Raw genomic sequence first — 46,798 nt, forward strand, 5'->3', positions numbered from 1 at the left:
GTCATCGCGTGCTCGTCGAAGCTTCCCTCTTCCGCGTGCTCGAGGACGAAGGAATCCGGGACGGCAAGCCACCGGAGGCGGAAGGCGGTGCGGGTTTCAGGGGAGAACCGACGCCACTGGGCAAGGTCGCCCGAGCGCCACTTCGGCGAGGGGTGACGGGGGTGCCCTTCGATCAGGGCCTGCTCGGAGTCGAGGAATTCGGCTGCGCTGGGGCCGGCATCGCGGGCGGGTTCCAGCGGCCGCCACTGGAGGATGTCGGCAAGTGAGTCCCGGCTTGCCCGGACCTGCCCGCTGAACTCGGGATTGGGGACCCCGGTGCGTGCCGTCAGCTCGTCGGTGGTGAGCGCGGCCAGTTCCTCGAGGCCGATCACGGCCCAGGTTCCGTCGGAGAAGAGTTCCACCGGGCCTTCGAAGCGGTGCATGGCCACGGTGGAGACGCGGGCCGTACGGGCACGCAAGTGGACGCTGATGTGGGCGAGATGGATCTCGAGGTAACCGTCGTTGAGGATCATTTGGCCGTCCGGGCCTGCCACTTCGCGGACGAGGCAGCCGAGGAGGGTATGGGCGGAGGCCAGTTCGGCATCCGTGTGGACGCGGAATGGGCTGAAGACTGCAGTGCTCACGTGAGGCTCCGATCAGGAACTGGGACAGGGATGGAGAAAGAAGGGAGTTGCTGGGGTGTGGTCATGCGGCGCGCGGTGCAGGCCAGGACGGCGCCCGCGGCGAGGGGTATCACCAGCGGGGCTGCGGGGCCAAGAGCCGCCGGTGCAAGGGTGGCCAAGGCCGAGGCCGTACCGCCGGCCAGAACGGCCCCCGATTTGGAGCTCGCCTCGACCCGGCCGAACAAGGCCCCGGGGGTATGGAAGGGTGCAGCTTCCGCCGCAAGCAGGGACAGCGCCGGAAGGCCCAGCGCAAGGGCCACGCCGAGAAGCAGCCGCCCGGCCAGGAGCCAGGCAAGGGATCCCGGCCCCGGGACGAAGACTGGAACCAGATGTACGACGGCGGACGCCGCCGCTGCCGCGTAGGCAATCGTGAGACCGACGCGCGGCTGGCCCCGCAGTGCGCGCAGGACCACAGCGGCGAAAGCGAGGTATATGACGTGCGGGGCCGCGAACAGGAGTCCGGGCGCCCACGTCGGAAGCCACGGTGCCACGAGGTGCATTAAGGGCACGAAGTAGGGGTACGTCGATACCGTCACGAGCACGAACCCTGCCTCCGCCGTGCACAGGCCGGCGAGGGTGACGGCGGCACGCCGGGGAGCGCCGTCGTCGTCCGTTGCCTCCGGCTCCGTGCGGCGGGTGGGCCGGACGCGGTCGACCCGCCCAAGGGCCGGCATGCGGAGCATGCACAGCGCCGCGACGAGCGGCAGGAGGGCCGCGAGTCCGTACATCTGCCGGATGTCGAGGACGCCTGCGAGCAGGCCCGCGAGGACCGGGGCCGCGACGAGGGCCGTCCGCGCCGAGCCTTGCATGAGGGCGAGCCCGCGGGAAAGTGGCTCTCCGGAGAGGCCCGAGGCGAGATAGGCGGTGCTCGCCGAGTACGTCCCGCCGAGCACACCTTGGGTGACGAGGGCGACGACGAGCGTCGGCAGGTCCTGCGCCACAGCGGCGAGAGCAAACGCAAGCGCGAGGCCGATCTGGGCCCGTATCAGGAGCGGCTTGGGACCGAAGCGGTCGGCAAGCCTGCCCCACACACCCGCCGACAGTGCGGTGAAGAGCGTCGGGAGGACGTAGAGGACGCCGGCCCAGCGGGCCGAAGGGTCGCCCAGTTGCGGGAGCAGCACGCCGAGGTACGGGGGCAGGCCGAGGGCTGCGAACGCCGACGCGCAGTGGGCGCCGGCGATCCCGAGCACGTGGCGGCGGTAAAGGGTGCTCACGTGCGGACCGCCCCGTTGTCAGGTACGGCCACGTGGTCCGGAACGGCTTCCCGGCCTGGAACGGCCAGGTAGTTGGGTCCCGTGCGGAGGTAGAACTTGTTGATGTCCGCGCACCCGATCCGTTCCTTGGGCAGCAGCGTCCCCGCCGTGAGCATGCCCTTGACCGGCAGGCGCTCCGCGTCGAGGATGCGCGTCCGGAGGAGGTCCGCGGCGGCCAGGGACCCGGCATCGTGCGGGTCGGTCCAGCGTGCGCAGGCCTCCTCGAGGCGGGTCCGGGCGCGCCTGAACATTGCTGCCCGCGCGGCGTCGTCGTCGCCCGCTGCCTCGACGACGAGCGCCGCGGTGCACAAGTGCAGGGTGATCGTGGTGAACATGTCCGCGAGCTCGGCCGGGTCCTGGGCAGCGATGCGGGCATCGCTGAAGTCCCCGGCCCGCACAGGACGGCCCAGTGCCTTGGACGCCCGCGAACAATCGATGCGCGCGCTGTCGTTGTCCTTATAAACCAAGCGCAGACCGTCCGGCCCCTGTGCCACCGTGATGTTCTGCTGATGCGCTTCAAGCGCGATCCCGTAGCGCAGCCACAGCGCCACATGCCAGTCCAGGAGCAACTCCGTGTAGGCGTCGAGCCATTCCCCGGCGCTCTGGCCGGCCTCGGCGGCCAGTTCGTGCAGGACCCGCCGGCCCGGTTCGCCGGAGGCCGGTGCCAGGATGGCGGCTACGGGGGCGAGGATGTCCCCGGCCACGGCAGGCGGGTAGTCCCGGACGAGCACCGCGTGCACTTCGCTGCCGCTGTCGGCCCACCGCGACTCGTCCGCGAGGAGGATGCGGCGCGCCAGCCGGGGCTCGCGGTCCAGAATCTCGGTGAGAATGCCCTGCATGATTTCCCCGCCGGCGAGGGTCCCGGGCTTGATGGTCCGACGGTTGCGGCGCCCGAGCGATGCCGTTGGCAGCGGCAGTTTGAGATGGGTTGCCGGGTCATCGACGAGGGCGACCGTGCGGGTCGAAAGTGTTGGCACCACGAGCGGACCGGGATGCCCGACGGCGGTGACCTCGCCACGGGCGACGGTCAGCGGGTGCACGGGCAGCGCCACGAGGTCTTTTGCTGCCTGCTCGGAGGCCCCGAGCTCGGCCGGCGAGGGCCACCAGGCAGGAAGGCTGTCGCCGAGTGCCGCCGAGAAGTTCACCTCGCTTCGAGGCACGAGCGTCCAGGCGAGGCGGAATTCCGGCCGGAACTCGGGCGCGTAGGAACGGACCTCGTCATCGCTGAGACCCCAGCGGCAACGGCCGGTCGGGTGCACCGGGTGGTCGCGAAGGGCGGCCGCGGCCTCGTGCCGGAGGAGCCCCGCGAAGCCGCGCAGCCCGCCGTCGTCCGCGGAACCCCCGTTCGCCCGGGCGGCGGAATTGTCCTTGGCCAAGGGCGCGCATTCGGTCTCGTGGAGCACCACGACGTCGGCGCTCTGGCGGCATTCCTCGGCGAAGTCCGCCCATCCGGCCTCGGCCTCGGCGTCGTCGCGCGGCGCGAGCGCTGCGAGGACGGCGTCGAGCGTTTCGGCGGCTGTTACGGTACCGGCGGCGTCCTCAACGGCGTCTTCAACAAGGATGTAAGGCTCCGCGAGGCGGTGCTCGGCGAGGAAGCCGTCGGGCCGGACGGGAAGGTGCAGGATGCGGCCGCCGGGCAGCGGCGCGCTCCACCACTGCCCGTCGTGACGGGCGTCTTTCGCTTCGTGTCCGGACCGGCCGGCCGACTGGATGCCGAGGTGGTCTTCACGCAGGAGGGCATCGACCACCCGGCAGAGCAAGGCTGCAACAGCCCCCATGGCGGCGGGGGCCGAGTGGGGACGGGCAGGGGCGGAAAGGGCAGGGGCGACGGCGCTCATGCCCGGACTTCCCAGCTGTTGCCTGCGATGAAGCGCTCAACGGCGTCGTCCACCGCTGCGGTCCGGGGGCCGATCGCGTGAACCACCGAAAGGTAATCCCGGTTGGTGCCGTGGAGCGGGGCCGTGACGCCGGGGCTGCGCAGACGCCGATGCTGGAGCCGGACCCCGTGCGGGAGCTCGTCGTGCCCTTCGTCGGGTGCAGCGAGCAGCGTTCCGGCACGGTCCGCAGTCACGTAGCGGAGGTGTGCGCTGCGGTCGATGGCGGCCGCATCGGGAAGGCCTTGCGGGAGTGCCTCGCCCATGTGGATGCGGATGACTTGTTCGAACAGGTCCACACCAAGCAGTTCCGAATAGATGAGGTCCATGGTGTCGCCGATGAGACGGTAGTTGACTTCGATGATGCGCGCCCGGTCCCCCTGCAGGACGAACTCCGTGTGGCACGCACCGAAGCCAACGCCGAGGGCCGCGAGCTGGTCGAGGAGGTGCCGCACGACCGTGTCCGGAAGCCCGGGCTCCCAGTCGCGGCGCGACTCCGTGAAGAACGGGGGCACGCCGAGCGAGGTGTGCCACGAACCGAGGACATGCAGGGACTGGCCGTCACCGAGCGTCTCGAAGGTGTGGAGCCCGCCCGCGAGGTACTCCTCGACGACGAGGGTGGTGTCCGGGCGGCGCGACCGGATGTCGGCGGCCGTGGCCACGAGGCCGGCGAGGTCCTCGACAAGGAGCACGTCTTCACTTGCGACGCCTTCCCGGGGCTTGACGACGGCGGGGAACGGCATGTGTGCGGCTACCGCCCCGATGTCGTCCCCGGGGGCCACCTGGACTGAAGCGACCGTGTCGAGACCCGCGTCCGCGAGGGTCCGGCGCATGAGGAACTTGTTCTTGCAGCGCAGCGCCGCACGCCATTCCTTGGCCGGGAGGCCAAGCAGCTCGGCCGCGAGCGATGTGGCCGACTGGAGATGGTCGCTGTTGCTCAGGAGCCCCGTGGGCAGCCCGAAACGGGGCTGCAGCCCAAGGACCGTTGCCGCGACGGCGCCCGGGTCGCGCACATCGGCATGTTCGACGGCGGCCGGCGGGAAGGGCACGTCCGCGTAGGCAGCACGGTGCGCCTCAGGTTCGTCGGTGAGGACCACGACGTCGAGGCCGAGTTGGGCCGCCGCGGGCAGGAAGCCGCGGGTGACGGCGTCGGTCGGGTTGAGGGCAGTCAGGTAGAGGCACACAGAGGGCTCCGTCGGGGCAGGATTGGGTGTTAGGCAAGGCTTAGCTAAGTTGCATCAGGACCGCGCCGTCAAGCCGGAGGGAGTGTGTCGTTCGCCACGTCAGTTCAATTTGCACATAAAAACGTGCTGTATTACAAATTGACTTCGTATCGTCCGTTCGAGCGGCCCCTGGAGGCACCATGTCCCGTCCCCACACGCTCGCTCGACGGTTCGCCAAGCCCGGCGCGGTCGGGCTCTACTGCTCGGTACCGGCACCCACCCTCGTCGACATGATCGGCCACGCCGGCTTCGATTTCGTCATCCTCGACACCGAGCACTCACTCGTAGGGGACGCCGAGCTCGCCGCACTGCTGCGGGCCGCCCAAGCGTCGGGCCTCGACGCCCTCGTCCGGGTACCCGAAAGCGATCCAGGGTCGATCCTCCGTGCGCTCGACGCCGGCGCGACTGGTGTTGTGGTGCCGCACGTCCGGTGCCGAGCCGACGTCGACGCAGCACTCCGCGCGGCCCGCTACTTCCCGGACGGCATGCGGTCCCTCGGCGGCGGAAGGGCATCGAACTACGGCGTGGGCGACCCGCGCGAGGTCATTCGTCGCGCCAACGCCGAGGTGGTGGTGGCGGTGCTCATCGAGGACCGCGAAGGCGTCGACGCGATCGACGAAATCCTCGCAGGCGGCGGAATTAACCTCGTCCTGCCTGGCCCCGGCGACTTGTCGCAGTCCTACGGTGTTCCGTGGGAGACGCGGCACCCGCTGGTCCGCGGAGCCGTCGAAGCGATCCACGAGGCCTGTCTGCGCCACTCCACCCCGTTTGCCCCCATGACCACCAACCCCGAGGCCCACGCACGCTGGCGTGCCGCCGGGGCGACGTCATTCGTTCTCGGCGACGCCCAGGATCTGGCGGCTCGCGTGATCCGGGAGCAGTACGCCTTGGCCGGGTCCGGTAGCGACAAGGAATAGCTGACAGATTCCTTGTGGATTCTTGGGGCCGACTTCTTGGTTAGCCAGCTTGCGCCAGGGCCAGCGAGCCAAGAAGCTGCGGCTTGCCCGTCCCGCTCACCCTCGGAGGAAGTAGTCCGGAGCTCACCGACGCCGGACATCCGCTCCGGCGGATCGCCCCCGGCTGACCTCGGCACCGGCATGCCGCTGGAGGGTGAGGCTGTCCACGGTGCTGACCAGCATCATGGCCGCCATGGCCAGGAACGCGCCTTTGTAGGGTTCCACCGGGCCGCTGCCGAACACCGGTGCCATGTCGAAAATGCGCAGGAACAGGGCGCCCACGGCGATGCCCGCACCGGCAGCAAGCTGGACCAGCGTTGCCGACACGGCATTTGCGGAGGGCAGTTGCTCCGGGACGATGTCCGCGTACTGCACCGAGGCGTACGCGGAGAAGCCGATGGAACGAAAAACACCGCTCAGCACCAGGAGGCCGAAAATGAGCGGTTCCGGCGTTTGGGCGTCCAGAAACGCGCAGGCAGCAAAGGTGGCCGCCGAGGCCAGCGAGGCGAACACCAGCACGGGTTTGAAGCCGAAGCGCCTGATGATGGGCGTGGTGGCGGGCTTGATGCCGATGTTGCCGATGAAAACGGCGGCCACCATGGCCCCGGCTTTCAAGGGGTCCCAGCCGAAGCCGTCCTGGAACATCAGCGGCAGCAGGAAGGGCACCGAGCTGATGGTCAGCCGGTAGATGAATCCGCCGGTGGACGTGGCCCGGAACGTCCTCGCGGCAAAGACGTCCAGCCGGAACAGCGGTGCCCTGGCTTTGAGCATCCACCAGGCGGCTCCTGCCAGCGAGAGCACGCCGGCACCGACAATGGCGGCGGCCAAAAGCCCCGCGCCGTGCCCGCCCACCGTCTCCAGCCCCACGACGAGCGCACCAACACCCAGGGTCGTGAGGACAAGGCCAACCCAGTCAAGGCTGCGATGGCGGTCCCCTGCCGTCCGCGGGACGATCCGCAACGCCGCGATGAAGGCTGCGATGCCCAGCGGGAGGTTGATCAGGAAGATCCAGTGCCACGACAAGTAGGCGGTGATGGCGCCGCCCACCAGCGGAGCCAGGACCGGGGCCATCAGTCCCGGCCACACGAGGTACGCGGTGGCACGCAGCAGGTCCGCCTTGGGAGTTCCACGCAGAACCAGGAGCGTCCCGACGGGAACCATCATGGCCCCGCCCGCACCTTGGGCCACGCGGCTGAGGGTGAGCATCGTCAGGTCCTGGCTCACGGCGCACAGCAGCGAGGCCGCCGTGAACAAGGCGATGGCCAGGCAGAAAACGCGGCGTGCTCCCAGCCTTTCGGCGAGCCAGCTGCTGAACGGGATGCCAACGGCCACGGTCACCAGGTACGCGGTCATGGTGATGTTGACGTCCGCAGGAGCCACCTGGAAGTCCGCAGCAATGCTCGGGATGGCCGTGGTCAGGACGGTTCCGTCCAGGAACTCCATGAAGAACGTCGCCGCCACAAGCAGCGCCAGCCGTGGTTGCCACGGCGCAGCGTCCGCCTTGACGTCGGTATTGCCCGGCATGCCCCTCCTATCCCGCCTGCGCGAGGGCCAACGGCAGCACAGCGGCGGCACCGGACTGCCGCAGCGCGCGGCCGGCGATGGTCAGGGTCCAGCGGCTGTCCACGAGGTCATCGACCAGCAGGATGCTCTGCCCCTGGAAATCCGCAAGCGCGTCGTTCAGTTCCGGTCCAACAACCAGCCTGTCCCATACTCCGGCCAGCCGGTAGGCGCTGTTGCCGCCGCGGCCGCCGGTGGGGCCGCCGTGCTGAAGCTGCAATTGCCCAACGTACGGCATCCGGCCGATGCCGGCGATTCCCTGGGCCAGCGATTCCACCAGGCGGGGCTTGCCACGCGAGGGAAGACTCACGACGGCGGCGGGCCGCCCGCCGCCGCTCCACGGTGTGGTGCGACCATCGGCCCCGGACCATTCCCGCAGCACCTGAACGCAGGCCTGGAGCATGCCGGGATCCACCTCGCGGTCCGGCGCCCCGGCGGCAAACAGCTCGCGAAGGGCACCGCCCCAGCCAAGGTCCGTCAGCCGGGCCAGGACACGGCCCTCGAAGATGCTTTCGTCCGCTTTGATCTTGCCCTTGACCCCAACACCCAGGCGGTCCATGCCGCTGGGCCACTGGAGCCGCGGTTCCAGTGCAATGCCGGCGCGGCGGAGCGTCTGCCCGGCAGACTCGGCAGCGGCCGCCGCAACATCAGTGGGGAACCAGCGGCCGGCGCAGTTGTCGCAGCGTCCGCAAGCGGCTGCGGTCTCGTCATCCAGGACGGAGGTGATGTACTCCATCCGGCAGCCTGCCGTGTCCTGGTAGATGACCATGGAATCTTGCTCGTCGACGCGGGCCTCCGCAATCCGGGCGTAGCGTTCGGCATCGTAAATCCAAGGGCGGCCTGTGGAACGCCAGCCGCCTCCGACCCTTTCCACAGCACCGTCCACGGCAAGGACCTTCAGGAGTAGTTCAAGCGGTGTCCTTCGCAGATCCACCCGGGCCTCCAACGCCACGGTGGATATGGCGCTGCCGGCGTCCGCCAACGTGGAAAGGACTGCCGCAGCCTTCTCCTCGGACGGCATTGACGCGGTGGCGAAGTACTGCCAGATCTCGCGGTCTTCGGAACCTGGCAACAGCAGGACATCGGCGTTGGCAGCGCCGCGGCCCGCACGTCCGACTTGCTGGTAGTAGGCCACGGGCGAGGACGGGGCGCCGAGGTGGATGACAAAGCCCAGGTCCGGCTTATCGAAACCCATCCCCAGGGCCGAGGTGGCCACCAGGGCCTTGACCTGGTTGTCCTTGAGCAGCTGTTCGGCGCGTTCACGGTCCGCGGGGTCCGTCCGTCCCGTGTAGGAGAGGACATGGTGGCCTGCTTCGGACAACAAGCGGGCCGTGTCTTCCGCGGCGGAGACAGTCAGAGTGTAGATGATGCCGCTGCCTGGCATGTCCGAGAGATGCGTCAGAAGCCAGCCGAGCCGGTCCCGGGAATCGGCGAGCGTCAGTACGCCCAGCCGCAACGATTCGCGGCCGAGGGCACCACGGAGGGTCAGCACTCCGGCGCCCAACTGTTCCTCGATGTCGTGGACCACTCGTGAGTTGGCCGTTGCGGTGGTGGCCAGGGTGGGGACGCTTTCCGGGAGCTGTTCAATGAGGTCTGCGATGCGGCGGTAGTCGGGCCGGAAGTCGTGCCCCCAGTCCGAGATGCAGTGGGCCTCGTCGATCACCAGCAGCCCGGTCCGCCGGATGAGTTCGGGGAGTTGGTTTTCCCGGAACGAGGGATTGGTGAGGCGCTCGGGCGATACCAGCAGGACATCGACCTCATCCGCAGCCAACTGCTCCAGGATGCTGTCCCATTCAAGGGCATTGGCTGAGTTGATCGCCACGGCGCGTACGCCTGCGCGGGCTGCCGCAGCCACCTGGTCCCGCATCAGGGCAAGAAGTGGCGACACGATCAGCGTGGGCCCGGCCCCGCGGCGGCGCAACAGCAGCGAGGAGACGAAGTAGACGGCCGACTTTCCCCAGCCGGTGCGCTGGACCACCAAGGCGCGGCGCCCCGCGTCCACGAGGGCTTCAATGGCCTCGAACTGGCCATCGTGGAATTCGGCCCCGGGGTGCCCCACGAGCTCACGCAGGCACTCGAGTGCCTGCTGACGGGTGGAAGACTGGACTGGAGCGACTGCCGCATCCGGGGTATTGGCCATGGATTCAGTATTCCAGCCGGCACCGACAGCAAGAACCGCGGGTCCTGGCTATGTGGACAAGCGTTGTACACATAGCCGGCCTGAGTGGCGGACACATCCGCCGACCACAGTAGGATAAAGCCCGTGACTAGCGAGCAGAACAAGACATTCGACCTGTCGGCCTCCTTCAAGGCCTACGACGTCCGCGGCATTGTGGGCGAATCCATCACGGCCGAAATCGTCGAAGCGGTGGGCGCCGCCTTCGTCGACGCCCTTGGGCTGGGCGGTGAAACCGTCCTCGTGGGCGGTGACATGCGTCCCTCCTCCCCTGAGTTCACCCAGGCATTCGCCTCCGGCGCCGCTCAGCGTGGGGCCAACGTCCAACTCCTGGATCTCATCTCCACCGACGAGCTTTACTACGCCTGCGGCGCCCTCAACGCAGCCGGCGCCACGTTCACCGCAAGCCACAACCCGGCCGAGTACAACGGCATCAAGATGTCCAAGGCCGGCGCACAGCCCATCTCCTCGGAAACCGGGCTCAAGGAAGTCCAGGCCCTCGCCGAGCAGTACCTGAACCAGGGCAGCATCCCCGCCGCGGAAACGCGGGGCCAGATCAGCGTCCGCGACGTCCTCAAGGACTACTCCGAGTACCTGCGCAAGCTCGTTGACCTCAGCGGCTCCCGCCCCCTGAAGATCGTGGTGGACGCCGGAAACGGCATGGCGGGCCTCACCACGCCGGCCGTCCTGGGCGACAAACTGCTTCCCGCGCTGCCGTTCGAGATCATCCCGCTCTACTTCGAGCTGGACGGCTCCTTCCCGAACCACCCGGCCAACCCGCTTGAGCCGGAAAACCTGCGCGACCTGCAGGCCGCCGTCGTCAAGCACGGCGCCGACATCGGCCTGGCGTTCGACGGCGACGCCGACCGCTGCTTCGTCATCGACGAAAAGGGCGAACCCGTGTCTCCGTCCGCCATCACCGGCATGGTGGCGCGCCGCGAAATCGCGCGCGCCCAGGCTGCCGGCGAGGCAACCCCCGTCATCATCCACAACCTGCTGACCTCGAAGGCCGTCCCGGAACTCGTGGCCAAGGACGGCGGCCGTGCGGTCCGCACCCGCGTGGGCCATTCCTTCATCAAGGCCGTCATGGCAGAGGAAGGCGCCGTGTTCGGCGGGGAGCACTCCGCCCACTTCTACTTCCGCGACTTCTGGAACGCAGACACCGGCATGCTGGCCGCCATGCACGTCCTGGCAGCACTGGGCGAGCAGGACGGCCCGCTGTCCGAGCTCGGCCGCCAGTACGAGCCCTACGTTTCCTCCGGGGAGATCAACTCCGAGATCGAAGACAAGGCCGGCGCAATCGAACGCGTCCGTGCCGACTTCGAAGGCGATGACATCGAGATCGACCACATGGACGGCAGCACGTTCAGCGCCAAGGACGGCAGCTGGTGGTTCAACCTGCGCCCGTCCAACACGGAGCCCTTCCTGCGCCTGAACGCCGAAGCCAAGGACCAGGCCACCATGGCCAGCGTCCGGGACCGCGTCCTGGGCCTCGTCAGGGCATAGGGGACGCCCATGACTGAAGCATCCTGGCGCGATTCCGTGCCTGAGGCCTCCGCCGCCGATCTTGAAACCCTGCTGGGCACCGGGATCGGGGCCGCCCGCGAACAGCTTGAAGAGCACGGCGGCTTCCTGCCGTTCGCCCTGGTCATGGAGCACGGCAGCGACATCCGTCTGCTCGCCGTCGCTCCCGAAGCAGGCCGCGTCGAGAGAGCAGGCAGTGCTGAGGCAGCCAACGGCGAGGCCGGGGATCAGGATGAGTCCGGTTTCGACGCCGACTCGATGATCCAGGACCTCACCGAGCTGCTGCGCCAGAACCGCGGCGACTTCCGCGCTGCGGCGCTGGTCTGCGACATCATGCTCGTGGACGAGGACTCCGATGCCATCCACGTTGCTGCCGAGCACTGTGACGGTTCGGTCTTCGCGGCCGTCCTCCCCTACGGCCCTGGCGCCACGGGCCCTGCTCTGGAGTTCGGCCAGCTTGCTGCGGACACCAACGAGCCCGTGGTCTGGGTCGACTAGACCGGGCTAGTAGGCTGCCGTCATGAAAATCAACGCGTTCGCAGACGTCAGCCTGCGCGCACTGCTGGTGCTGGCCTCGGCACCTCAGGGGGAACTGCTGACGACGCAGACCATCGCCGACGCCGTCGGAACACCCTACAACCATGTCAGTAAGGCTGTGATCCGGCTCCGTGAACTGGGGCTGATCGACGTCGAGCGCGGCCGCAACGGCGGCTCAAGGCTCAACCAGGCAGGCCGGACCGTCACCGCGGGAACCCTGCTCCGGAACCTCGATACCCGCCAGGATCCTGCCGAGTGCACCACTCCGCATGGCGACTGCCCGCTCATCCTGGACTGCGGACTGCGCCATGCGATGGCCCGGGCCCGGGAGGCCTTCTACCGGGAGCTCGACGACGTGGTGGTCGCCCAGCTGCCGAACGCGCGCCAGATGGCGCCGGTTTTCGCGGGCATCGGCCTTCGCCCGGGCCTCTAGGCTCGATTTGCACCGGTCTTCTACGAGTGCAGAAATTAGATTGAATCTAGCATTTCAAATGCGGCTTTTGCCACCCACCTGGTCAACAACCCGGGCACGCTGCGGGAAGCCGTACTGTCCCGGATCGCGCACAAGCACGCCCAACAGCACGATGTGGAGCCCGGCCAGTACATCAGCGTCCGGGTCCGGCTCGCTGACGGAATCCGGCAGGTCCGCCAGTACTCCCTCTCCGGAGAAGCCGGCACCAGCCGCACCTTCACGCCCTTCATGAAGAAGATCCACTACGAGGTCTTCGGCCCCGACAGCTGGCTGGCCTCCTAAGCAGCGCCGGAGTTTATGTACAGCTGTCGCCCTCATGAGCGGCGATAGGGGCGTGAACTGTACATAAACTGCGGGAACGACGGCGCCCCCGCACCTTTCTTACAAAAGGTGCGGGGGCGCCGTCGTACTTTCCGTTGGGGACCTAGCCCAGGCGGGACTTCAGTCCGTCAAGCTCTGCCAGAAGCGCGGCCGGCAGGGAACCGCCGAACTTTGCGTACCATTCCTCAATGGAGGCCAGCTCGGTCTCCCACTCGGCGGGGTCCACGCGGACGGCGTCCTCGACCTGGGCCGGGGTCATGTCCAGGCCCTCAAGGTCGATCGACGCGCCGGTCGGCACGAAGCCGATGGGGGTCTCCACGGCCTCGGCCTTGCCCTCGAGGCGCTCGATGGCCCACTTGAGGACGCGGGCGTTGTCGCCGAAACCGGGCCAGGCGAAAGCACCCTCGGCCGTGCGGCGGAACCAGTTGACCAGGAAGATCTTGGGCAGCCGCTCGGGGTTGGCCTTAGCGGACAGGTTCACCCAGTGGTTCAGGTAGTCGCCTGCGTCGTAGCCGATGAACGGCAGCATGGCCATGGGGTCGCGGCGGACCACGCCGACGGCGCCGGCCGCTGCAGCCGTGGTTTCGGAAGACAGCGTGGAACCCATGAAGATGCCGTTGGACCAGTCGCGGGCCTCGGTGACCAGCGGGATGGTGGTCTTGCGGCGGCCGCCGAACAGGATCGCGGACAGCTCCACGCCCTCCGGGCTGAAGTATTCCTCGGCCAGCATGTCGATCTGGTCGATCGGCGTGCAGAAGCGCGAGTTCGGGTGTGCGGCCGGAGCGCCCGATTCCGGGGTCCAGTCGTTGCCGCGCCAGTCGGTCAGGTGTGCCGGAGTTTCCTCGGTCATGCCCTCCCACCAGACGCCGTCGTCGTCGGTCATAGCAACGTTGGTGAAGATGCTGTTGCCCTTGGCGATGGCGCGCATGGCGTTCGGGTTGGTGCCCCAGCCGGTGCCGGGAGCGACGCCGAACAGGCCGGCCTCGGGGTTGACGGCGCGGAGCTCGCCTTCCTTGCCGAAGCGCATCCAGGTGATGTCGTCGCCGAGGGTCTCCACCTTCCAGCCCTTGATGGTGGGATCGAGCAGCGCGAGGTTGGTCTTGCCGCACGCGGAGGGGAAGGCAGCGGAGACGTAGTAGGTCTTCTGCTCCGGGGAGGTCAGCTTCAGGATGAGCATGTGCTCGGCCAGCCAACCCTCGTCGCGGGCCATGACGGAGGCGATGCGCAGGGCGTAGCACTTCTTGCCGAGCAGGGCGTTGCCGCCGTAGCCGGAACCGAAGGACCAGATGGAGCGCTCTTCCGGGAAGTGCACGATCCACTTGTCCGTGTTGCACGGCCAGGCGACGTCGGCCTGGCCGGCTTCGAGGGGCGCACCCAGGGAGTGCAGGGCCGGGACGAAGAAGGCGTCGGTCTGGGTAATGCGGTCCAGGACGTCAGTGCCGATGCGGGCCATGATGCGCATGGAAGCCACAACGTAGGCGGAGTCGGTGATCTCGACGCCGAACTTCGGGTCCTCGGCATCCAGGTGGCCCATGACGAACGGGATGACGTACATGGTGCGGCCGCGCATGGAGCCGGCGAACAGTCCGCGCAGCTTCTGCTTCATTTCGGCCGGGGCCATCCAGTTGTTGGTGAAGCCTGCGTCGCGCTCGTTCTCGGAGCAGATGAAGGTTTGCTCTTCAACGCGGGCAACGTCTGCCGGATCGGAGAATGCCGCGAAGGAGTTCGGGAAGGTCTCCGGGTTCAGCCTCTTCAGCGTGCCGGCCGCGACGAGTTCGTCGGTCAGCTTCTTGTTTTCCGCTTCGCTGCCGTCGACCCAGTGGATGCGGTCCGGCTGTGTCAGCTCGGCTACTTCCTCGACCCAGGCCAGCAGGCGTGCATGCGTAGTAGGTGCCTTCTCAAGCAGCGGCAGTCGCGCCAGATCGCCCATCGTGGTTCCCTTCCTCGGGTTCAGTGGTGTGTCCTAAATGCTAGGGGTCGCGGACCAGACCAATTCGAGGTCAGACATGGGATAACCGAGGGGTCTTGGGGCAAAACCGCGGAAAATCAAGGAAGCACCTCCCGAATCGCGCCATTTTCGTGACCAAGGTCACATAGACCGGTCTAGTTAGCCAGATTACACCGTTTCGATTTGGCACTTCGCGGGAACTCCAGTAAAGTTTATTGAGGTTCGAGGGGGTCAGAGAAACAGACCGCCGAGAATCACACGAAATGCGCCCATAGCTCAGCTGGATAGAGCGTCTGTCTACGGAACAGAAGGTCAGGGGTTCGAATCCCTTTGGGCGCACAAATGAAAGACCCGCACCGCTTCGGCGGTGCGGGTCTTTTTTCGTTAACCCAGGCACCGTGATGGCCGGCTTCAGGCGCGTGCCGCACAACAGCGAGGCCCCGCGCCTGGACATCATCCACGGCCAGCACGGGCGTCCGCGCCGCCGTGGCCGCCATCCTGGCGAAGGTGGGCAAGTAGCCGCCCGGCGGGCTGACCGCAAGCGCCAAGGGCCGCCGTCCTGGCGAAGGTGGGCAAGTAGCCGCCCGGCGGGCTGACCGCAAGCGCCAAGGGCCGCCGTCGTACTTGTCAGGAAAGTACGACGGCGGCCCTTGCGTTTGCTGCGGATGCTACTCGGAGACGGCCTCTCCGATGCGGCTGCGGATGCCGTCGAAGTGGCGGTTGAGCCGCTCGGAGGCGGCGATCTTGTCGCCGGAGGCCACGGCGGTGTAGATGCTGCGGTGCATAGCCGCGGTGGCGATGAGGTCCTCGTTGCCCATGCCGATCTCCACATGGATCTTGCGATAGACCTTCCAGAAGACGCCCATGAGGTTGAGCAGAAGATCGTTGTTGAGGGGCTCGAAGAGGCGGCGGTGGAACTCGGCGTCGGCGGCCACGAAATGCTCGCCGGCCGCTGCCTGCTCCTCCATCTTCTTCACGGAGTCCTCGATCAGGGCCAGCTGCTCGGTGGTCATGACGTCCATGGACGAGCCGATGAGCCCCGATTCCAGGGCCTGCCGGACATCCACCAACTGCAGTGCCTCGACGCCCTGGTGGCGCAGCGACAGCCGGCCGCGGAAGGACAGGCCATCCGCGAGGGCTTCGAAGTTGCTGGGGGCCACGAACATGCCGAAGCCGTGGCGGATCTCGATCACGCCGAGCGCCTGGAGCACCTTGAGGGATTCCCGCAGGGTGTTGCGGCCCACGCCAAGGGCCACGGAAAGCTCGTTTTCGGTGGGCAAGGGGTCACCGGCCTCGAGTTCACGTTCGAGGATCAGGTCCATGATGTCCGCCTGCAGCGCCCTCAGCCGGGTCTGTGCGCTGAACCGCGCCTGCGGAACGACACCTGAAGTCGTCATTGGCTCTCCTTGCGAAAAAATGTGTGGATCTGTCCCCGGAGCCAGGTGGGGCCTAGGACGTGGAATCAGCACGGTGTTAATATTGAGGCGAGCCTATCGGCTGCCTGAGAGCAAGTGACTCTCGATATAGAATATCGGATGTCCCACCTCCTTGGTAAGTATGTCTTCCTAAGTATCCGAAAAAAGTTTCGCGGCCCGCCCCCTCGGTCCCGGTACCGCAGTCAACTCCCTGGCCACCGCACCCGGAACCGGCGCCCTTCCGTAACTGATTCGTGACACGAACCTCGCTTGACGTCCCCGTGTGACCACCCTTACAGTTTCAATACGAGCATCGGACGTCCTACATCCGATAACTATTCTTGAATGGTGAGGCATCTTATGAGCAACACGATCAATAACCTGCCGCTGGTCAACGACGCCAGCCGCCGGAACTTCCTCAAGCTGACCGGCGCAGTTGGTGCGGCCGCAGCATTCACGGCAAGCCTTTCCGCTTGTGGCGGCGCAGCCACGACCACGGGCACCACGGCCAGCGCAGCAGCGGTGAACAAGGACCTGACCATCGAAGCGGGCATCTCCTACGCCCTCTCCACCGGCTTCGACCCGCTGAGCTCCTCCGGCGCCACCCCGATGGCCGCGAACCTGCACATCTTCGAAGGCCTCATCGAGCTGCACCCGGCCACCCGCCAGCCGTACAACGCCCTGGCGGCAGCCGACCCCAAAAAGGTCAACGACACCACGTACCAGGTGACCATCCGCGAAGGCGCCAAGTTCCACGACGGCAGCCCGGTCACCACCGAAGACGTTGCCTTCTCCTTCACCCGCGTCATGGACCCGGCGAACAAGTCCCTGTTCTCCCAGTTCATCCCCTTCATCCAGGACGTCAAGCCCGTTGACGCCAAGACGGTCGAGTTCACCCTCAAGTACGCGTTCCCGGGCTTCGGACCGCGCATCTCCGTCGTCAAGATCGTCCCCAAGGCCCTGGCCACGGACCTGAAGGCCTTCGACGCCAAGCCTGTCGGCTCGGGCCCCTACAAGCTGATCTCCGCCGTCAAGGACGACAAGATCGTCTTCGAAGCGTTCGCCGACTACAACGGCCCCAAGCCGGCACTGGCCAAGGGCATGACCTGGCTCCTGCTCTCGGATGCCGCAGCACGCGTCACCGCCGTCCAGTCCGGCCGCGTCCAGGCCATCGAAGACGTCCCGTACCTGGACATTGACGGCCTCAAGTCCAAGGTCAAGGTCGAATCCGTCCAGTCCTTCGGCCTGATGTTCCTCATGTTCAACTGCGCCAAGGCGCCGTTCGACAACAAGCTGGTCCGCCAGGCCCTGCACTACGGCCTGGACAAGGAAGCCATCATCAAGAAGGCCCTGTTCGGCAACGCCAAGGCGGCCAGCTCCTACTTCCAAGAAGGCCACCCGGACTACGTCAAGGCCAAGAACGTCTACGGCTACGACGCTTCGAAGGCAGCCGATCTGCTCAAGCAGGCCGGCGTCACGAGCCTCGAATTCGAACTGCTCACCACGGACACCGCCTGGGTCAAGGACGTTGCCCCGCTGATCCTCGAATCCTGGAACAAGATCCCGGGCGTGAAGGTCACCGTCAAGAGCATCCAGTCCGGCGCCTTGTACGCCGACCGTGTCGGCAAGGGCGACTACACCGTGGTCGCAGCCCCGGGCGACCCCTCCGTCTTCGGCAACGATGCAGACCTGCTCCTGAGCTGGTTCTACTCGGGCGCCACCTGGATGGAAAAGCGCGCCTACTGGACCACTCCGGAGCGCACCAAGCTGCAGGAGCTGATGAACAAGGGGTCGCAGGCCACCGCGGCAGAGGCCAAGGGAATCGTTGGCCAGATCGTGGACCTCGTTTCCGAGGAAGTCCCGCTGTACCCGATCTTCCACCGCCAGCTCCCCAGCGCCTGGGACGAGAAGAAGCTCAACGGCTTCAAGCCGCTGCCCACCACGGGCATGTCGTTCATCGACGTTGGACGCACCTCCTAAGGAGCGCATCTCCCGGGATCTCCTGGGACAGGCACCACCAACTCGACGCGGCAGAGGGGCTGTGGCCAGCTGGCCATGGCCCCTCTGGGCTGAGTAGCACTACACCGTGACGCAGGCCACCCCTGCAGCACACCAGACAAACCGGAGAACAAATTGGTCACGATATTGCGTCTGCTTGGCCGCAGACTCGCAGCACTGCCATTGATGATCCTGGGCATCACCCTGCTCGTCTTCCTCGTCCTGCAAGCAGCCCCCGGCGACCAGGCCAGCTCGGCCCTCGGCGAGGGCGCCAGCGAAGAAGCAAAGCAGCAGTACCGCCAGGAAAACGGCCTGAACGATCCGCTGGTCATCCAGTACTTCCGCTTCCTCGGCAGGCTGCTGCAGTTCGACCTCGGCGTCACCACCCCGCCGGCGAAGTCGGTCGCCTCCATGATCGGCTCGGCGTTCCCCCTGACACTGCAGCTGACCTTCCTGGGTGTCCTCATCGCCATCGTGCTGTCCCTGACCTTCGGCATCATGGGCGCCCTCTACCGGGACAAGTGGCAGGACCAGCTGGTCCGCGTCTTCTCGATCGCCGCGATCGCCACGCCGTCGTTCTGGCTGGGCATCCTGCTGATCCAGTGGTTCGCGCTCGGCGCCAACCCGCTGTTCCCCTCGGGCGGCATCGCGACGCCGGAATCCGGCTTCGGCGGCTGGCTCAACTCAATGGCCCTCCCGGCCCTCGCGCTCGGCATCCCGGTCTCGGCCTCGCTGATCCGCGTGGTCCGCACCTCGATGGTGGAAGAACTGGACCGTGACTACGTCCGCACCGCCATCGGCAACGGTGTCCCCTACCGCGAGGTCGTCTCCAAGAACGTCCTGCGCAACGCCCTCGTCACCCCGGTGACCGTGCTGGGCCTGCGCGTGGGCTACCTGCTCGGCGGCGCCGTCGTGATTGAAATGATCTTCGCTCTTCCCGGCATGGGACAGCTGATCCTCAACGGCATCACCAACCTGGACGTCAACCTGGTCCAGGGCGTGGTGCTCACCATCTCCGTCACCTTTGTTCTGGTGAACATCGTGGTGGACCTCCTGTACCTGCTCATCAACCCCCGAATCAGGACGGTATAGCTCATGCGTAGCAAGCTCGCTGAACGGCTGAGTGCCCCGGGCATCCGTTTCAAGGCCCTGCCCTGGGGCTCCCGCATCGCCCTGCTCTTCCTCATCATGATCGTCCTCGCGGCCGTCTTCGCTCCGGTCATTGCCCCGCACGACCCGCTGGAGACGTTCATCCCGGCCACCGCACCCGGCGCCGAGCATCTCTTCGGCACCGACCGCCTGGGCCGCGACATCTTCTCGCGCCTGCTGTTCGGTGCACAGTCCTCGCTCATGATCGGCCTGGGGGCCGTCGCCCTGGCGATCCTCGTCGGCGCCCTCCTCGGCTCCTTCGCGGCGACGTCCAGCAAGTCCGTCAACGAGATCATCATGCGTCTCATGGACATCCTGATGGCGTTCCCGGGCATCGCCCTCGCCGCCGTGCTGCTGGCCGCGTTCGGCAACTCGGTTCCGACCATCATCATCGCGATCGCCATCATCTACACCCCGCAGCTGGCCCGCGTGGTCCGCGCCAACGTGCTCTCCCAGTACGGCGAGGACTACGTCCGTGCAGAGCGTGTGATCGGTGCCGGCCGCTTCTACATCCTGCTCAAGCACATCGTCCGCAACACCGCGGCCCCCGTGCTGGTGTTCGCAACCGTCATGGTGGCCGACGCCATCATCCTCGAAGCCTCGCTGTCTTTCCTGGGCGCAGGCGTGCAGGACCCCGCACCGTCCTGGGGCAACGTGATCTCCTATGGCCGCAACCTGGTCCTGTCCGGCGGCTGGTGGGCCACCACCTTCGCCGGTGTGACCATCCTGCTGACCGTGCTGTCCCTGAACATCCTGGCCGAGGGCCTCACCGACGCCATGGTGAACCCGAAGCTTCGCAAGGCGCCCGTAGTGAAGGACGACGACGGTTCCGCCGCCGCCGTCGCCGGCGCCGCCATTGACACCGAGATCGCAACGTCCGTGGCCCAGCCGTCCGTGGTGGAAGAGCACGAGCTCGACGCCGTCCGCACGGCCACCGGGGATGCCCTCTCCGACGAGGACTACAACGACGCCGATGTGCTCGCCGACCCGAAGCTGGCCGCGGCGAACCCGCACCTGCTGCTGGACAAGGAACTGGAACTGCTGGCGGCCATCGAGGCCAAGCGCACCGACCGCCTCCCCCAGGTACCGGCCGGCGCCCGCAACGTCCTCGAAGTCAAGAACCTGTCCATCCGCTTCCCGGGCCGCTTCGGCGGCACCGCGATCGTGGACAACGTCTCCTTCACCGTCCGCGAAGGCGAGACCATGGGCCTGGTGGGCGAATCCGGCTGCGGCAAGTCCATCACCTCCCTCGCCGTCATGGGCCTGCTGCCCAAGACCGCGCAGATCACCGGTTCCATCAAGTTCGACGGCAAAGAACTCCTGGACCCGTCCATCCAGCACAGCGACGTAAAGGCCTACCAGGGCCTGCGCGGCGAGCAGATCGCCATGGTCTACCAGGACGCCCTGAGCTCCCTGAACCCGTCCATGAAGATCAAGGACCAGATGGAGCAGCTGACCAAGCGCGGCGGCCGCAAGACCCCCGCGGAGCTGCTGGAACTGGTCAAGCTCGATCCCGTCCGGACGCTCGCCAGCTACCCGCACGAGCTCTCCGGCGGCCAGCGCCAGCGCGTGCTGATCGCCATGGCCCTGTCCCGTTCGCCGAAGATCGTGGTGGCCGATGAGCCCACCACCGCCCTGGACGTCACCGTCCAGAAGCAGGTTGTGGACCTCCTCAACGAACTGCGCGAGCAGCTCGGCTTCGCCATGGTCTTCGTCAGCCACGACCTTGCCCTGGTGGCCTCCCTGGCCCACCGCATCACGGTCATGTACGCCGGCCAGGTGGTGGAGTCCGCACAGGCCTCCGAGCTCCTGCAGAACCCCAAGCACGAGTACACCCGCGGCCTGCTCGGCGCTGTCCTCTCCATCGAGGCCGACGCCGTCCGCCTGCACCAGATCCCCGGCACCGTCCCGTCCCCTCGCGACTTCGCCGCGGGCGACCGCTTCGCCGCACGTTCGCTGCGGTCCGACGCCGACCCCAAGCAGCAGCTGGTCCTCACCTCCGTAGGCGGGGATGCCGACCACTACTGGGCGAGCCACCTGAAGGAGGACGCAAAATGAGTCAGTCAATGCAGCAAGACTCAAAGCCGGTCATCGAGCTCAAGGACGTCAAGGTCTACCACCGCGCCCGGACCGGCGGCCTGTTCCGGCCGAATATCGTCAAGGCCGTCGACGGCGTCGACTTCACCATCAGCCGCGGCGAAACCGTCGGGATCGTCGGCGAGTCCGGCTGTGGCAAGTCCACCCTCGCCTCCGTGCTCGTGGGACTGCAGACCCCGACGTCGGGCGAGGTCCTCTTCCACGGCAAGCCCGCCATCAAGCGGAACGCCCACATGCGCAAGGCATTCGGCCGCTCCGTGTCCGTGGTCTTCCAGGACCCGGCCACGGCGCTGAACCCGCGCATGACCATCCAGGACATCCTCACGGACCCCCTGCAGATCCACGGCATCGGCAACGCGGCCTCCCGCGCGGCCAAGGTCAAGGAACTGCTGGCCCTGGTGGGCCTGCCGCAGTCCGCGGCCGAGGTCACGCCGTCGCAGGTTTCCGGCGGCCAACGCCAGCGCGTGGCGATTGCCCGCGCCCTGGCCCTGGACCCGGACATCATCGTGGCGGACGAACCGACGTCGGCCCTCGACGTCTCCGTCCGCGCACAGGTCCTGAACCTGCTGTCCGACCTGAAGACCCAGCTGAACCTCGGCATGGTCTTCATCTCGCACGACATCCAGACCGTCCGCTACGTCTCGGACCGCATCTGCGTCATGTACTTCGGCAAGATCGTCGAACAGGGCACAGCCAGCCAGGTCTTCGACAACCCCAGCAACGACTACACCAAGAAGCTGCTGGGCGCCGCGCCGAGCCTGCTCCACATCTAGCTTTTCCCCTTTAAATAAGTTCCAAACAACGGAGAATTCTGTGTCTACTCAGTTCCAGGGCGTCATCCCCCCGGTCATCACCCCCCGTCACAGCGACGGTTCCATCGACACCGCGTCGCTGAAGAACGTCACCAAGCACCTGATCGACGGCGGCGTGTCCGGCCTGTTCGTCCTCGGCTCCTCCGGCGAGGTCCCCTACATGACCAACGCCGAGCGTGAGCTGGTGGTCTCCACGATCGCCGAGGCCAACGCCGGCGCCGTCCCGCTGGTGGTGGGCGCCAACGAGCAGACCACCAACCGCGTGATCGAGGAAGCCAAGAAGGTCATCGACCTCGGCGCCGACGCAATCGTGGTCACCTCCATGTACTACGCCATCGGCAACGTCCAAGAGACCGAAACCCACTTCCGCAGCATCCACGCCGCCGTCGACAAGCCGATCTTCGCCTACGACGTCCCGGTCCGCACCCACTTCAAGCTGCCCACGGACCTCCTGGTCCGCCTCGGCAAGGACGGCGTCATTGCCGGCGTCAAAGACTCCTCCGGCGACGACGTCTCCTTCCGCCAACTGCTCCTCGCCGCCAAGGACATCCCCAACTTCGACATCTTCACGGGCCACGAAGTTGTAGTGGACGGCGCCCTCCTGGGCGGCGCCCAGGGCGTTGTCCCGGGCCTCGGCAACGTTGACCCGGCCGGCTACCGCCGCCTGTTCGACGCGGCCCAGGCCGGCGACTGGGCCCAGGCCGCAGCCGAGCAGGACCGCCTGGCCGACGTCTTCGAGATCGTCTACACCCCCAACGGCCGCGTCTCCGGCGGCGCAGCAGGACTGGGCGCCTTCAAGACCGCCCTCCAGGTCATGGGCATCATCGAATCCAACACGATGAGCCACCCGATGCTGTCCCTGAACGCCGACGAAACCGCCGCGATCAAGGCCATCCTCGAGCGCAACGACCTGGTCTAAGGTTCCTGACGCGACCGGGCCTGCCGAGACCATGCGGCAGGCCCGGTTGTGTTGAAGCCGGCACTTCGACCCGCCATTCGTGGGTGTCCGTGGCCGGGTCGTGTCGCAGGGGCCATTTTGCCGTCCCTTAGACACCTCCCGCCGCCGCATTCCCGTCGCTGAGCGACGTCCATGCGTCTCTGGTCGGCGATGCGGGACTACGCAAAACAGCCCCTCCGACACTCAGGCGGGCATGTCACCTGAGGCGATTCGAGCGTCTTGCAGCCGCAGGCGGCCAAGATGTCGGCAGTGAGCCGAACAGCTAAGGCGCCGGGCCGGGGTCTTGCGTAGGCGCGCATCGCCGACCAGAGTCGTCCGCAGGTCGCCCAGCGACCGGAGGACGACGCCGGGAGGTGTCTAAGCGCCAGCAAGGCCGCGGTCCGGCGCCGACCCAGCCACAACTAACCTGACCACGGCAGAACCGCAGCGATCCACAGAGCTGCAGCAAACAGAACGACTTCGGAGGACAAGCATGACGTACGTGATCGGTGTTGATCTTGGGGGGACCAAGACTGCTGCCGGCGTTGTGGCTGCCGACGGGGCCCTGGTGTTCACGGAGCAGATCCCTACGCTGAACCGGGACGGCGGCGAGGCCATCCTGGATGCGACCGCGCGGCTCGTGCAGGGTCTCATCCAGCGGGCTGCGGGCGAGGGGATCGACGTCGGGGGCGTGGGCATCGGCTCGGCCGGGGTCATTGATGCTGCGGAGGGGACCGTGGTTTCGGCGACGGACGCGATCCTGGGCTGGAGCGGGACCAAGCTGACCGCGGGGTTGGCGCAGCGGCTGGGGTTTGCCGGCGGGGATGTCAGGGCCGTCAACGACGTGCATGCGCATGCACTGGGCGAGGCGTGGCTGGGGGCTGCTGCGGGGTCCTCGAGCTCGCTCATGGTGGCCTTCGGAACGGGGGTCGGTGGCAGCTTTGTGCTGGACGGCGCGCCGGTCCTGGGCCATCGTTTTGTGGGCGGGCATGTGGGGCATTTTGCCTCGCCGTACGCGTACCACGAGGGCACGGCCCTCCCCTGCGTGTGCGGCCATGCGGGGCACGTCGAGGCCATTGCCTCCGGCCCCGCCATTTACGAATCTTTCCTCCGCTTCGGCGGCTCCCCCGATGTTCCGGACACCCGTGCCGTGTTCGCCCTGGCGCACGACGGCGATGCTGCCGGCGCTGACAGCGCTGCCGCGATTCGTGCCATCGGCGTGGGCGCCGCCGCCGCCGGGCAAGCCGTGGGCGGGCTCATCAACATCCTGGACCCGGAGACCGTGGTGGTGTCCGGCGGCCTGGCCGATGCAGGCGATCTGTGGTGGCAGCCGATGGAGCGTGCCCTGCGCGAAGAACTTCTTGCCCCGCTCGCGGACGTCCCCGTGCTGCGGGCCACGCTGGGCAACACCGCGGCCATTGTGGGCGCGGCGAAACTTGTACTGAAGTAACCACGAATACCTGAGGAGACCCCATGATCCTGACCCCCGAAGGCCTCGAGGCCCTCCGTTCCCAGCTGATCGTCTCCTGCCAGGCCTACCCGGGCGAGCCCATGCGCGATCCCCGCACCACGGGCCAGGTGGCGGCGTCGGCGGTCATCGGCGGCGCCGCGGCGATCCGCGTCCAGGGCCTGTCCGACGTGCAGTTCACGCGGACCGCCGTCGAGGTCCCCGTGATCGGGCTCTGGAAAGACGGGCACGACGGCGTCTTCATCACCCCCACGCTCCGGCACGCCCTCGCGGTGGCGAACGCCGGCGCACACATCGTGGCGATCGACGGCACCCGCCGCGCACGCCCGGACGGGCTGAGCTTCAAGCAGACGGTTGAGGGCATCCACGCCGGATCCCATGCCCTCGTCATGGCCGACTGCGGCTCCTACGCCGACGCCGTTGCCGCCGTCGAGGCCGGCGCGGACCTGATCGGCACCACCCTCTCCGGGTACACGGGCGAGCGCCCCAAGACCGACGGCCCGGACCTCGAGCTGCTGGCGGAGATCGCCGGCGCCGAGCTCGGCAAGCCGCTCATCGCCGAGGGCCGCATCCACACCCCCGCGCACGCCCGGCAGGCGCTCGACGCCGGCGCGTTCGCCGTCGTCGTCGGCACCGCGATCACCCATCCGGCCAGCATCACCGGCTGGTTCAAGGGTGCGATGCACGGCTGAGGCCTCACGTCGCGTTGCGGGGCCTTCTCTACGGGCCTGGCAACGCTGGGAGCACGCAGAGCAGGCCTCACAACGCCCAACCGGGCGTAGGCTGTCCCCATGACTGCCGAGAGTTCCCGGGAATTCGATGTCATTGTGATCGGCGCGGGCGCCGTCGGGGAAAACGTCGCGGACCGTGTGGTCCGCGGCGGACTGACGGCGGTGGTGATCGAGGCCGAACTGGTGGGCGGCGAATGCTCCTACTGGGCCTGCATCCCGTCCAAGGCGCTGCTCCGGCCCGGTTCCGCGCTGCACGCGGCCCAACTGGTTCCCGGCGCGGCCGAGGCCGTCACCGAAACCCTGGACGCCAGCGCCGCGCTGAAGCACCGGGACTGGTTCACCGCCCGCTGGCAGGACCACAGCCAGGTGAAATGGCTTGAGGACACGGGCATCGAACTCATCCGTGGGCGCGGGCGCATCACCGGCCCCCGCGAGGTCCAGGTGGACGGCCTGGACGGCAACAGCTACGCGCTCAAGGCGACTCACGCCGTCGTGGTCGCCACCGGCTCAACACCCACTATCCCGGACATCGACGGTCTCAAGGACGTCCCCTACTGGACCACGCGCGGAGCCACCTCCGCGCGCACGATCCCCGAGCGGTTCATGGTGGTCGGCGGCGGCGTGGCCGGCGTCGAGCTCGCCCAGGCCTTCGCACGGCTGGGGGCAGACGTCGCGCTTGTGGCTCGCGGCCGGTTGCTGAGCACTTTCCCACCCGAGGCCGCGAAACTTGTGGCGGCAGGGCTGCGCGCGGACGGCGTGGACCTCCGCCTGAATGCCGACATGCATCGGGTCGAGAAGAACGACGACGGTTCCCTCACCGTGACGCTGGGCGACGGAAAAACGCTCACCGCTGACAAGCTCCTTGTCGCGTCCGGCCGGCACCCCGCTCTGGCCAATCTTGGCCTCGAGAACGTGGGCGTCGAGGCTCAGAACGACAAGCCACTGCGGCTCACCACGGACTCGACAGGCTTGGTGGAGGGCGCCGCGAGCGATGGCACCAGCGGCCTTTGGCTCTACGCGGCCGGCGATGCCGCGGGCAAGGCCCTTCTCACGCACCAGGGGAAGTACGAGGCCAGGGCCACGGGGGACGCGATCGTTGCCCGTGCTGCCGGGAAAATTCATGGCGCGCCGCAGCCCTGGAGTCCGGTGGTCCAGACCGCCAATGAGCATGCCATCCCAAGCGTGGTGTTCACCGACCCCGAAGTCGCCTCCGTAGGACCGACGCTGGAACAGGCACTGATTCGCGGGATCAATGCCACCTCCGTGGAACTGCCCATCAACGTGTCGGGCTCCCAGCTGCTTTCCTCCGGCTACAAGGGGTGGGCGCAGCTGGTGGTGGACGAGGACCGCAAGGTGATCCTCGGGGCGACGTTTGCAGGCCCGGGAGTGGCGGAGCTGCTGCACGCGGCCACCATCGCGATCGTGGGCGAGATTCCGTTGGAGCGGCTGTGGCACGCGGTGCCGTCGTTCCCCACGCTGAGCGAGGTGTGGCTGCGGCTGCTGGAGAAGTACGGACTCTGATCCGCGAACAACAACTGATCAGCCAACCACAAGGGGGATGTTTCATGACTGCCATCAATTCCGTTTCCTCGGACCGGCGGACGCTCCTGAAGACCATTGGGGTCGGGGCTGTCGGAGTCGCGGCGATGCCGCTTCTGGCCGCCTGTACCGGCGGTTCCGCCCCGGCGTCGACGTCGGTCTCGCCGTCGGGGTCGCTTCTGCCGGCACCGCCGGGGCCCGTTCAACCGCTGCTGGACCGGGCCAAGGTGGACGCCGCCCTGGCCTGGCTGGACGCCTTCGTCCAGGACGCGATGGACAAGACCGGGCTGCCGGGCATGGCCGTGGGGGTGGTGTACCGGGACGAGATGGTGCACGCCAAGGGATTCGGCCTGCGTGAGGTGGGGAAGCCCGAAAAGATCACCGCCGACACGGTGTTCCAGATCGCCTCGGTGTCCAAGCCGCTGGCGTCAACGGTGGTGGCGGGCGTGGTGGGCCGGAGCGTGCTCAAATGGACGGACCCCGTCATTGGCTACACCAAGGCTTTCGCGCTCAAGGACGAGTTTGTCACCCGGAATGCCACTCTTGCCGACCTCATGTCGCACCAGAGCGGTTTGCGAACCGGTGCGGCGACTTACTGGAGGACCTGGGCTTCGACCGTTCCTACATTCTGGGGCACCTCAACCAGGAACCCCTGGACAGGTTCCGGGCCAGCTACAACTACAGCAACTTCGGCTACACCTGGGGCGGCCAGGCCGCCGCCGACGCGATGAAGACCTCGTGGGAGGACCTGGCCGAGGAGGTCCTGTTCCGGCCGCTCGGCATGTCCTCGAGCAGTTACCGCTACTCGGACTTCGAGAAACGGGCCGACCGGGCCATCATCCATGTGCCCGTGGGGGATGGAAAATGGGAAGCCAGGTACCACCGCAACGCCGATTCCCAGGCCCCGGCCGGGAGCGCGAGCTCGTCGGTCCGGGACCTTGCCCAATGGCTCCGGCTGCAGCTCGCCAGCGGCAGCTACGAGGGCAAACCGGTGATTGACCCGGCCGCCCTGCAGACGAGCCATGTTCCGCACGCCGTCTCCGGACCGGCGTCGGACCCGGACGCCCGGAGCCGCTTCTATGCCCTCGGCTGGAACGTCGGCTACGACGATCAGGGCCGCGTGTCGCTGAGCCATTCAGGCGCGTTCAATCTGGGGGCCGCCACCGCCGTCTCGATGCTTCCCGGCGAGCAGCTCGCCATCGTGGTCCTCACCAACGGGCGGCCGCAGGGAATCCCGGAGGCGGTGACCGCCGGCTTCATGGACGCCGTCCAGCACGGAGCGCCCGCGGTGGATTGGCTCACGTTCACCGCCGGCGTGTTCCAGCAGATCTATGAGTCCGAGAAGCCGAAGGTGGATTACTCCCAGCTACCGGCCACCCCGGCTCCCGCCCAGCCCCTGGGGGTATACGCCGGCACGTATGCCAACTCCTACTACGGGCCGCTGCTCGTCACCGAGAAGGACGGGAAGCTGGCCATGACCATGGGCCCGGACGCCGGCCCAACGACATTCCCGCTCACCCACTTCGACGGTGACACCTTCAGCTTTGAAACCATCGGCGAAAATGCCAACGGCCTGGCGGGTGCGCTGTTTGCCGCCGGCGGCCCGGCGCCCAGCGTCAGGCTGGACTTCTACGACCGCACCGGGCTGGGGACGTTCACGCGGAGCTGACGGGGGGCGCCTGCTTCCGGCCCGGACAGCATGGCCGGTTCCGCCTACAAAGGCACGTGACCGATCCATTCCAAACCGGGGAACTCCGCGTTGAGGTTCTTGACCAGATCATGATCGAGAACCCTTCCGTGGGCTGACGGCTCTATGAGGTCACCAACAACGATGTGCCGGGCAACGGCACGCGGGCTGGGAGAAGCGAAAGCCAACTGTTCAAGCTCTGCCAGCGGGAAGGCCCGCGCCGTGACGTGGCGCTCCCAGTCCTCATAGACCACAACAAGCAGATCAGGAGGCAGCGACCTTGCAGCGCGGAAACGCACGTCCCCGAGTGTCCGCGGAGAAACGTCGGAGAACGCGCCAATGAATGCGGACACCCAGGTCTCGAGATCTCGCGTTTCAGTCATGGTTCTCCTTGGACGTTGAGGCCCCGAATTCGTGGCACCGGCGGCATAGCCACCTAACCACAGACGAGCCGACGCGTGAGCGACGTTCCTCCCCAGTTGCATCCCTCTGGCACAGAGCAGCGGCCAATCGAACCGCGGCATTCCAGGGATCCAACCGTGCCGGGTGTCAGGCAACTGGGCAGGAGCGCGGGGAACGGCGCCAGGCCTATTTGAACTGACTGGTCAGTTTAGTTAGACTGATAGCAGACACCCGGTTCTGCGAAAGGTCCCATTGTGCTGTCCGCACAGCAACTCCAGATCAACGGCCGCCGGGATGACCTCCTGCCCGCCACGTCATTGCAGGCACGCCGGGGCGAGCTCCTCCTCGTGGCCGGGGACGGGCAGGAGCAGCGGACCGCCCTGGCGCTCGCCCTCAGCGGCCGCATGAGGCCGGGCAGCGGCCTCCTGAGCTGGGACAACAACGCCAAGACCAAGAAGGTCCGGATGGCCAGCGCCTTGGTGGACTCCCCCGGCGTCAACGAGCCGGAGCAGCACCTCAGCGTCCGCGACCTGGTCACCGAGGATCTCGCCCTCATCCCCCGCCGGTACCGCGGCGCCCTCCTCAGCAAGCCCTGGCTCAAGGTCAACAGCTTCGAGGACATCGCCGGGCTCTGGACCGAACAGCTTCCAGCCAGCCGCCGGATCGAACTCCTCACCACGCTCGCCCTCGCCGACCCCGCCACGGACCTGCTGGTGCTCGACTCCCCGGACCGGCACAGCGCCGACCCCGGCGCGTGGCTCCCCCGGCTTGAGCAGTTGGCGTCCGACGCCGGGCGGCCGCTCGCCGTCGTCGCCGTCGTCTCTGCCCTCCCGGACACTTGGACGGGCGCCGCCGCGGTGATCGGCAACTCCGTTTCGCCGTCCGCCCACCGGCCGGAACCGGCCACACACGAAGCAACACCCTCCCTGCAAAGGACCGCAAAGTGACTGTTCTGCGGCTGGCCCGCTCCGAGCTTAAGCGCATGACCGGCGGGCTCCTGCCCAAGCTGACCATCCTCGCCCTGACCATGGTGCCGCTGATCTACGGCGCCGTGTACCTCTACGCGAACTGGGACCCGTACGGGAACCTGGACCGGATCGACGCCGCCCTGGTGGTCGAGGACACCGGGGCCACGGCTTCGGACGGAACCGAGCTGCAGGCCGGCCGGAAGGTTGCCGACTCCCTGGTGGAGGGCCACGTCTTCAACTGGCAGGCCGTCGACAGCGCCGCCGAAGCGGACGCCGGCGTGGAGACCGGCAAATATGCCTTCGCCCTGAAGATCCCCATGGACTTCTCCGCGAACCTGGTCTCGCCCGGCAGCTTCGACGCCGCCAACCAGGCCATGCTCAATGTGACCACCAACGACGCCAACAACTACCTCCTGGGCACCATCGTGGACAAGCTCACCACCGCGGTCCACTCCACCGTGGCCAAGGAAGTGGGCGAGGAGACCGCCAACCAGCTCCTCGCCGGCTTCGGCACCATCCACACGTCCATCGTGAAGGCCGCCGACGGTGCCGCCCAGCTGGCCGACGGCGTCGGGAAGCTCAGCGACGGCGCCACCACCCTGCATGACGGCACCACCCGGCTCCGCAACGGGACCGGCGAACTCGTGGCCGGCCAGACCCAGCTGCGCGACGGCGCGAACCAGCTGGCCGACGGCGCCGGTCAGCTCAGCGCCGGACTCACCGAGCTGAAGGACAAGACCGCCACCCTGCCCGCCGATGCGCGGAAGCTGGCCGACGGCGCCGCCCAGGTGGCCGCCGGGAACGCCGAGCTGAACACGAAAGTCCAGGACGTCGTCGGGCAGCTGGACACGCTCGACGCCGGCCTCCGGGACCGCGTGCTGGCCTCCAATGCGCGGCTCGTCGCCGCCGGGGTGTTGAGCCAGGAGCAGGCGGACAAGGTCCTGGCGGACTTCGACGCCGCCGCGGCGTCCGGCCCCGCAGCGGATGCCAAGGCGAAGATCGCCGGCGACGCCGCCAAGATCCAGCAGCTCTCGGACGGCTCGGCCGCTGTCAGCGCAGGCGCCGCCAAGCTCGCCGGGGCCACGCCCGCGCTGACGGACGCGATCGCGCAGGCCTCGGCCGGCGCGGGGCAGCTCAGCTCCGGGGCCTCCACCCTGGCCGCCGGCCAGCAGCACGCGCTCGACGGTGCGGTGGCGCTCTCGGAGGGTGCCGCCAAGCTCGACGACGGCGCGGGGCAGCTCGCCAGCGGCACCGTCACCGCCTCCGACGGCGCCCACACCCTGGCCTCCGAGCTGGCCAAGGGCGCCGGCCAGATCCCCAACCCGGACGACTCCCAGAAGAGCAACGTCTCCAAGGTGATCGCCGATCCCGTCGCGGTCAACAACGTCTCGCAGGCCAAGGCCGGGTCCTACGGTGCCGGGCTGGCCCCGTTCTTCCTGACACTGTCCCTGTGGATCGGCGTGTTCATGCTGGTCCAGGCCATGCGGCCCATCACCCAGCGGGCCCTGGCTTCGAACGCCCCCGCCTGGAAAATCGCCGTCGGCGGCTGGCTGCCGTTCTTCGTGGTCTCCGTGCTGCAGGCCAGCATCCTGACGCTGGTGGTGAACCTCGGGCTGGGCCTGAACCCCGCCCACCCGTTGCTCATGTGGCTGTTCATGCTGGCGGCCGTCATGGCGTTCACCGCGATCATCCAGGGCATCGTGGCGCTGCTGGGGACCCCCGGAAAGTTCGTGGTGCTGGTCCTGATGGTCCTGCAGCTGGTCTCCTCCGGCGGCACCTTCCCCTGGCAGACCACCCCGATGCCGCTTCATGTAGTGCACGAAGTCCTGCCCATGGGCTACGTGGTGACCGGCATGCGGCACCTGATCTACGGCGCGGAGCTGTCCATGATCTGGCCGACCGTGCTGGGCCTTGTTGGCTACACTGTGCTGGGGATGGGACTGTCCACCCTGGCGGTCCGCAAGCACAAGACGTGGACCCTCAAGACCCTGAAGCCGGAGATCGCAGTATGAGCACCCAGGACTCCGGAGCGGCAGCCGCTCCAGCGGCTCCTGCCGGGGCGCCCGGGAAAAAGCTCCGCCCGGCCCGCACCAACGCGACCAAGCAGCGGCTGTTCGAGGCGTCCATGGAGCTGATCGGCGAGCGCGGTGCGGCCGGGGTCACGGTGGACGAGATCGCCGCCGCAGCAGGGGTGTCCAAGGGCACGGTGTATTACAACTTCGGCAGCAAGTCCGATCTGATCGCCCAGCTCCTGCGCCACGGCGTGGACATCATGCTGGGCAGGCTCCAGGCTATCGAGGGCCAGGCCAGTGATCCCCTCGAGGCCATGGAGGGCATGGTGGGCCAGGCCATGGACTTCATGGACGACTACCCTTCCTTCGCCCGGCTCTGGGTCAGCGAAAACTGGCGCACCCCCAGCGAATGGGGCAAGGTCTTCGCCGAACTCCGGGAGGAGCTCCTGGCCGTGATCCGAGGTGCCATCGACGCCGTGGCGGACCGCTACCCCGTGGACCGCTCGATCGCGCAGGGCAGCCTGGAAGCGGCCACCCTGGGTGCCATCTTCGTGGTGGGCCTGGACCGGCAGACATACAACCCCGAGCGCACGCGGGAGCAGAGCATCGCCGCGATCATGACCATCATGCGCGGCTACGTCCTGCACTAAACCAGCACCCCCGAGTTTATGTACAGCTCCTGACCTCATGGACGGCTTTTAGGGGCATGATCTGCACATAAACTCGTCACATGGGAAACAGCGGGAAGCTTGCGGTGGTGGCCGCCGTCGTGTCCGTTGGGCTGCTCGCCTTGACCGCTGCCGTGCTCGAGGAGGCGCTCCTGTACCTTTTCCTGGCCTCGCTGCTGACGTGCTACCTGGCGTCCGTGGTCCAGGTGTTCAACCGCCGGCGCTACCTGACGGTTGTGGCCGGCGCCGCGGGAACCAGCCTGTTCATCGGCTTCTCCATCGCCTTCCTGCGTATGTGGGGCCTCGCCTTCAACCAGGACGCCGACGCTTTCGGCACGGCGGTCAGCAGCCGGGACTCGGACATCTACTTCTACCTCGCGGTGGTGGCCGGCTGCGGCACGCTGCTGCTCCTGTTCGCCGGTGCGGTGCTGCCGGGCCGTTCGGCGCGGACGACGGCGGTGCGGCGCCCGGCCACGTCCCCCAAGCGGCCGCCTGCCCGTACGGCACAGCGCCCGGCGCCGCGCACAGCAGCGTCAGCCGCCAAGCGCCCCGTGCAGCGGAAGCCTACGGCACCCGCCAAGCGTCCGGCGTCGGGCTCTGTTCAGCGCAAGGCTGCCCCGAAGCGCTGACCGTCAGCCGGTTCCACTCATCCGTGGATCGTTGCTCAGCCGCTGTTCCGTCGCTGCCCCTATGTGTCAGCAACGGACAGTGGGCCAGCGACGTAGGAACCCCCCTTTCGGGATAGGCTTCCGACATGTCCCTGACGCCTTTGACCGAGGTTCCGGAATTCCTGTCCAGCTTCCTCGCCCGCGTTCGCCCGGTGCAGGCAAGGACAGTGCTCCTGGACAACCTTCTTCCGCCCTTTCCGCTGTACGCGCGCGTGTTGAACCGCGCCGAACGGGGGTATGGCCCCACTTCAAGCTGGCAGGATCTGGGAGGCCCAGGTCTTGAGGTGGACGCCTCTACGCAATGGACCGACATCGTCGGGAGCAACCCGGAGGCCGCGGACTGGAACGTGGCGATGGGATCCGTTGACGGCTCTACGGCGGCCGGCCTGGCCGGGATTTTGGGTCGCCATACGTCCACGCCTGAGCACTGCTGGTTTCTGTTCTGGGAAGGCTACGCCGGCATCGGAGATGGCATCGGCCCAGCCACAACCGCCACGATCACTGTCAACCCGGACCGGAGCATGTATGTCCTGACCGGACCGGTGGCAGATGCCATGGAATTGGCGGGCGGCGAGTTCTACCTCCGTCGCCCACTGTGGTGGATCCCGGCCGACGGTGCCTGGTGCGTCGGCAACGACCTCTACGGCCGCAGCGTGTACGTCGGCGCCAGCGTGGAGGCACTCTCCGAAATCCTCCAAGAACCCACACTGGAAAGCCACCCGGTGCGGGGGCAGCACTTGGTAGCGGCCGAGGACTTCTGACAGGGCACGGGACAGCAGATCCGGCCACATTGAGCCCGGCCACGTCGCCTGATCTGCTGGACGAACGCCGGGCCTTGCGGCGCGGCGCGGTCCTAGCGCGGCACCTTGAAGTGCGTGAGCCGGGCGTCCTGGCCGTCGAGTTCGGCCCACGGCTTGTTGATCTCCATGACCGTCAGCGCGCTCGTGGGGTACCGCGTGGCGGCGTCCATGTAGGCGTCGTGGTCCGAGTCGCGCGAGGCCAGATGCATGGCGAGGTCCTGCACGCCGGGCATGTGGGCGAAGATCATGAGCGTGGTGACGGTGTCCGGAACGTGGTTGATGACCGTCAGCATGCGCTGCGCGGAGGCGGCATACAAGCCGTCCTCAAGTTTCGGCGTCGGGGCCTTGTCGCCCAGTTCATTGCACACCCACATGCAGGTCTGACGGGTCCGCAGCGCGGAGGAACACAGGATGAAGTCGGGGACCACATGGTGCTTGAGCAGCCATTTCCCGGCGAGCGGAGCCTCATTGTGGCCGCGTTCCGCCAGGGGCCGATCATGGTCCGGCACCCCCATGGGCCAGTCCGACTTGGCGTGCCGCATGATCACCAGACGCTTGATGTGATGGTCGCTCATCCCCCCACCTTATCGCCGCGGAGGCACATGCTCACTGGCCCGGACGCGCGAAAGCGCCCACCGCCAAGGGAGGGCGCTGCAGCGCAGCGGGATTTCGCGTAGTGCCGCATCGCCGACCAGAATGCTGCGGAGGTCGCCCAGCGACCTGAGCGGCATGGCGGGAGGTGTCTAAGGCACGGCGAAATGCCGCGAAGCGAAAGCGCCCGCTCCCCAGAAAGGGAACGGGCGCTTTCGCGCGTTGTGAAAGCTAGATCGAGTATTCCGGAGCGGCCCAGACGATGACCTCGGGGTGCTCGTAGAAGCGGTAGCCCTGGCCGCGCACGGTGCGGACGGTGTTCGCCAGGCGGCCCAGCTTGGAGCGCAGGCGGCGGATGTGGACGTCGATGGTGCGCTCGTTCGGCACTTCCTCGGCGTTGCGCCACAGGCCCTCGAGCAGTTCGTCGCGGCCCACGGTGCGCGTGCCGTTCTCGACGAGGTAGTTCAGGAGTTCGAATTCCTTGAACGTGAGGTTCAGGGATTCCCCGTCCAGGTGCACTTCACGGCGGGCCAGGTCGATCAGCACGCCCGAGGGGCGCACATCCTGCTGCTGTGCCGGACGGGCAGGTTCGGTGCGCTGGCGGGCGGCCACGGTGGGGTCACCGAAGGTGGAGCGGACGACGTCGAGCGCGGAACCGGGCGCTCCGGCCGGCGCGACGGCGACGGCTGCGTAGCTCTCGGCGCCCGTCACGAGCGACTGGGCGTAGGCGCGGATCTCCTGGGCGAGCTTGGCGATCGAGGTGCCGGCAGCCGCCGCGGTTTCCTCATCGATGCCCATGTAGAGGACAAAACCACGGGCCACGTTTTCGTTGGGCACGGGGCGGAGGGCACGCTCGGCCGGGGCCACGACGGGCGTGGGGGCAGTCATGGGTGCGGCCTCGCTGGCCGGCACGGCGCGCAGCTGGCCGTACGAGCTGGGGTTGTAGCCCTGGGGAACATAGCCAGGTGCCTGCTGGCCATTGGCCTGGCTCGGCTGGGCGTACGCCGGGCGGTTGCCGAAGCCGGGACGGAGCCCTGCGTTGGAGGCGGCCTTGTTGGCGTTACGGACGGAGATGTGGACGTATCCGGATGCAACTGACATGGATTGCTTACCTCAAAGTGAATAGCCGTCATCGCGGCTTCGAATGCTGGTTGTCCCCGCAATGAGTTTGGGGATGGGCGCCCAACGGCGGGCTAGGGGCGAATGCCTGAAACTTTTTTGGGGTGGAAAGTTAGGCTTGCATTCGACAACGGCACATCGGGTCACCGGCGGGTGTGCTGGGCCTGACTTCTGCGGCTGCAGGTGCTGTTGAGTTCTTGTTCACATTGGAAGTGTGCAACGTAACAATGGCAACTTGCAAGTAACAATAGGCCAAAACGTCCACATTCTGAGACGTGGAGCACTATTGTGCCGCAGATCACAATTTGATCATGACGAACGATGACCGGATAGCGTGCGGAAATTGTGGCAAATTTCGTCCCTGCGGTGAACATTGTTCGCCCTATACGGCATCATGACCCATCGGGTTCGAAGGTTTGCTTTAATCTCGAATCCCAAAATCTGAAACAGATGTTGCCTAATCTCAAGCCCGAATCAGCTAGGGTTTGGCCCCAATTTCTGCTACGTGGCGTAGAAGTGGTGCCGCCATGGCCCGGGCAGCCCGTGCCCGGCACGCCTCGCCCGTCGCGGCCAGCCGCCGCCCTCGTGGTTAGGCTGGAACTCACAGCGTGCTCACAGGTTCGGCAAAGCACCGGTTAACCGGCAGATCGGAGAGTTGTCCCATGGCATCCTCGCACTCCATGACCAACAACCTTCCCCAGCTGACCCACCCGGACGGCTCTCCCATCCGCGCCCTGGTGGTGGACGACGAACCCAGCCTTGCCGAGCTCATGAGCATGGGCCTGCGCATGGCCGGCTGGTCCGTGGCCGTGGCCGGTGACAGCCCCGCAGCCGTCAAGCTCGCCAAGGATTTCCGCCCCGACGTGCTGGTGCTGGATGTGATGCTGCCAGGGTTCGACGGCGTGGAGCTGCTGGGCAGGATCCGCGCCTTTGCGCCGGAGGTGCCTGCGCTGTTCCTCACCGCCAAGGATGACGTGCAGGATCGCATCACGGGCCTGGCCGCCGGCGGCGACGACTACGTCACCAAGCCGTTCAGCATGGAGGAAGTCCTGCTGCGCCTGCACCGCCTGGTCCAGCGCTCCGGCGTTGCCGCGATGGATACGGCCGAGCTGGTGGTGGGCGACCTGACCCTCAATGTGGACACCCGCGAAGTCACCCGTGCCGGCGAGGACATCCCGTTGACGGCCACACAGTTCGAACTGCTGCGCTATCTCATGGAAAACCCCAAACGCGTGGTCAGCAAGGCGCAGATCCTGGACCGCGTATGGGACTACGACTTCGGCGGGCAGGCCAACATCGTGGAGCTCTACATCTCCTACCTGCGCAAGAGAATCGAAGCCAACCATCCGCCCATGATCCACACCGTGCGCGGCGCCGGCTACGTCATCAAGCCCGCAGACTAGGCCGGGGCAGCATGTCCACACTCTCCGGCGCACCCCGTCCCGACGGCCCGCGCTGGCTGAACCCTTCCACCTGGCACTTGCGCACACGCCTCGTCCTGGTGGCCATGGCCCTGCTCGTGGCAATCTGCGGGGCTGTGGGCCTGGTCAGCTACGCGTCCATGGACCTGTTCCTGACCCGGCAGCTGGACTCCCAGTTGGAACAGGCCTCGCGCCGCGCAACCGAGTTCGGCAGGCCGCCGTCGAGCCTTCCCTCCGGACGGCCGGATCCGCTGGAGGCGCGCGGCCAAGGCGCCGGGACGCTCAGCGCGCGGATCCTTGGCTCCAAGGTCAGCAGCGCCGGCGTCCTGGACGCCGATGGTACCCGGGCCACGCTGTCCGCCGAGGACAAGCAGGTCCTGCTCGAACTGCCCCGCGACAACCGTCCCGTTGACCGCAGCCTCTCCAACGGCGACTACCGCCTGGTGGCCACAGCAACCCCGTACGGCGACGTCATTGTGACCGGGCTGCCGCTGGCCGACAAGCAAAACACCGAGACCTCGCTGGTCTGGACCATGGTGTTCGTTTCCCTGGGCGGGCTGGCGCTGATCGGGCTTACGGGGACGGCGGTGATCCGGCGGACCATGCGGCCGCTGGAGCAGCTGTCCGAGGTGGCCACCGAGGTGTCCCGCTTGCCGCTCGACGCCGGTGAGGTGGCACTTGCGGTGCGGGTTCCGGCGCAGGCGGCCCACCCGGGCACAGAGGTCGGCAGCGTCGGCCATGCCCTGAACCTCATGCTCAACAACGTCTCCAATGCGCTCGAGGCCCGGCAGGAAAGCGAGACGAAGGTGCGCCAATTCGTGGCCGATGCCTCGCATGAGCTGCGCACACCCCTGACGGCCATCCGCGGCTACACGGAGTTGCTGCGCATGACGGAGACGTTCACCGATGACGGACGGAAGTCGCTGGCCCGCGTCCAGAGCCAGTCCGAGCGCATGACCGCCCTGGTGGAGGACCTGCTGCTCCTGGCCCGCCTGGACGAAGGCCAACCGCTCAAGCTGGCGGACGTGGACCTCACGCAGCTGGTGATCGAGACCGTCAGCGATGAGAGAGTCATGGCCCCGGAGCATGTCTGGCAGCTCAGGCTTCCGGACGAGCCCGTGACCGTCCGCGGCGACGCCAAGCAGCTGCACCAGGTGCTGGCCAACCTGCTGTCCAACGCGCGCAAGCACACCGAGGCAGGCACCATCGTGGTCACGGGGGTCATGCTCTCGTCGGACGGCAGCGCCGTGGTCACCGTGACGGACAACGGGCCCGGAATTCCGCCGGAGTTCCAGGGCCGGATCTTCTCCCGCTTCGCCCGTGCCGACGCCGCCAGGTCAGGTTCCGAGGGGACGTCCGGGCTGGGCTTGTCGATCGTGGAATCGATCGTGCACGCCCACGGCGGCAGCGTGGAAGTGACCTCCCGGCCGGGCCGGACCGAGTTTGCTTTGCGGTTGCCGGTGGCGCGGAGCGAGGTTCGGTAACGAATTGCGCAAGGCGACGCACCGCCGTCGTGATCTCTGTTACCTAAATGTGACTTAAGTGGAAAGCTCCTGTACCGTCGAACGGGTGAGCCGACCGTTCCGGCGCACCTCCGGGCAGACGCCGAGCTCTGCCACTGCCCGGATTCCGCTACTTCAAGGCAGAGACGGGGGACCCAGAGTCTCCGGGCCATGGCTTCCATGCCGGCCCTAGGGGTGAAGCCGCAACGCCACGCGTGCGGCCGGATGACCTCATCCGAATCCGACAGCTAACTCCGCAGGCGCCGAGAGGTATACACCCATGTCTTCCAAGGATCAGTCGCGCCCTGAATCGCGCCACCGCGGCGAAAACGCCGCCCCGCTGAGCACGCCCCAGAGCGTTCTGAAGAACGCCGCCCGCGGCGGCAAGACCCAGCGCATGTCCGTTGTGGCCGGCGTCGTGGCCGCCCTGCTGGGTGCCGCATCCGTCGGCCAGGCTGCCGATGCAGCCTTCAAGGCACCGGAGCTAAACCGCGTCTCGGAGACCCAGGCAACCGCGCAGGCCAGCGTCTCGGACATCGACGCTGAAATGGCCATCCTCAAGAAGGCTGCCGCTGAAAAGACAGCAGCCGACAAGGCCGCCGCCGCGAAGGCTGCGGCGGACAAAGCAGCAGCGGACAAAGCCGCGGCTGACAAGGCCGCCGCCGAGAAGGCAGCAGCCGAGGCCGCCGCCAAGCAGGCCGCCGACGCCGCAGCTGCCGCGGCAGCCGCTGCAGCGGCCGCTCCGGTAGCCGTCGATGACCCCGCAGGCGCCAAGGCCTACGCCGCCAGCCAGCTGGCAGCCTACGGCTGGGGCCAGGACCAGATGTCCGCCCTGAGCATCCTCTGGGAGAAGGAATCCAACTGGCGCACCACGGCCACGAACCCTTCCAGCGGCGCCTACGGCATCGTGCAGTCCCTGCCCGCGTCCAAGTTGGCTTCCGCGGGTGCCGACTGGCAAACCAACTACAAGACCCAGATCCAGTGGGGCCTGAACTACATCAAGGAGCGCTACGGCTCCCCCGCAGCCGCGCTGGGCTTCCACTACGCCAACAACTGGTACTAAGCCGGCCCGGTACCGGTCCGGCCCCGCTGCCGCACTGATTTTGGAAGGCCCGTTCGCTGGGGGAACGGGCCTTCCTGCACGTCCGGCCCGGTTGACCCGGTTCCGCCGTTGATTCAGCAGATCCGGCGGCCTGGAGCGACAGTTGTCCTCAGAGCGACAGCGTGATGAGGCGGCCGCCGTCGTCGGCTGTGATCGCTGCGGTGACGGCCGAGTAGTCGCGGATCCGCCACATGCCCTCCGCGAGCCCACCGGCGCCGCCCACCACCACAGTCCGCATCCCGGCGGCGCGTGCGGCGGCAATGCCCGCCGGTGCGTCCTCAAAAACCACGACGTCGGCCGGCTCGGCGCCCAGCAGCGCGGCGGCTTTGAGATAGCCCTCCGGGTCCGGCTTGCCGCGAGTCACCGCCTCGGAGGTGACCGCCGTCGTCGGCATGGCAAGGCCCGCCGCCCGCATGCGGACGTCGGCCAGGATGCTGTCCGCGGAGGTGACCAGGGCGACGGCGTCAGTTGGCAGAGATTGCAGCAGCGCCGCGGCGCCGGGCAGCGCGACGATGCCCTCCGTGCGGCTCCGCTCCATCTCGCCGAGCTCACCGGCCAGGGCCTCGATGTCTGCGCCGGCCGGGGCGAAGCGGCGCACCGTGTCCTTGGCCTGGACGCCGTGCGAGGTGCGCAGGATCTCGGCGATGTCCAGGCTGTAGCGGGCCGCGAACTCGCCCCATACCTGTTCCACGATCGCGGTGGAATCGACCAGCGTGCCGTCCATGTCGAAGAGGATGGCACGCGTGGTGAGGGTTGACGGGGATCCGGTAGGCAGGCTCATGGCTCCATCCTGCCCTTGCCACCGGGCCGGCGCGCAACTTTTACGGCGTGAGTCCTGTTAGCCGTTGGGCCTGCCCGGGAGGTACTGCACGGCCCACTTGTTGCCGTCCGGGTCGGAGAAGTACACGAAGTGGCCCCAGTCCTGGATGTCCACATCGCTGACGTCCACGCCGTTGGCCTTGAGGTGGTCGCGGGCCTTCTGGATGTCGCTCACCACCATCTGCAGGCTGGGGGCGGTGCCCGGAGGGGCATCGTTGAGGCCCTCGCCGATGCAGATGGAACATGCGGAGCCGGGCGGTGTCAGTTGCACGAAGCGGATGCCATCCGTGGGCCGTTCGTCGTAGTCGGCGTTGAAGCCGACCTTGTTGACGTAGAAATCCTTGGCGACGTCCACGTCCGACACGGGCACAAACACAAGTTCAAGTTTCCAGTCCATGCGCCACAGGCTAACGGCGGAGGCAGGAAAGCGGTAGAGGTCAATCGTTAGCTCCGACGCTCCTGCCCAGTTGCCGGCCTCGGAGGCCGCCGTGAATCGCGGCGAACCCCGGAAATCCGCGGCACCTGGCGCTCGCGAGCAAAGCAACTGGGAGGGAACGCCGCGCGCCGCGGCGCCGGGCGGGCCGGGCCCCGGCCACAGACGAAAGCGGCGGCCCCCGCCATCGGGACCGCCGCCGTCGTACGTGTTGGAACTAACCAGCCACGCCGTAAAGGCGGTCGCCGGCGTCGCCCAGGCCCGGAACGATGTAGGACTTTTCGTTGAGCTTCTCGTCGATCGAGGCCAGCACGATCTTGACGTTGGCGTCCGAGAGCTCTTCTTCCAGCTTGGCCAGGCCCTCGGGGGCGGCAAGCAGGCAGATGCAGGTGACGTCCGAGGCGCCGCGCTTGAAGAGGAACTTGATGGCCTCGCGCAGGGTGCCGCCGGTGGCCAGCATCGGGTCCAGCACGAAGATCTGGCGGCCGGTGAGGTCCTCGGGGAGGCGCTCGGCGTAGGTGATGATGTCCAGGGTCTCTTCGTCGCGGGCCATGCCCAGGAAGCCGACCTCGGCGGTGGGGACCAGCTTGGTCATGCCCTCGAGCATGCCGAGCCCGGCGCGCAGGATGGGGACCACCAGTGGCGTGGGCTTGGTGAACGCAGTCCCGACGGTCTTGGTGACCGGGGTCTCGATTTCCACCGGCTGGGTCTTCACCTCGCGTGTGGCCTCGTACGCCAGCAGCGTGACGAGTTCCTCCGTGAGTTGACGGAATACCGGGGAGGGCGTGTTCTTATCCCGCAGAACGGTGAGCTTGTGAGCGACCAGCGGGTGGTCCACGACGAGTGTGCGCATGCCTCCAAAACTATCATTGAGCTATGAGCACCAACGAGCTTTATCACGCAGAACACATTGCCTGGATGGGGCTCGCCCTTGACCAGGCCCGGCAGGCCTTGGAGACGGAGGACGTGCCGATCGGCGCCGTCGTGTTGGGGCCCGACGGCGGGGTGCTGGGTGTCGGGCGCAACGAACGCGAAGTGCACGGCGATCCTACGGCGCACGCCGAAATTGTCGCCATCCGCGAGGCGGCGGCCGCGCTGCAGCGCCATGCCCGGGAGCTCGGCGAGGGCGGGGACGGCTGGCGGCTGGAAGACTGCACGCTGGTGGTCACGCTGGAGCCGTGCGCGATGTGCGCCGGAGCCGTTGTGTTGGCCCGGATTCCGCGGGTGGTGTTCGGCGCCTGGGACGACAAGGCCGGTGCCGTGGGCTCGGTGTTCGACATCCTCCGCGAACGCCGCCTGAACCACTGGGTGGAGGTCTACGCCGGCGTCCGCGAGGAGGAGTGCGCGGCCCTGCTGCGCGACTTCTTCGCCGCGCACCGGGCGTAGCTGACCATCGGGCGTAGCTGCAAGTCAGGAGCGCTGGAACCGTGGAACGTCAGCCGGGTAAGGCAAGCCCGGGAACGGGCTTAGCTGGAACGCGTCTCGGCCGTCTGTCCGGCACCGCTTGCGGCCTGGTTCCGGCGCCAGCGCCGCCGCAGATCCAAGGCAGCCAGGAACCCGGCGACGGGCGTCAGGACCACCGAGGCGTAGATGAACAGCGTCCAGCCGAGTGCAGCCAAGGGCGGCTGGTTCAGGCTCAACATGTGCAGGCCACCGAGCAGGCCGACGGTCCAGAAAAGCAGCACGGCAAAGAGCACGGTGGCTGCCGGGAAATACTCGCTGGATACGGCCTTCTTTACGGTTTCCACGACTGTTCTTTCTGTGTGCCCGGGCTGCCTGCCGGGGAAGGGTTCTGTGGGGGTCTTCTCCAGTATGCGGCCAGTCCACGGCCGATTCCCCGCAGACGCAGCGGACGTGATGAAACTAACCAGATGACGGTCTCCCACGGCCGGAAAACCGCCGGAATTCCCAGGAGGACACCATGGCCATCGCCTTCAACCACACCATCGTCTACGCCACGGACAAACGCCGTTCCGCCGAGTTCCTGGCCCGGGTCCTGGGCCTGCCGCAGCCCCGGCCCATGTGGTCCTTCCTGACGGTCGCCCTGGAGCACGGCGTCGCCCTCGATTTCGCCACGGCCACGCGTGAAATCTCCCCGCAGCACTATGCGTTCCTGGTCAGCGAGGACGAGTTCAACAGCATCTTCGAGCGCATCCAGGCCGAGGGGATCCCGTACTGGGCGGACCCGGCGCGCTCGCGCCCGCAGCAGGTCAACCACAACGACGGCGGCCGGGGCGTCTACTTCTGCGACCCGGACGGGCACTTCCTCGAGGCGATCACGCGGCCGTATGGTTCCGGAGCCGCCTGACGGTTCTGGAGGCGCCTGAGCCAGACGGGCTCCGCGGGGTTCAGGCGTTAGCGGCGTCCAGCGCGTCGATCCGGTCCTGCCGCGACGCCGGCGAGTCCAGGCTGAAGGAACGGAAATCGCCCAGGTCCTCACGGATCCACGCCTCCACCTCGGCGATGCGCTTGCTGACGGCCGCGGTGGGCCTGGCGAACGTCCATGCCGCAATCCGTTCCTTGCCGGGATCGTACTGCCACAGCCCGATGATCCGGCCGCGGTCCAGAATGGGGTGGTCCGGCAGATCGGCCTGCAGCGCGAGCGTGGTGTCCAGGACCTTCTTGCCCCGGTCCTCCTCCTCGAACATCTCCGCCGAGTTCCGCCGGTGCAGCACCAGCGAATCCGTCCCGGCCAGCAGCTGGATCTGCTCATCGGCCGGCGCCTCAAAAGCGGCAAGCCGCCCGACGTCGTCGGGCAGCATCCAAAGCACCTCACCGGCGGCCGTAGCCACCTCCACGGCCCCGACGTCGGCCAGCGCCTTCTTGCTTTGGGCGACCGTGAACGCCGTAAACCATTGGCTCTGCTTCAGCGTCGCCCCGCCGGTCCAGCGGAGGTAGCGTTCTAGCAGGAGGCTGCGGGCGCCGTCGTCGTCGACTGTGCTGGGCGGCAGCTGCCAGGCGGTGTACGCGTAGCGCTGCTGGTCCAGGCGTCCGTTCACGGGCACGCGGCGGATGCGGCCGTCGGCCTGCAGCAGGCCCAGGGCCGTGGGCAGCGTGGTGGACGCGCCCTTCTTCTTGCCTTCCTCGCCGAGGCTGCGCACGGAATCGCCGAGTTCGTCCCGGAGCTGCTTGGGGTCCAGCGGATCGCTGGCCTCCTTGAGGGCGTGCAGGACTTCCTCTTCGAGCAGCGTGATCTCGTTGCGCTCGACGCCCATCCGCGCCAGGACCTTGAAGGGCGCCACGGCGGCGTCCCGGCCGAGCTGGAGCCCCCAGGCGTAGTCGGCCTGGCCCAGGACATAGGTGCAGCCGCGGGCGGTGGGGAGTTCGTGGATTTTCAGGGCGGCGACGTCCCGGTCCGCTTGTTCACGGCCGATGCCGGCGCGGGAGAAGAGCGTCAGGTAGGGGTTGGCGCCGCCCACCGAGCGGGCCCAGCCGGCGTGGTCCAGGACGTCCTCGGAACTCTTGCCGAGCAGCGAACCGTCCAGCCCCTGCCGGTGCCAGGCCCAGGCGCGCAGGCGTTGCGGAGTGAGCGTGGCTGCGTCAGGCGCTGTGGACGTCATGGCCCCATTCTGCACCCCACTACCGACAACGTGGGAGCAGCGGCTAGCCGAAATCCAGGGAATAGCCTGCCCAGGCGTCGGGATGCTCCCGGAGCAGCACGTCCACACCGGCGAGCGCACCGCCATCGGGCGTTGGGCGGACCTTCGCCGCAACCGCCTCGGCGATGAATCGGGCCAGCACCTCCGTCGTCGTGAGCTCTGCGGAGAAGTCCGGATGCTCGTCCAGGTTCCTGTAATGCAGGCCGTCCAGCACCGCGTCCACGATGGTTCCGGCGGCCCCGATGTCCAGCACGATCGCGTCCTGGTTGAGCTCCGCGCGCCGGAACGTCACCTCGGCCACGAAGGTGGCCCCGTGAAGGCCTTGGGCCGGGCCGAAAACCTCCCGCGGAAGGCTGTGGGCGATCATGACATGGCGCCGGACGGTCAGGCTGAACATCGGCTACTCCCCTTCCTGGGCGGGCTGTTCGTCGGGTTGTTCGGCCGGCGGCGGGTATTCGATGAGGTGGCACAGGGCGTCCAGCCTGCCGTCCGCGAGCTGTTCCATCACCCCGGGGAGGTCCGCGAAGCCGGAAGCGCCGCTCAGGAAGGTGTCGAAGACGGGGTCGCGGAGCAGCGAGACGGCGAGCGCCAGGCGGTCCGCGTTGCTCCGGCGGTGCCGCCGGGCCCGGGCCACCACGCTCACCTGGCTGGCCCGCACGGACAGGCGCCGGGCGTGGAAGTCCTCCCCCAGCGGCAGGCTCACGCGGCGGGTGCCGTACCAGGAGAGCTCGATGATCTCGCCGTCCGTGCCGCACAGCTGCAGGCAGCGTTCCAGGCCCGGCTCGCTCGCCGAGCAGTGGAACACGATGTCGCAGTCTGCAAGGGCCTCGTCCGGGAGCGCAAAGTCGACCCGCAGGGCGTCCGCCAGTTCCTTGCGCCGAGGGCCGGCGTCCACGAGCTGCAGCCGCTCCAGCGGAAAGCGCGTGAGAAGTGCAGCAAGCACGCCGCCCACCAGTCCGGCCCCGACGACGGCGATCCGGTCGCCGATCCGCGGACCGGCTTCCCAGAGGGCGTTGACGGCTGTCTCCACGATGCCGGTCAGCACGGCTCGCCTGGCGGGGACCTCGGCCGGAACGATGGTCAGAGATTCGACGGGGACCACGTACCGGTCCTGGTGGGGGTGGAGGCAGAACACGATCCGGCCGGCCCAGCCCTCCGGGCCTTCTTCGACCACGCCCACGGACAGGTAGCCGAACTTCACCGGCAAGGGAAAGTCGCCTACTTGGTGGGGCGCGCGCATTACCTCGGCCACGCGGTCCGGCACGCCGGCCTTGTGGACCAGGAGCTCGGTGCCCCTGCTGATGCCGGAGTAGAGGGCACGCACCAAGGCCTGGCCCTGGTCCGGTGCCGGCAGCTCCTCAACGCGGAGCCCACCCACACCCGGACCCACGGTCCAGTAGGCGGTTGCTTGGCGGCGGTGCTCTGACTCGCTCATGCTGCCTATGAATCTAGACTTGTGACGAGCGCAAGGAAAGGGCCTGGCGGCGGGCGGACTCAACGGAACTTGAGGGGACAAAGAGGGCGGAGTTGCAGGAACGTGCGGGAACTCCCGGTGATCGTTTTGGGAACATGCACCAACTTCCGGTAACCTATTCCAGTTGGTGACGTGTCCGAGCGGCCGAAGGTGCAACACTCGAAATGTTGTTTGGTGTAAAAGCCAACGTGGGTTCAAATCCCACCGTCACCGCCAATTGCGAAGGCGTCTACATCGTTGATAACACAGCGAAGTAGACGCCTTTTGCTTTGCCCGAATCAACCCCGTGAGCGCACTTTGAGCGCAACCTGCTGATCAAGGGCAACAGCTACGGCTATGCCCTGTGTGTCTGCCGAAGGTCTTGCCACTCGTTGACCGTCGCGACGACATGGGTCGACACCCCCTCCCCTGGGCAGCCAATTCCACCCGGAGCGTTCGGGTGGTCACATTGTGTACGAGTCTGGGCAGATGATAATCATTCGCTTTAGAGCCCTCCGTGGAGCTCATTGGAGCCGCTCAGGCCGATAGGTCATAGGGGTCGCTGGACCTACATGTTGGGTTTCAGGATCAAGCGGCGCTCAAGGCTGTCTTCCCAAGTCCGCCCGGCATAGCCGAAGGAGTTCCTCGTTCGCGGCTGAATATTGCTTGAGAGCTTCCTTGTCGCCGTAAAATCCCCTCTCCAGGTCTCCTTCTAGAGGCATTTTGGCGATCATCATGAAGTGCAACGAACGGTAGACTGCATCGGCAGCGTCCCGTACGTCGTTCGGTGCAAGCAAACGGACCAGCGCCGTCTCCACCTTTCCCAGATGTATAAGCACCTCGTCCCGGGTTTCCTCGCTAGCGTGTAAGCGGCAACTTTAAACTGACCGGAGTCGGCAAAT

The 46,798-nt window shown here is 67.4% G+C and carries 42 protein-coding genes, 2 tRNA genes, 1 pseudogene and 1 riboswitch (1 of these 46 only partly in view); of the genes and pseudogenes, 27 read left to right on the forward strand and 18 right to left on the reverse strand.

Going from position 1 to position 46,798, the window contains the following annotated elements; translation table 11 throughout:
• The 4 genes in view from J1902_RS12675 to J1902_RS12690 are tightly spaced (each overlapping or abutting the next) and all read right to left on the reverse strand, a layout consistent with a single transcriptional unit that may run on beyond the window.
• Positions 1 to 623, reverse strand: partial view of an IucA/IucC family protein gene (locus J1902_RS12675; RefSeq protein ID WP_207616605.1) — the beginning only. The gene continues 1,153 nt to the left of window position 1, outside the view; only the first 623 of its 1,776 coding nucleotides appear in the window; it begins with the start codon at positions 621 to 623; its stop codon lies off the left edge, out of view.
• Entirely contained in the window at positions 620 to 1,876 is a 1,257-nt protein-coding gene (locus J1902_RS12680) for an MFS transporter (protein WP_207616606.1), read from the reverse strand. The genes J1902_RS12675 and J1902_RS12680 overlap by 4 nt, the downstream gene beginning before the upstream one ends.
• Positions 1,873 to 3,753 (reverse strand): IucA/IucC family protein, encoded by a 1,881-nt coding sequence (locus tag J1902_RS12685; RefSeq protein WP_207616607.1) that lies wholly within the window; start codon positions 3,751 to 3,753, stop codon positions 1,873 to 1,875. The genes J1902_RS12680 and J1902_RS12685 overlap by 4 nt, the downstream gene beginning before the upstream one ends.
• On the reverse strand, positions 3,750 to 4,973 hold the full coding sequence (locus tag J1902_RS12690; protein ID WP_207616608.1) for an ATP-grasp domain-containing protein: 1,224 nt from the start codon (positions 4,971 to 4,973) through the stop codon (positions 3,750 to 3,752). The genes J1902_RS12685 and J1902_RS12690 overlap by 4 nt, the downstream gene beginning before the upstream one ends.
• A 179-nt stretch (positions 4,974 to 5,152) precedes the next feature.
• Here J1902_RS12690 and J1902_RS12695 point away from each other — a divergent pair, with 179 nt between their 5' ends.
• Positions 5,153 to 5,929, forward strand: a complete 777-nt coding sequence (locus J1902_RS12695) for an HpcH/HpaI aldolase family protein (RefSeq protein WP_207616609.1) — start codon at positions 5,153 to 5,155, stop codon at positions 5,927 to 5,929.
• A gap of 123 nt (positions 5,930 to 6,052) precedes the next feature.
• Here J1902_RS12695 and J1902_RS12700 read toward each other — a convergent pair whose 3' ends face one another.
• Both J1902_RS12700 and J1902_RS12705 read right to left on the reverse strand, forming a co-directional pair.
• Positions 6,053 to 7,492, reverse strand: coding sequence for an MFS transporter (locus J1902_RS12700; RefSeq protein WP_207616610.1), 1,440 nt, complete (start codon positions 7,490 to 7,492; stop codon positions 6,053 to 6,055).
• A gap of 7 nt (positions 7,493 to 7,499) precedes the next feature.
• Entirely contained in the window at positions 7,500 to 9,668 is a 2,169-nt protein-coding gene (locus J1902_RS12705; protein WP_207616611.1) for a RecQ family ATP-dependent DNA helicase, read from the reverse strand.
• Between the two features lie 123 nt (positions 9,669 to 9,791).
• On the opposite strand from J1902_RS12705, the gene J1902_RS12710 reads away from it, so the two are divergent.
• The 4 genes and pseudogenes from J1902_RS12710 to J1902_RS12725 all read left to right on the forward strand — a co-directional run.
• A complete protein-coding gene (locus J1902_RS12710) occupies positions 9,792 to 11,210 on the forward strand; it encodes a phosphomannomutase/phosphoglucomutase (RefSeq protein WP_207616612.1) in 1,419 nt (472 codons plus the stop codon).
• Positions 11,211 to 11,219: 9 nt separating this feature from the next.
• Positions 11,220 to 11,726: a hypothetical protein gene (locus J1902_RS12715; RefSeq protein ID WP_207616613.1), complete on the forward strand. Its 507-nt coding sequence runs from the start codon at positions 11,220 to 11,222 to the stop codon at positions 11,724 to 11,726.
• A 22-nt stretch (positions 11,727 to 11,748) separates the two neighbouring features.
• The gene (locus J1902_RS12720; RefSeq protein ID WP_207616614.1) at positions 11,749 to 12,198 is read left to right on the forward strand and encodes an RrF2 family transcriptional regulator; all 450 of its coding nucleotides are present in this window, start codon (positions 11,749 to 11,751) and stop codon (positions 12,196 to 12,198) included.
• Between the two features lie 54 nt (positions 12,199 to 12,252).
• A pseudogene (locus J1902_RS12725) lies at positions 12,253 to 12,459 on the forward strand (globin family protein); the annotation flags it as partial.
• A 202-nt stretch (positions 12,460 to 12,661) separates the two neighbouring features.
• Here the strand turns inward: J1902_RS12725 and J1902_RS12730 are convergent.
• The gene (locus J1902_RS12730) at positions 12,662 to 14,488 is read right to left on the reverse strand and encodes a phosphoenolpyruvate carboxykinase (GTP) (RefSeq protein ID WP_207616615.1); all 1,827 of its coding nucleotides are present in this window, start codon (positions 14,486 to 14,488) and stop codon (positions 12,662 to 12,664) included.
• Positions 14,489 to 14,771: 283 nt separating this feature from the next.
• Here J1902_RS12730 and J1902_RS12735 point away from each other — a divergent pair.
• Positions 14,772 to 14,845, forward strand: a tRNA-Arg gene (locus J1902_RS12735).
• Positions 14,846 to 15,174: 329 nt separating this feature from the next.
• Here the strand turns inward: J1902_RS12735 and J1902_RS12740 are convergent.
• Positions 15,175 to 15,903, reverse strand: a complete 729-nt coding sequence (locus J1902_RS12740; RefSeq protein ID WP_207616616.1) for a FadR/GntR family transcriptional regulator — start codon at positions 15,901 to 15,903, stop codon at positions 15,175 to 15,177.
• 363 nt (positions 15,904 to 16,266) lie between these two features.
• Between J1902_RS12740 and J1902_RS12745 the strand changes: the two genes are divergently transcribed.
• The 10 genes from J1902_RS12745 to J1902_RS19705 all read left to right on the forward strand — a co-directional run bounded on the left by J1902_RS12745 (position 16,267) and on the right by J1902_RS19705 (position 28,321).
• The gene (locus J1902_RS12745; protein WP_207616617.1) at positions 16,267 to 17,901 is read left to right on the forward strand and encodes an ABC transporter substrate-binding protein; all 1,635 of its coding nucleotides are present in this window, start codon (positions 16,267 to 16,269) and stop codon (positions 17,899 to 17,901) included.
• 153 nt (positions 17,902 to 18,054) lie between these two features.
• Positions 18,055 to 19,011 (forward strand): ABC transporter permease, encoded by a 957-nt coding sequence (locus J1902_RS12750; RefSeq protein WP_278253637.1) that lies wholly within the window; start codon positions 18,055 to 18,057, stop codon positions 19,009 to 19,011.
• A gap of 3 nt (positions 19,012 to 19,014) precedes the next feature.
• Positions 19,015 to 21,126, forward strand: coding sequence for a dipeptide/oligopeptide/nickel ABC transporter permease/ATP-binding protein (locus tag J1902_RS12755; RefSeq protein WP_207616618.1), 2,112 nt, complete (start codon positions 19,015 to 19,017; stop codon positions 21,124 to 21,126).
• The gene (locus tag J1902_RS12760; RefSeq protein ID WP_207616619.1) at positions 21,123 to 21,938 is read left to right on the forward strand and encodes an ATP-binding cassette domain-containing protein; all 816 of its coding nucleotides are present in this window, start codon (positions 21,123 to 21,125) and stop codon (positions 21,936 to 21,938) included. Before J1902_RS12755 ends, J1902_RS12760 begins: the two co-directional genes overlap by 4 nt.
• A gap of 40 nt (positions 21,939 to 21,978) precedes the next feature.
• Entirely contained in the window at positions 21,979 to 22,896 is a 918-nt protein-coding gene (locus J1902_RS12765; RefSeq protein ID WP_207616620.1) for a dihydrodipicolinate synthase family protein, read from the forward strand.
• 511 nt (positions 22,897 to 23,407) lie between these two features.
• Positions 23,408 to 24,364: an ROK family protein gene (locus J1902_RS12770; protein WP_207616621.1), complete on the forward strand. Its 957-nt coding sequence runs from the start codon at positions 23,408 to 23,410 to the stop codon at positions 24,362 to 24,364.
• Positions 24,365 to 24,387: 23 nt separating this feature from the next.
• Complete coding sequence (locus J1902_RS12775) at positions 24,388 to 25,074, forward strand: N-acetylmannosamine-6-phosphate 2-epimerase (protein ID WP_207616622.1); 687 nt, start codon at positions 24,388 to 24,390, stop codon at positions 25,072 to 25,074.
• A 99-nt stretch (positions 25,075 to 25,173) separates the two neighbouring features.
• Positions 25,174 to 26,634 carry a dihydrolipoyl dehydrogenase family protein gene (locus J1902_RS12780; protein ID WP_207616623.1) on the forward strand — a complete coding sequence of 487 codons (1,461 nt, stop codon included), beginning with the start codon at positions 25,174 to 25,176 and terminating at the stop codon, positions 26,632 to 26,634.
• A gap of 44 nt (positions 26,635 to 26,678) precedes the next feature.
• Positions 26,679 to 27,383 (forward strand): serine hydrolase domain-containing protein, encoded by a 705-nt coding sequence (locus J1902_RS19700; protein WP_278253638.1) that lies wholly within the window; start codon positions 26,679 to 26,681, stop codon positions 27,381 to 27,383.
• On the forward strand, positions 27,305 to 28,321 hold the full coding sequence (locus J1902_RS19705; RefSeq protein WP_278253640.1) for a serine hydrolase: 1,017 nt from the start codon (positions 27,305 to 27,307) through the stop codon (positions 28,319 to 28,321). The genes J1902_RS19700 and J1902_RS19705 overlap by 79 nt, the downstream gene beginning before the upstream one ends.
• 44 nt (positions 28,322 to 28,365) lie before the next feature.
• Here J1902_RS19705 and J1902_RS12790 read toward each other — a convergent pair whose 3' ends face one another.
• Entirely contained in the window at positions 28,366 to 28,722 is a 357-nt protein-coding gene (locus tag J1902_RS12790) for a hypothetical protein (RefSeq protein WP_207616624.1), read from the reverse strand.
• Between the two features lie 273 nt (positions 28,723 to 28,995).
• Between J1902_RS12790 and J1902_RS12795 the strand changes: the two genes are divergently transcribed.
• The 5 genes from J1902_RS12795 (at position 28,996) to J1902_RS12815 (ending at position 33,818) form a co-directional block, all read left to right on the forward strand.
• A complete protein-coding gene (locus J1902_RS12795; protein WP_207616625.1) occupies positions 28,996 to 29,688 on the forward strand; it encodes a P-loop NTPase family protein in 693 nt (230 codons plus the stop codon).
• On the forward strand, positions 29,685 to 31,721 hold the full coding sequence (locus J1902_RS12800) for a YhgE/Pip domain-containing protein (RefSeq protein WP_207616626.1): 2,037 nt from the start codon (positions 29,685 to 29,687) through the stop codon (positions 31,719 to 31,721). The genes J1902_RS12795 and J1902_RS12800 overlap by 4 nt, the downstream gene beginning before the upstream one ends.
• Positions 31,718 to 32,371: a TetR/AcrR family transcriptional regulator gene (locus tag J1902_RS12805; RefSeq protein WP_207616627.1), complete on the forward strand. Its 654-nt coding sequence runs from the start codon at positions 31,718 to 31,720 to the stop codon at positions 32,369 to 32,371. The genes J1902_RS12800 and J1902_RS12805 overlap by 4 nt, the downstream gene beginning before the upstream one ends.
• Before the next feature lie 80 nt (positions 32,372 to 32,451).
• Entirely contained in the window at positions 32,452 to 33,018 is a 567-nt protein-coding gene (locus J1902_RS12810; protein ID WP_207616628.1) for a hypothetical protein, read from the forward strand.
• A gap of 125 nt (positions 33,019 to 33,143) precedes the next feature.
• Positions 33,144 to 33,818: a hypothetical protein gene (locus J1902_RS12815; RefSeq protein WP_207616629.1), complete on the forward strand. Its 675-nt coding sequence runs from the start codon at positions 33,144 to 33,146 to the stop codon at positions 33,816 to 33,818.
• Between the two features lie 92 nt (positions 33,819 to 33,910).
• Here J1902_RS12815 and J1902_RS12820 read toward each other — a convergent pair whose 3' ends face one another.
• Complete coding sequence (locus J1902_RS12820; RefSeq protein WP_207616630.1) at positions 33,911 to 34,432, reverse strand: SixA phosphatase family protein; 522 nt, start codon at positions 34,430 to 34,432, stop codon at positions 33,911 to 33,913.
• Positions 34,433 to 34,679: 247 nt separating this feature from the next.
• Positions 34,680 to 35,549 carry a winged helix-turn-helix domain-containing protein gene (locus tag J1902_RS12825; protein ID WP_207616631.1) on the reverse strand — a complete coding sequence of 290 codons (870 nt, stop codon included), beginning with the start codon at positions 35,547 to 35,549 and terminating at the stop codon, positions 34,680 to 34,682.
• A gap of 680 nt (positions 35,550 to 36,229) precedes the next feature.
• Here J1902_RS12825 and J1902_RS12830 point away from each other — a divergent pair.
• The 3 genes from J1902_RS12830 to J1902_RS12840 all read left to right on the forward strand — a co-directional run bounded on the left by J1902_RS12830 (position 36,230) and on the right by J1902_RS12840 (position 39,553).
• Positions 36,230 to 36,970: a response regulator transcription factor gene (locus J1902_RS12830; protein WP_207616632.1), complete on the forward strand. Its 741-nt coding sequence runs from the start codon at positions 36,230 to 36,232 to the stop codon at positions 36,968 to 36,970.
• Positions 36,971 to 36,981: 11 nt separating this feature from the next.
• A complete protein-coding gene (locus J1902_RS12835; protein ID WP_207616633.1) occupies positions 36,982 to 38,472 on the forward strand; it encodes a sensor histidine kinase in 1,491 nt (496 codons plus the stop codon).
• Between the two features lie 136 nt (positions 38,473 to 38,608).
• Positions 38,609 to 38,765: riboswitch (cyclic di-AMP (ydaO/yuaA leader) on the forward strand.
• A 5-nt stretch (positions 38,766 to 38,770) separates the two neighbouring features.
• The gene (locus tag J1902_RS12840; RefSeq protein WP_207616634.1) at positions 38,771 to 39,553 is read left to right on the forward strand and encodes an aggregation-promoting factor C-terminal-like domain-containing protein; all 783 of its coding nucleotides are present in this window, start codon (positions 38,771 to 38,773) and stop codon (positions 39,551 to 39,553) included.
• Between the two features lie 148 nt (positions 39,554 to 39,701).
• Here J1902_RS12840 and J1902_RS12845 read toward each other — a convergent pair whose 3' ends face one another.
• The 3 genes from J1902_RS12845 to upp form a co-directional block, all read right to left on the reverse strand.
• Positions 39,702 to 40,373, reverse strand: coding sequence for an HAD-IA family hydrolase (locus tag J1902_RS12845; protein ID WP_207616635.1), 672 nt, complete (start codon positions 40,371 to 40,373; stop codon positions 39,702 to 39,704).
• Positions 40,374 to 40,430: 57 nt separating this feature from the next.
• Positions 40,431 to 40,808, reverse strand: a complete 378-nt coding sequence (locus J1902_RS12850) for a VOC family protein (RefSeq protein ID WP_207616636.1) — start codon at positions 40,806 to 40,808, stop codon at positions 40,431 to 40,433.
• A 253-nt stretch (positions 40,809 to 41,061) separates the two neighbouring features.
• Positions 41,062 to 41,697 carry a uracil phosphoribosyltransferase gene (gene upp / locus J1902_RS12855; RefSeq protein ID WP_207616637.1) on the reverse strand — a complete coding sequence of 212 codons (636 nt, stop codon included), beginning with the start codon at positions 41,695 to 41,697 and terminating at the stop codon, positions 41,062 to 41,064.
• A gap of 23 nt (positions 41,698 to 41,720) precedes the next feature.
• On the opposite strand from upp, the gene J1902_RS12860 reads away from it, so the two are divergent.
• Complete coding sequence (locus J1902_RS12860) at positions 41,721 to 42,230, forward strand: nucleoside deaminase (protein ID WP_207616638.1); 510 nt, start codon at positions 41,721 to 41,723, stop codon at positions 42,228 to 42,230.
• 80 nt (positions 42,231 to 42,310) lie between these two features.
• Here J1902_RS12860 and J1902_RS12865 read toward each other — a convergent pair whose 3' ends face one another.
• Positions 42,311 to 42,592 (reverse strand): hypothetical protein, encoded by a 282-nt coding sequence (locus J1902_RS12865; RefSeq protein ID WP_207616639.1) that lies wholly within the window; start codon positions 42,590 to 42,592, stop codon positions 42,311 to 42,313.
• Between the two features lie 173 nt (positions 42,593 to 42,765).
• Here J1902_RS12865 and J1902_RS12870 point away from each other — a divergent pair, with 173 nt between their 5' ends.
• Positions 42,766 to 43,152, forward strand: a complete 387-nt coding sequence (locus J1902_RS12870; RefSeq protein ID WP_207616641.1) for a VOC family protein — start codon at positions 42,766 to 42,768, stop codon at positions 43,150 to 43,152.
• A gap of 40 nt (positions 43,153 to 43,192) precedes the next feature.
• Here the strand turns inward: J1902_RS12870 and J1902_RS12875 are convergent, their stop codons facing one another.
• From J1902_RS12875 to J1902_RS12885, 3 genes are read right to left on the reverse strand one after another with little or no spacing between them, the layout of a single operon-like run.
• On the reverse strand, positions 43,193 to 44,404 hold the full coding sequence (locus tag J1902_RS12875) for a DNA glycosylase AlkZ-like family protein (RefSeq protein ID WP_207616643.1): 1,212 nt from the start codon (positions 44,402 to 44,404) through the stop codon (positions 43,193 to 43,195).
• A gap of 43 nt (positions 44,405 to 44,447) precedes the next feature.
• The gene (locus J1902_RS12880; protein ID WP_207616645.1) at positions 44,448 to 44,840 is read right to left on the reverse strand and encodes a 6-pyruvoyl trahydropterin synthase family protein; all 393 of its coding nucleotides are present in this window, start codon (positions 44,838 to 44,840) and stop codon (positions 44,448 to 44,450) included.
• 3 nt (positions 44,841 to 44,843) lie between these two features.
• Positions 44,844 to 45,878 carry a zinc-dependent alcohol dehydrogenase gene (locus J1902_RS12885; protein ID WP_207616646.1) on the reverse strand — a complete coding sequence of 345 codons (1,035 nt, stop codon included), beginning with the start codon at positions 45,876 to 45,878 and terminating at the stop codon, positions 44,844 to 44,846.
• A 165-nt stretch (positions 45,879 to 46,043) separates the two neighbouring features.
• On the opposite strand from J1902_RS12885, the gene J1902_RS12890 reads away from it, so the two are divergent.
• Positions 46,044 to 46,133 (forward strand) — tRNA-Ser (locus J1902_RS12890).
• Positions 46,134 to 46,798 lie beyond the last annotated feature (665 nt).

Origin of the sequence: Arthrobacter cavernae (assembly GCF_017368795.1) — a bacterium.
GTDB classification, from domain to species: domain Bacteria; phylum Actinomycetota; class Actinomycetes; order Actinomycetales; family Micrococcaceae; genus Arthrobacter; species Arthrobacter cavernae.

Bases quoted from the DNA above. Each gene is read 5' to 3' on its own strand.
- J1902_RS12720 (WP_207616614.1), top strand. From the start codon at position 11,749: ATGAAAATCAACGCGTTCGCAGACGTCAGCCTGCGCGCACTGCTGGTG.
- J1902_RS12730 (WP_207616615.1), bottom strand. From the start codon at position 14,488: ATGGGCGATCTGGCGCGACTGCCGCTGCTTGAGAAGGCACCTACTACG.
- J1902_RS12885 (WP_207616646.1), bottom strand. From the start codon at position 45,878: ATGAGCGAGTCAGAGCACCGCCGCCAAGCAACCGCCTACTGGACCGTG.
- J1902_RS12830 (WP_207616632.1), top strand. From the start codon at position 36,230: ATGGCATCCTCGCACTCCATGACCAACAACCTTCCCCAGCTGACCCAC.
- J1902_RS12815 (WP_207616629.1), top strand. From the start codon at position 33,144: ATGTCCCTGACGCCTTTGACCGAGGTTCCGGAATTCCTGTCCAGCTTC.
- J1902_RS12760 (WP_207616619.1), top strand. From the start codon at position 21,123: ATGAGTCAGTCAATGCAGCAAGACTCAAAGCCGGTCATCGAGCTCAAG.
- J1902_RS12805 (WP_207616627.1), top strand. From the start codon at position 31,718: ATGAGCACCCAGGACTCCGGAGCGGCAGCCGCTCCAGCGGCTCCTGCC.
- J1902_RS12715 (WP_207616613.1), top strand. From the start codon at position 11,220: ATGACTGAAGCATCCTGGCGCGATTCCGTGCCTGAGGCCTCCGCCGCC.
- J1902_RS12740 (WP_207616616.1), bottom strand. From the start codon at position 15,903: ATGACGACTTCAGGTGTCGTTCCGCAGGCGCGGTTCAGCGCACAGACC.
- J1902_RS12825 (WP_207616631.1), bottom strand. From the start codon at position 35,549: ATGTCAGTTGCATCCGGATACGTCCACATCTCCGTCCGTAACGCCAAC.
- J1902_RS12705 (WP_207616611.1), bottom strand. From the start codon at position 9,668: ATGGCCAATACCCCGGATGCGGCAGTCGCTCCAGTCCAGTCTTCCACC.
- J1902_RS12775 (WP_207616622.1), top strand. From the start codon at position 24,388: ATGATCCTGACCCCCGAAGGCCTCGAGGCCCTCCGTTCCCAGCTGATC.
- J1902_RS12695 (WP_207616609.1), top strand. From the start codon at position 5,153: ATGTCCCGTCCCCACACGCTCGCTCGACGGTTCGCCAAGCCCGGCGCG.
- J1902_RS12860 (WP_207616638.1), top strand. From the start codon at position 41,721: ATGAGCACCAACGAGCTTTATCACGCAGAACACATTGCCTGGATGGGG.
- J1902_RS12850 (WP_207616636.1), bottom strand. From the start codon at position 40,808: ATGGACTGGAAACTTGAACTTGTGTTTGTGCCCGTGTCGGACGTGGAC.
- J1902_RS19700 (WP_278253638.1), top strand. From the start codon at position 26,679: ATGACTGCCATCAATTCCGTTTCCTCGGACCGGCGGACGCTCCTGAAG.
- J1902_RS12770 (WP_207616621.1), top strand. From the start codon at position 23,408: ATGACGTACGTGATCGGTGTTGATCTTGGGGGGACCAAGACTGCTGCC.
- J1902_RS12870 (WP_207616641.1), top strand. From the start codon at position 42,766: ATGGCCATCGCCTTCAACCACACCATCGTCTACGCCACGGACAAACGC.
- J1902_RS12745 (WP_207616617.1), top strand. From the start codon at position 16,267: ATGGTGAGGCATCTTATGAGCAACACGATCAATAACCTGCCGCTGGTC.
- J1902_RS12790 (WP_207616624.1), bottom strand. From the start codon at position 28,722: ATGACTGAAACGCGAGATCTCGAGACCTGGGTGTCCGCATTCATTGGC.
- J1902_RS12835 (WP_207616633.1), top strand. From the start codon at position 36,982: ATGTCCACACTCTCCGGCGCACCCCGTCCCGACGGCCCGCGCTGGCTG.
- J1902_RS12820 (WP_207616630.1), bottom strand. From the start codon at position 34,432: ATGAGCGACCATCACATCAAGCGTCTGGTGATCATGCGGCACGCCAAG.
- J1902_RS12780 (WP_207616623.1), top strand. From the start codon at position 25,174: ATGACTGCCGAGAGTTCCCGGGAATTCGATGTCATTGTGATCGGCGCG.
- J1902_RS12875 (WP_207616643.1), bottom strand. From the start codon at position 44,404: ATGACGTCCACAGCGCCTGACGCAGCCACGCTCACTCCGCAACGCCTG.
- J1902_RS12880 (WP_207616645.1), bottom strand. From the start codon at position 44,840: ATGTTCAGCCTGACCGTCCGGCGCCATGTCATGATCGCCCACAGCCTT.
- J1902_RS12685 (WP_207616607.1), bottom strand. From the start codon at position 3,753: ATGAGCGCCGTCGCCCCTGCCCTTTCCGCCCCTGCCCGTCCCCACTCG.
- upp (WP_207616637.1), bottom strand. From the start codon at position 41,697: ATGCGCACACTCGTCGTGGACCACCCGCTGGTCGCTCACAAGCTCACC.
- J1902_RS12755 (WP_207616618.1), top strand. From the start codon at position 19,015: ATGCGTAGCAAGCTCGCTGAACGGCTGAGTGCCCCGGGCATCCGTTTC.
- J1902_RS12700 (WP_207616610.1), bottom strand. From the start codon at position 7,492: ATGCCGGGCAATACCGACGTCAAGGCGGACGCTGCGCCGTGGCAACCA.
- J1902_RS12840 (WP_207616634.1), top strand. From the start codon at position 38,771: ATGTCTTCCAAGGATCAGTCGCGCCCTGAATCGCGCCACCGCGGCGAA.
- J1902_RS12845 (WP_207616635.1), bottom strand. From the start codon at position 40,373: ATGAGCCTGCCTACCGGATCCCCGTCAACCCTCACCACGCGTGCCATC.
- J1902_RS12810 (WP_207616628.1), top strand. From the start codon at position 32,452: ATGGGAAACAGCGGGAAGCTTGCGGTGGTGGCCGCCGTCGTGTCCGTT.